53 protein-coding genes and 1 pseudogene (1 of these 54 only partly in view) are annotated in these 55,365 nt (G+C 70.3%); 40 read left to right on the top strand and 14 right to left on the bottom strand.

Annotation, left to right across the window (positions count from 1 at the left end):
• The 3 genes in view from AAHM41_RS04900 to AAHM41_RS04890 are tightly spaced (at most 12 nt apart) and all read left to right on the top strand, a layout consistent with a single transcriptional unit that may run on beyond the window.
• Positions 1-434, top strand: partial view of an ABC transporter ATP-binding protein gene (locus tag AAHM41_RS04900; RefSeq protein ID WP_342235396.1) — the final stretch only. 1,180 nt of this gene lie to the left of the window's left edge; the window shows 434 of its 1,614 coding nt (coding positions 1,181-1,614); its start codon lies off the left edge, out of view; its stop codon occupies positions 432-434.
• Complete coding sequence (locus AAHM41_RS04895) at positions 431-1,363, top strand: 2-hydroxyacid dehydrogenase (RefSeq protein ID WP_342235395.1); 933 nt, start codon at positions 431-433, stop codon at positions 1,361-1,363. Before AAHM41_RS04900 ends, AAHM41_RS04895 begins: the two co-directional genes overlap by 4 nt.
• A gap of 12 nt (positions 1,364-1,375) precedes the next feature.
• Entirely contained in the window at positions 1,376-2,152 is a 777-nt protein-coding gene (locus tag AAHM41_RS04890) for a class II aldolase/adducin family protein (protein ID WP_342235394.1), read from the top strand.
• A 131-nt stretch (positions 2,153-2,283) separates the two neighbouring features.
• On the opposite strand, the gene AAHM41_RS04885 is transcribed toward AAHM41_RS04890, so the two are convergent.
• Positions 2,284-2,976, bottom strand: coding sequence for a GntR family transcriptional regulator (locus tag AAHM41_RS04885; RefSeq protein ID WP_342235393.1), 693 nt, complete (start codon positions 2,974-2,976; stop codon positions 2,284-2,286).
• A 143-nt stretch (positions 2,977-3,119) separates the two neighbouring features.
• Here AAHM41_RS04885 and AAHM41_RS04880 point away from each other — a divergent pair, with 143 nt between their 5' ends.
• From AAHM41_RS04880 to AAHM41_RS04870, 3 genes are read left to right on the top strand one after another with little or no spacing between them, the layout of a single operon-like run.
• Positions 3,120-4,151 carry a histone deacetylase family protein gene (locus AAHM41_RS04880; RefSeq protein WP_342235392.1) on the top strand — a complete coding sequence of 344 codons (1,032 nt, stop codon included), beginning with the start codon at positions 3,120-3,122 and terminating at the stop codon, positions 4,149-4,151.
• A complete protein-coding gene (locus AAHM41_RS04875; protein WP_342235391.1) occupies positions 4,151-5,176 on the top strand; it encodes a phosphotransferase in 1,026 nt (341 codons plus the stop codon). Before AAHM41_RS04880 ends, AAHM41_RS04875 begins: the two co-directional genes overlap by 1 nt.
• Entirely contained in the window at positions 5,169-6,449 is a 1,281-nt protein-coding gene (locus tag AAHM41_RS04870; protein WP_342235390.1) for an aspartate aminotransferase family protein, read from the top strand. Before AAHM41_RS04875 ends, AAHM41_RS04870 begins: the two co-directional genes overlap by 8 nt.
• 237 nt (positions 6,450-6,686) lie before the next feature.
• Here the strand turns inward: AAHM41_RS04870 and AAHM41_RS04865 are convergent, their stop codons facing one another.
• Positions 6,687-7,706, bottom strand: a complete 1,020-nt coding sequence (locus tag AAHM41_RS04865) for a LacI family DNA-binding transcriptional regulator (protein WP_342235389.1) — start codon at positions 7,704-7,706, stop codon at positions 6,687-6,689.
• 146 nt (positions 7,707-7,852) lie between these two features.
• Between AAHM41_RS04865 and AAHM41_RS04860 the strand changes: the two genes are divergently transcribed.
• The 8 genes from AAHM41_RS04860 (at position 7,853) to AAHM41_RS04825 (ending at position 17,790) form a co-directional block, all read left to right on the top strand.
• Positions 7,853-9,769, top strand: a complete 1,917-nt coding sequence (locus AAHM41_RS04860; protein ID WP_342235388.1) for an ABC transporter substrate-binding protein — start codon at positions 7,853-7,855, stop codon at positions 9,767-9,769.
• Positions 9,770-9,779: 10 nt separating this feature from the next.
• On the top strand, positions 9,780-10,766 hold the full coding sequence (locus AAHM41_RS04855) for an ABC transporter permease (protein WP_342235387.1): 987 nt from the start codon (positions 9,780-9,782) through the stop codon (positions 10,764-10,766).
• 12 nt (positions 10,767-10,778) lie between these two features.
• Positions 10,779-11,909: an ABC transporter permease gene (locus AAHM41_RS04850; RefSeq protein ID WP_342235386.1), complete on the top strand. Its 1,131-nt coding sequence runs from the start codon at positions 10,779-10,781 to the stop codon at positions 11,907-11,909.
• A complete protein-coding gene (locus AAHM41_RS04845; RefSeq protein WP_342235385.1) occupies positions 11,887-12,936 on the top strand; it encodes an ABC transporter ATP-binding protein in 1,050 nt (349 codons plus the stop codon). The genes AAHM41_RS04850 and AAHM41_RS04845 overlap by 23 nt, the downstream gene beginning before the upstream one ends.
• Positions 12,929-13,984 (top strand): ABC transporter ATP-binding protein, encoded by a 1,056-nt coding sequence (locus AAHM41_RS04840; protein WP_342235384.1) that lies wholly within the window; start codon positions 12,929-12,931, stop codon positions 13,982-13,984. The genes AAHM41_RS04845 and AAHM41_RS04840 overlap by 8 nt, the downstream gene beginning before the upstream one ends.
• Positions 13,977-14,825: a 5-deoxy-glucuronate isomerase gene (locus AAHM41_RS04835; protein WP_342235383.1), complete on the top strand. Its 849-nt coding sequence runs from the start codon at positions 13,977-13,979 to the stop codon at positions 14,823-14,825. Before AAHM41_RS04840 ends, AAHM41_RS04835 begins: the two co-directional genes overlap by 8 nt.
• Entirely contained in the window at positions 14,822-15,583 is a 762-nt protein-coding gene (locus AAHM41_RS04830; protein WP_342235382.1) for an SDR family oxidoreductase, read from the top strand. The genes AAHM41_RS04835 and AAHM41_RS04830 overlap by 4 nt, the downstream gene beginning before the upstream one ends.
• Before the next feature lie 344 nt (positions 15,584-15,927).
• Positions 15,928-17,790 carry a GH39 family glycosyl hydrolase gene (locus AAHM41_RS04825; RefSeq protein WP_342235381.1) on the top strand — a complete coding sequence of 621 codons (1,863 nt, stop codon included), beginning with the start codon at positions 15,928-15,930 and terminating at the stop codon, positions 17,788-17,790.
• Between the two features lie 13 nt (positions 17,791-17,803).
• Here the strand turns inward: AAHM41_RS04825 and AAHM41_RS04820 are convergent, their stop codons facing one another.
• The 3 genes from AAHM41_RS04820 to AAHM41_RS04810 form a co-directional block, all read right to left on the bottom strand.
• Complete coding sequence (locus AAHM41_RS04820; RefSeq protein WP_342235380.1) at positions 17,804-18,646, bottom strand: hypothetical protein; 843 nt, start codon at positions 18,644-18,646, stop codon at positions 17,804-17,806.
• Positions 18,647-18,881: 235 nt separating this feature from the next.
• The gene (locus tag AAHM41_RS04815; RefSeq protein WP_342235379.1) at positions 18,882-19,217 is read right to left on the bottom strand and encodes a hypothetical protein; all 336 of its coding nucleotides are present in this window, start codon (positions 19,215-19,217) and stop codon (positions 18,882-18,884) included.
• A gap of 58 nt (positions 19,218-19,275) precedes the next feature.
• Positions 19,276-19,635 carry a hypothetical protein gene (locus AAHM41_RS04810; protein WP_342235378.1) on the bottom strand — a complete coding sequence of 120 codons (360 nt, stop codon included), beginning with the start codon at positions 19,633-19,635 and terminating at the stop codon, positions 19,276-19,278.
• A gap of 279 nt (positions 19,636-19,914) precedes the next feature.
• Here AAHM41_RS04810 and AAHM41_RS04805 point away from each other — a divergent pair, with 279 nt between their 5' ends.
• From AAHM41_RS04805 to AAHM41_RS04790, 4 genes are read left to right on the top strand one after another with little or no spacing between them, the layout of a single operon-like run.
• Positions 19,915-20,967 carry an ABC transporter substrate-binding protein gene (locus tag AAHM41_RS04805; RefSeq protein WP_342235377.1) on the top strand — a complete coding sequence of 351 codons (1,053 nt, stop codon included), beginning with the start codon at positions 19,915-19,917 and terminating at the stop codon, positions 20,965-20,967.
• Between the two features lie 2 nt (positions 20,968-20,969).
• The gene (locus AAHM41_RS04800) at positions 20,970-22,493 is read left to right on the top strand and encodes a sugar ABC transporter ATP-binding protein (protein WP_342235376.1); all 1,524 of its coding nucleotides are present in this window, start codon (positions 20,970-20,972) and stop codon (positions 22,491-22,493) included.
• Entirely contained in the window at positions 22,490-23,449 is a 960-nt protein-coding gene (locus AAHM41_RS04795; RefSeq protein ID WP_342235375.1) for an ABC transporter permease, read from the top strand. The genes AAHM41_RS04800 and AAHM41_RS04795 overlap by 4 nt, the downstream gene beginning before the upstream one ends.
• The gene (locus AAHM41_RS04790) at positions 23,446-24,399 is read left to right on the top strand and encodes an ABC transporter permease (RefSeq protein WP_342235374.1); all 954 of its coding nucleotides are present in this window, start codon (positions 23,446-23,448) and stop codon (positions 24,397-24,399) included. The genes AAHM41_RS04795 and AAHM41_RS04790 overlap by 4 nt, the downstream gene beginning before the upstream one ends.
• Here the strand turns inward: AAHM41_RS04790 and AAHM41_RS04785 are convergent.
• Complete coding sequence (locus AAHM41_RS04785) at positions 24,396-25,304, bottom strand: amidohydrolase family protein (RefSeq protein ID WP_342235373.1); 909 nt, start codon at positions 25,302-25,304, stop codon at positions 24,396-24,398. The genes AAHM41_RS04790 and AAHM41_RS04785 overlap by 4 nt on opposite strands.
• 110 nt (positions 25,305-25,414) lie before the next feature.
• Here AAHM41_RS04785 and AAHM41_RS04780 point away from each other — a divergent pair, with 110 nt between their 5' ends.
• The 9 genes from AAHM41_RS04780 (at position 25,415) to AAHM41_RS04740 (ending at position 33,899) form a co-directional block, all read left to right on the top strand.
• Entirely contained in the window at positions 25,415-26,728 is a 1,314-nt protein-coding gene (locus AAHM41_RS04780; protein WP_342235372.1) for an alanine racemase, read from the top strand.
• 55 nt (positions 26,729-26,783) lie between these two features.
• Positions 26,784-27,452: an amino acid ABC transporter permease gene (locus AAHM41_RS04775; RefSeq protein ID WP_342235371.1), complete on the top strand. Its 669-nt coding sequence runs from the start codon at positions 26,784-26,786 to the stop codon at positions 27,450-27,452.
• Positions 27,453-27,464: 12 nt separating this feature from the next.
• The gene (locus tag AAHM41_RS04770) at positions 27,465-28,115 is read left to right on the top strand and encodes an amino acid ABC transporter permease (RefSeq protein WP_342235370.1); all 651 of its coding nucleotides are present in this window, start codon (positions 27,465-27,467) and stop codon (positions 28,113-28,115) included.
• On the top strand, positions 28,102-28,830 hold the full coding sequence (locus AAHM41_RS04765; protein WP_342235369.1) for an amino acid ABC transporter ATP-binding protein: 729 nt from the start codon (positions 28,102-28,104) through the stop codon (positions 28,828-28,830). The genes AAHM41_RS04770 and AAHM41_RS04765 overlap by 14 nt, the downstream gene beginning before the upstream one ends.
• Positions 28,831-28,859: 29 nt before the next feature.
• On the top strand, positions 28,860-29,651 hold the full coding sequence (locus AAHM41_RS04760; protein WP_342235368.1) for a transporter substrate-binding domain-containing protein: 792 nt from the start codon (positions 28,860-28,862) through the stop codon (positions 29,649-29,651).
• A gap of 127 nt (positions 29,652-29,778) precedes the next feature.
• The gene (locus AAHM41_RS04755; RefSeq protein ID WP_342235367.1) at positions 29,779-30,792 is read left to right on the top strand and encodes a succinylglutamate desuccinylase/aspartoacylase family protein; all 1,014 of its coding nucleotides are present in this window, start codon (positions 29,779-29,781) and stop codon (positions 30,790-30,792) included.
• A gap of 35 nt (positions 30,793-30,827) precedes the next feature.
• Positions 30,828-31,862 carry a substrate-binding domain-containing protein gene (locus AAHM41_RS04750; RefSeq protein WP_342235366.1) on the top strand — a complete coding sequence of 345 codons (1,035 nt, stop codon included), beginning with the start codon at positions 30,828-30,830 and terminating at the stop codon, positions 31,860-31,862.
• 110 nt (positions 31,863-31,972) lie between these two features.
• Entirely contained in the window at positions 31,973-32,506 is a 534-nt protein-coding gene (locus AAHM41_RS04745) for an AP2/ERF family transcription factor (protein ID WP_342235365.1), read from the top strand.
• A gap of 295 nt (positions 32,507-32,801) precedes the next feature.
• Positions 32,802-33,899, top strand: a complete 1,098-nt coding sequence (locus AAHM41_RS04740) for an SEL1-like repeat protein (protein ID WP_342235364.1) — start codon at positions 32,802-32,804, stop codon at positions 33,897-33,899.
• A gap of 41 nt (positions 33,900-33,940) precedes the next feature.
• On the opposite strand, the gene AAHM41_RS04735 is transcribed toward AAHM41_RS04740, so the two are convergent.
• The 6 genes from AAHM41_RS04735 to AAHM41_RS04710 are packed head-to-tail and all read right to left on the bottom strand — an operon-like array spanning position 33,941 to position 39,881.
• The gene (locus AAHM41_RS04735; protein ID WP_342235363.1) at positions 33,941-34,063 is read right to left on the bottom strand and encodes a hypothetical protein; all 123 of its coding nucleotides are present in this window, start codon (positions 34,061-34,063) and stop codon (positions 33,941-33,943) included.
• Positions 34,050-35,690: an ABC transporter ATP-binding protein gene (locus AAHM41_RS04730; RefSeq protein ID WP_342235362.1), complete on the bottom strand. Its 1,641-nt coding sequence runs from the start codon at positions 35,688-35,690 to the stop codon at positions 34,050-34,052. The genes AAHM41_RS04735 and AAHM41_RS04730 overlap by 14 nt, the downstream gene beginning before the upstream one ends.
• Positions 35,687-36,499 carry a creatininase family protein gene (locus tag AAHM41_RS04725; RefSeq protein WP_342235361.1) on the bottom strand — a complete coding sequence of 271 codons (813 nt, stop codon included), beginning with the start codon at positions 36,497-36,499 and terminating at the stop codon, positions 35,687-35,689. Before AAHM41_RS04725 ends, AAHM41_RS04730 begins: the two co-directional genes overlap by 4 nt.
• 5 nt (positions 36,500-36,504) lie before the next feature.
• Complete coding sequence (locus AAHM41_RS04720) at positions 36,505-38,082, bottom strand: ABC transporter substrate-binding protein (protein WP_342235360.1); 1,578 nt, start codon at positions 38,080-38,082, stop codon at positions 36,505-36,507.
• A gap of 31 nt (positions 38,083-38,113) precedes the next feature.
• Positions 38,114-38,950, bottom strand: coding sequence for an ABC transporter permease (locus AAHM41_RS04715; RefSeq protein ID WP_342235359.1), 837 nt, complete (start codon positions 38,948-38,950; stop codon positions 38,114-38,116).
• A gap of 10 nt (positions 38,951-38,960) precedes the next feature.
• Positions 38,961-39,881, bottom strand: a complete 921-nt coding sequence (locus tag AAHM41_RS04710; protein WP_342235358.1) for an ABC transporter permease — start codon at positions 39,879-39,881, stop codon at positions 38,961-38,963.
• Between the two features lie 162 nt (positions 39,882-40,043).
• On the opposite strand from AAHM41_RS04710, the gene AAHM41_RS04705 reads away from it, so the two are divergent.
• The 4 genes from AAHM41_RS04705 to AAHM41_RS04690 all read left to right on the top strand — a co-directional run bounded on the left by AAHM41_RS04705 (position 40,044) and on the right by AAHM41_RS04690 (position 45,809).
• On the top strand, positions 40,044-40,952 hold the full coding sequence (locus AAHM41_RS04705) for a LysR substrate-binding domain-containing protein (RefSeq protein WP_342235357.1): 909 nt from the start codon (positions 40,044-40,046) through the stop codon (positions 40,950-40,952).
• 53 nt (positions 40,953-41,005) lie between these two features.
• A complete protein-coding gene (locus AAHM41_RS04700; protein WP_342235356.1) occupies positions 41,006-41,467 on the top strand; it encodes a MarR family winged helix-turn-helix transcriptional regulator in 462 nt (153 codons plus the stop codon).
• A gap of 113 nt (positions 41,468-41,580) precedes the next feature.
• Positions 41,581-42,693, top strand: coding sequence for an efflux RND transporter periplasmic adaptor subunit (locus AAHM41_RS04695; protein WP_342235355.1), 1,113 nt, complete (start codon positions 41,581-41,583; stop codon positions 42,691-42,693).
• Positions 42,690-45,809: an efflux RND transporter permease subunit gene (locus tag AAHM41_RS04690; protein ID WP_342235354.1), complete on the top strand. Its 3,120-nt coding sequence runs from the start codon at positions 42,690-42,692 to the stop codon at positions 45,807-45,809. Before AAHM41_RS04695 ends, AAHM41_RS04690 begins: the two co-directional genes overlap by 4 nt.
• A 64-nt stretch (positions 45,810-45,873) precedes the next feature.
• Here the strand turns inward: AAHM41_RS04690 and AAHM41_RS04685 are convergent, their stop codons facing one another.
• Both AAHM41_RS04685 and AAHM41_RS04680 read right to left on the bottom strand, forming a co-directional pair.
• A complete protein-coding gene (locus AAHM41_RS04685) occupies positions 45,874-47,103 on the bottom strand; it encodes an MFS transporter (RefSeq protein ID WP_342235353.1) in 1,230 nt (409 codons plus the stop codon).
• Positions 47,100-47,744, bottom strand: a complete 645-nt coding sequence (locus AAHM41_RS04680) for an ArsR/SmtB family transcription factor (RefSeq protein ID WP_342235352.1) — start codon at positions 47,742-47,744, stop codon at positions 47,100-47,102. Before AAHM41_RS04680 ends, AAHM41_RS04685 begins: the two co-directional genes overlap by 4 nt.
• 253 nt (positions 47,745-47,997) lie before the next feature.
• On the opposite strand from AAHM41_RS04680, the gene AAHM41_RS04675 reads away from it, so the two are divergent.
• The 9 genes and pseudogenes from AAHM41_RS04675 to AAHM41_RS04635 form a co-directional block, all read left to right on the top strand.
• Positions 47,998-48,342: a hypothetical protein gene (locus AAHM41_RS04675; RefSeq protein ID WP_342235351.1), complete on the top strand. Its 345-nt coding sequence runs from the start codon at positions 47,998-48,000 to the stop codon at positions 48,340-48,342.
• Between the two features lie 248 nt (positions 48,343-48,590).
• Positions 48,591-49,001 carry a hypothetical protein gene (locus tag AAHM41_RS04670; RefSeq protein ID WP_342235350.1) on the top strand — a complete coding sequence of 137 codons (411 nt, stop codon included), beginning with the start codon at positions 48,591-48,593 and terminating at the stop codon, positions 48,999-49,001.
• A gap of 239 nt (positions 49,002-49,240) precedes the next feature.
• Complete coding sequence (locus AAHM41_RS04665) at positions 49,241-50,218, top strand: LacI family DNA-binding transcriptional regulator (RefSeq protein ID WP_342235349.1); 978 nt, start codon at positions 49,241-49,243, stop codon at positions 50,216-50,218.
• Complete coding sequence (locus tag AAHM41_RS04660) at positions 50,215-51,240, top strand: polyamine ABC transporter substrate-binding protein (RefSeq protein WP_342235348.1); 1,026 nt, start codon at positions 50,215-50,217, stop codon at positions 51,238-51,240. The genes AAHM41_RS04665 and AAHM41_RS04660 overlap by 4 nt, the downstream gene beginning before the upstream one ends.
• A 13-nt stretch (positions 51,241-51,253) precedes the next feature.
• Complete coding sequence (locus AAHM41_RS04655) at positions 51,254-52,084, top strand: ABC transporter permease (protein WP_342235347.1); 831 nt, start codon at positions 51,254-51,256, stop codon at positions 52,082-52,084.
• On the top strand, positions 52,084-52,857 hold the full coding sequence (locus tag AAHM41_RS04650; protein WP_342235346.1) for an ABC transporter permease: 774 nt from the start codon (positions 52,084-52,086) through the stop codon (positions 52,855-52,857). Before AAHM41_RS04655 ends, AAHM41_RS04650 begins: the two co-directional genes overlap by 1 nt.
• The gene (locus AAHM41_RS04645) at positions 52,850-53,872 is read left to right on the top strand and encodes an ABC transporter ATP-binding protein (RefSeq protein WP_342235345.1); all 1,023 of its coding nucleotides are present in this window, start codon (positions 52,850-52,852) and stop codon (positions 53,870-53,872) included. Before AAHM41_RS04650 ends, AAHM41_RS04645 begins: the two co-directional genes overlap by 8 nt.
• Positions 53,869-54,804, top strand: coding sequence for a nucleoside hydrolase (locus tag AAHM41_RS04640; protein WP_342235344.1), 936 nt, complete (start codon positions 53,869-53,871; stop codon positions 54,802-54,804). The genes AAHM41_RS04645 and AAHM41_RS04640 overlap by 4 nt, the downstream gene beginning before the upstream one ends.
• Positions 54,801-55,365: pseudogene (locus AAHM41_RS04635) on the top strand (hypothetical protein); the annotation flags it as partial. The gene AAHM41_RS04640 and the pseudogene AAHM41_RS04635, both read left to right, overlap by 4 nt.

Below are 55,365 nucleotides of genomic sequence, written 5' to 3'. Positions count from 1 at the left end.
AGGCGGAGGCGCTGGACCTGCTCGACCTGGTGCGGCTGGACCGCGCCGCCGCCGGCCGCTACCCGCACGAATTCTCCGGCGGCCAGCGCCAGCGCATCGGCATCGCCCGGGCCCTGGCGATGAAGCCGGAGCTGCTGATCGCGGACGAGCCGGTCTCGGCCCTCGACGTCTCGGTCCAGGCCCAGGTGCTGGACCTGCTGCGCGACCTGCGCCGGCGGCTCGGCCTGTCGATGCTGTTCATCACCCACGACCTCCGCGTCGCGGCCCAGATCTGCGACCGGGTCGCGGTGATGCGCCGCGGCGAGATCGTGGAGCAGGGCGACATCGCCGCGGTCTTCGCCGCCCCGGCCCATGACTACACGCGCGAGCTGCTGGACAGCATCCCCGGGCGCCACTGGACGCCGCCGGCTTTGGCGATGGAGCCGGCAGCGTGAGCGCACCCACGGTCCTTCTGCTCTCGACCACCCTCGACCTCGGCTATCTGGTCGAGCCGATGCAAGCCGCCCTGCCGGGCGCCGATGTCCGGCTGTGGCCGGATGTCGATCCGGAGTCGGTGGAGATCGCGATCTGCTGGCGGCCGCCGGCGGGCATCCTGGCCGGCATGCCGCGGCTGCGGCTGATCCATTCGATCGGCGCGGGAATCGACCACATCACCGCCGACCCGGACCTGCCCGACCGGCCGTTGTGCCGGATGATCGACGGCGCCATGGCGGCGGGGATCCGGGAATACGTCCTGTGGTCGGTGCTGTACTTCCACCGCGACTTCGACCTCGCCGCCCGCCAGCGCGAGCAGCGGCTGTGGCAGGCGCGGGCGCCGGTCCCGGCCGGGGACTGGACGGTCGGGGTGCTGGGGCTCGGCGCCATCGGCCTCGGCGTCGCCGCGGCCCTGCGCGACCTCGGCTACCGGGTGCGCGGCTGGTCGCGCAGCCCGAAGCAGGTCGAGGGCGTGGAGTGCTTCGCCGGGCCGGAGGGGCTGGTGCCCTGCATCGAAGCCTGCGACGTGGTGGTGTCGATACTGCCGCTGACGGCCGACACGCGGCGCCTGTTCGACCGCGGTGTGCTGTCGCGCATGAAGCCCGGCGCCGCCTTCGTCAATGTCGGCCGCGGCGAGCAGCTGGTGCTGGACGACCTGCTCGGCCTGCTCGACGCGGGGCATCTGCGCGGCGCCGTGCTCGACGTTTTCGAGATCGAGCCGCTGCCGCCCGACCATGCCGCCTGGCAGCATCCGGCGGTGGTGGTGACGCCGCATATGGCGTCGCGCACCGACCGGCGCGACATCGCCCGCCAGGCGGCGGAGAACTGGCGCCGCGTGAACGAACGACAGCCTCTGATCGGGCTGGTCGAACGCGGACGAGGCTATTGAGAGGAGGCCCGCATGGACGGACACATGACGGCAGTGCCGCCCGGCATGAGCGAGGAGGAGTGGACGACACGCTGCGACCTGGCGGCTTTGTACCGGCTGGTCGCGCATTTCCGGATGACCGACCTGATCTACACCCATATCAGCGCCCGGGTGCCGGGGCCGGAGGATCATTTCCTGATCAACCGCTACGGCGTGCTGTTCGAGCGCATGCGCGCCAGCGATTTGGTGAAGATCGACCTGGAAGGCCGAGTGGTCGGCGGGGCCGATGCGACGATGGACCAGGAGGTGAACGCCGCCGGCTTCACCATCCATTCGGCGATCCACGCCGCCCGGCACGATCTGGTCTGCGTCATCCACACCCACACCGCCGCCGGCATCGCCGTCTCGGCGCAGAAGCAGGGCCTGCTGCCGATCAGCCAGCACGCGCTGAAATTCTATGGCCGGCTGGCCTATCACGGCTATGAGGGCATCGCCCTCGACCTCGACGAGCGCGACCGGCTGGTGCGCGACCTCGGCGACCGCCAGGCGATGATCCTGCGCAACCACGGGCTCCTGGTGGCCGGGCGCAGCATCCCGGAGGCGTTCAACCAGATCTACTATCTGGAGCGCGCCTGCCAGGCCCAGATCCAGGCCCTGGCCGGCGGGGCGGAGCTGGTGCTGCCGCCGGAGGAGGTGCGCCTGCACACCGCCGAGCAGTTCCGCCGCGGCGCCACGCTGGAGCATTGCGAGAAGGGATGGAAGGCCGCGCTGGTCCTGGTCGAGGACCAGAAACCGCCCTACTGGTCGTGAGGCGGCGGCCCGAAATATTGACCCGTCATGGCGAGGAGCGCAGCGACGTGGCCATCCAGGGCCGCTCGCACCGGCCCCTGGATGGCCACGTCGCTGCGCTCCTCGCCATGACGATTCGAATATGTCGAGAGTCAGGACTTCGAGCCATCCGCATGAGCCGAATCCCCGGCCTCCAGCAGCTTGCGCTGCAGGATGACCTCGCCGCCCCTCAGGATGTCCTGCGCGATCGCCTGCCGCGCCGCCGGGCCGTCGCCGGCGCGGACCGCCTCCAGCACCGGATAGTGATGCTCGATCATCGACCGGCCGCCGGCCTCGTACAGCTCGGAGATCAGCGGCCCCATCCGCATCCACAGCGGCTTCAGGATGCCGGCCAGGGTCGGCAGCCCGGCGATCGCCGGCAGCGCCAAATGGAACTGCTCGTTCAGGGCGATGGCGGCGGCGGTGTCGCCCTTGCGGATCGCGGACTCGTTCTGGCGGATCAGCCGCTCCAGCAGCTTCAGGTCCTTCGCCGTCGCCCGCGCCGCGGCCCGCTCCGCCGCCAGCCCCTCCAGCTCGATCCGGATGTCGCGGATCTCGAGATACTGCTCCAGTGTCAGCGACGGCACGCGGATGTCGCGCAGGCTGCGCAGGATCAGCACCTGCTCCTGCACCAGCCGCAGGATGGCGTCGCGCACCGGGGTGACGCTGGTGCCCATCTGCTGCGCCAGGTCGCGGATCCGCAGCCGCTCCCCCGGCCGCAGCGCGCCTTCCATCAGCGCCGCGCTCAGCTTGGCGTAGACGATGTCGCCAAGGTTCTCGTGGTCGATCGCATCCAGGCCCGGCACCGGGCGGGGTCTCTCGGTCGTCGGGGGTGTCGTGCTGTCCATGCGGCGGGGATGGTGCGAAGGGTCTCGATGATGCATCATACATCAGTGACGCCAGGGCGGTCGAGGCCGGCCCGCCGCTCTTCGACGAATGGGACGATCCAATGAAGGTCTTCTGGAACGACATCCAGCGCAGCCATGCGCCGCAGTTCTTCCTGCAGCGCGGGCAGCTGCGCCGCAACTTCGAGGTGCCGGCTCGGGCCGAGGCGCTGCTGGCCGCGGTGCGCGAGATGAGGCTCGAGGTGGTCGAGCCGCCGGCGGTCGACCGCGCCGTGCTGCAGTCGGTCCATGCGCCGGACTATCTCGACTTCCTGGAGCAGGCCTGGGCGGAGTGGTCGGCGCTGCCCGATCACGGGCCCGAGCTGGTGCCGAACATCCATCCGAGCCCGGAGATGCTGGCCCAGGGCGCCAGGCCGTCCGGCACCATCGTCGGCAAGCTCGGCTGGTACACCGCCGACACCTCCTGCCCGATCGGGCCGCAGACCTGGACGGCGTCGGTCGCCGCAGCCGCCTGCGCCGTCGCCGCGGCCGATGAGGCGGCATCCGGCCGCGCCGCCTACGCGCTGGCGCGGCCGCCCGGCCACCACACCTATGCGGCCCGGGCCGGCGGCCACTGCTACCTGAACAACGCGGCGCTGGCGGCGCAGCGGCTGCGCGACCGCGGCGCCACGCGCGTCGCCGTGCTCGACATCGACGCCCATCACGGCAACGGCACCCAGGGCATCTTCTGGGACCGGGCGGACGTCTTCGTCGCCTCGGTCCATGGCGACCCGAACCGCTATTACCCCTGGTATGTCGGCCATGAAGGCGAGACCGGGGGCGGGGCGGGGGAGGGGGCCAACCTCAACCTGCCGCTCGCCCTCGGCACCGGCGACGCGGGCTGGCTCGCCGCGGTCGACCAGGCGGTCGCGGCGGTCGGCCGGGCCGGGGTCGACGCCGTCGTGGTCAGCCTCGGCTTCGACGCCTCGAAGGACGAGCCGCTGGCGGCGCTGCAGGTGACCGAGGACGGCTTCGCCCGGGCCGGCGAGAAGATCCGGGCGCTGGGCAAGCCGGCGGCGATCATCCAGGAGGGCGGCTATGCCGTCGACTTCCTCGGCCGGCTGCTGACGCGCTTCTTCGACGGCTTCTCCAACTGATGACGGACATTCGTCTCTCGCCGGACGAGGCCGGGCGGCTGGTCCGCGCCCGCTGGGGGATCGAGGGGCGGGCCGAGGCCCTGAGCAGCGAGCGCGACCAGAACTTCCGGATCGAGACCGCGGCCGGGCGGCGCGTGCTGCTCAAGATCGCCGATCCGGCCGAGGACCGCCAGGTCACCAACTTCCAGACCGAGCTGCTGCTGCATCTGGAGCGGGCGGATCCGGAGCTGCCGGCGCCGCGCATCCTGCGGACGCCCGAGGGGGCGACGGAGATCGAGATCGGCGCCGGCGGCCCGCTGGTCGCCCGGCTGCTGTCCTTCCTGGACGGGACGCCGCTGGCGGCGGTCGCGGCGCGCTCGCCGCGCCAGCGCCGGCGGATCGGCGAAAGCCTCGGCCGCCTCGGCAGGGCACTCGCCGGATTCCGCCATCCGGCGGACGAGCACGAGCTGATCTGGGACATGGCCGGCGCGGCCCGGCTGCGCGGACTGCTGGGCGAGATCGAGGATGCGGACAGCCGGGCCTTGGCCGAAGCCGGCCTCGACCGGTTCGACGACGCCGTCGCCCCGGTCCTGCCGGGGCTGCGCCGGCAGGTGATTCATGCCGACGCCAATCCGAGCAACATCCTGGTCGACCCCGCCGATCCCGATACGATCGCAGGCATCATCGATTTCGGCGACGCGGTGCGGACCGTGCTGGCCACCGATGTCGCCGTCGCCGCCGCCTATCACCTCTCCGACGGCGAAGACCCGCTGGGCCCGGCCGGCGAGCTGATCGCCGGCTATCACGCCGCGCTGCCGTTGCGGCCGGAGGAGATCGGCCTGCTCTGCGACCTGATGGCGACCCGGCTGGTGATGATCGTGGTCATCGGCGCGTGGCGCGCCCGCCGCAATCCGGAGAACCGGGACTACATCCTGCGCAACAACCGGACGGCCTGGGCGCGGCTGCAGCGCCTGGCCGGTCTCGACCGGCAGATGGCCGCCGACCGTCTGCACCGGATCTGCCGCGAGGAGTCCGCCGATGCCTGACGACCGCACCGCCGCCCTGCGCGCCCGCCGCGACCGGCTGCTGGGCCCAGCCTACCGCCTGTTCTACGACGAGCCGCTGCATGTCGTGCGCGGCGAGGGCGTCTGGCTGACCGACGCCGCGGGCGACCGCTATCTCGACGCCTACAACAACGTCGCCTCGGTCGGGCACTGCCACCCGCATGTCGTCGCCGCGCTGGCGCGGCAGGCGGCGGTGCTGAACACCCACACCCGCTATCTCTCGGAGGGCGTGCTCGACTATGCCGAGCGCCTCTTGGCGACCTTCCCGCCGGAGATCGGCCATGTGATGTTCACCTGCACCGGCAGCGAGGCCAACGACCTGGCCCTGCGGGTGGCGCGCACCGTTACCGGCGGCACCGGCGTCATCGTCACCGACTGGGCCTATCACGGCGTCACCGTGGCGCTGGCGGAGATGTCGCCCTCGCTCGGCAGCGCGGTCCGGATCGGCGACCATGTCCGCCTGGTCGCGCCGCCCGACGCCTATCGCGAGCCGGGCGATGCCGCACAGGCCTTCGCTGCCCGGGTGACCGCCGCGATCGAGGACATGCGCCGGCACGGCATCGTGCCTGCGGCGCTGCTGGTCGACACCATCTTCTCCAGCGACGGGGTCTTCGCCGACCCGCCCGGCGTCCTGGCCCCGGCCGCGGCGGCGATGCGGGCGGTCGGCGGTCTGGTCATTGCCGACGAGGTGCAGCCCGGCTTCGGCCGCACCGGCGGCATGTGGGGCTTCGCCCGGCACGGACTCGTCCCGGACATGGTCACTATGGGCAAGCCGATGGGCGACGGCCACCCGATCGCCGGCATGGCGGCGCGGCCGGAGGTGCTGGCGGAGTTCGGCCGGCGGACCCGCTACTTCAACACCTTCGGCGGCAACCCGGTCTCGGCCGCGGTCGGCATGGCGGTGCTCGACGTGATCGAGGGCGAGGGGCTGGTCACCAATGCCCGCGACACCGGCGCGGTCCTGCGCCAGGCGCTGCAGGACCTGGCGGCCCGCCACCTCGCCATCGGCGATGTCCGAGGCGCCGGGCTGTTCCTCGGGGTCGAGCTGGTGCGGGACCGGGCGACGCGCGAGCCGGACGGCGCGCTGGCGGCGCGCGTGGTGAACGGGCTGCGCCGGCGGCGGGTGCTGGTCAGCAGCTGCGGCCGGCACGGCAATGTGCTGAAGCTGCGCCCGCCGCTGGTCTTCGCCCGCGAGCACGCCGAGATCCTGGTCGACGCGCTCGATCGCACCCTCGCTGATCCGGACGGGGCGTAGCCCTCAGAGACTGTTGAAGAATGCCGGGAGAGATTGCCTCTCCCGCTTGCGGTACGTTTTCAGAATAGGCGCCATCCGCTCCCTTTTAGTCCCCCCTCCGCAAGCGGAGGGAGGACTCATTTCGCTTTCGGCCGATGTCGCTGCGGGCCTTCGAGAAGACCCCGGCCGTCCTGCGGACGTCCGACCTCTCCCGCCAGGCGGGAGAGGCAATATGAGCACGGCCGGCATGGCCTGCTCTTACGTCGTGGCGCGTTCGATCAGCTCGGGCTCGATCACGATCGAATGCTGCAGGCTGCGGCCTTCGATCCGGTCGATCAGCATGCGCATGGCGGCGTCGCCCAGATCCTGCTTGGCGACATGCAGGGTCGACAGCGGCGGGTTCACCAGCCGGGCCGGCAGGATGTCGTCGCAACCCAGCACGGCGACGTCGCCCGGCACGGCCAGCCCGGCCTCGCGGATCACCGACAGGGCGCCGATCGCGATCAGGTCGTTGTAGCAGATCACCGCGTCGATCTCGGCGCCGCTGTCGGACAGGCGCCGGGCGGCGGCGATGCCGCCCTCCAGGTCGGGCGCCGCCGTCTCCTCTGCCGCCAACGCCAGCCCATGCTCCGTCAGCGCGTCGAGGATGCCGGCGCGGCGCATCCGGCCGCTGTAGGAGGCCGCCGGGCCGCCGATATAGGCGATGCGGCGGCGGCCGCGGCCGATCAGCAGGCGGGTGGCGGCGGCCAGGCCGGTGCGGAAGTCGATCTCGATCGTCCCGGCGATGCGGCGCGGCATCGGCCGGTTGATCAGCACCGCTGCCCGGTGCGGCTCGATCGCCTGCTGCAGCCGCTTGTCCTCGAGCCGGGCGCTGCAGACGATGACGCCGTCGACCCGGCGGTCCAGCAGCGTCGCCAGCACCTCCGCCTCGCGCTCCGGGTCCTCGACCACATTGCAGGTCAGCAAGGTGAAGCCGCGGGCCCGCGCCGCCAGTTCGGCGCCCTTGATGATCTCCGGGAAGAACGGGTTGCCGATGTCCGGCACCACGATGCCGACGGTGTAGGAGCGGTCGCCCTTCAGCCCCTTGGCGAAGGTGTTGGGCCGATAGGCCAGGCGCGCCGCCGCCGCCAGCACCCGGGCCCGGGTCTCCTCGCTGGCGCCGCCGCGGCCGTTCATCACCCGCGACGCTGTCATGGTCGAGACGTCGGCCGCAGCCGCCACATCCGCCAGGGTGGCGCCGCGAGGCGGGGGCTTCGGAGTGTTATCGTTAACAGACAATCTCGCTCGTCTCTCACGAGGGCAGGCATTCCGATCATTGAATACGGGGAACTTCCTTGGATCGCAAGGGACATTGACGAACGTTAACGTTAACGATATTGAGTCGGACATAAGGTCGAAGACCAACCCAGAGGGAGGACTCCAGGATGGGCGCCGGAACGCGCGCGCTGTGGGGCGCGGCTTTGATCCCGATGCTGTTCTTCGCCTCCGCGGCCGCGGCCGCGGAGTATCGCGAGGCGCCGGTGCTGGCGGCCGAGGTGTCGGCCGGCAAGCTGCCACCGCTGGCGCAGCGGCTGCCGGAGCATCCGCTGGTGGTCAAGCCGCTGGAGAAGATCGGGAAGTACGGCGGCACCTGGCGGCAGGGGCTGGTCGGCGGCGGGGAGAGCCTGATGGACCGCACCATCGGCTACACCCGCCTGGTGCGCTGGAACCCGGAATGGACCGATGTGGTGCCGGACGCCGCCGAATCCGTCGACGTCAATGACGACGCCACCGTCTTCACCTTCCACCTGCGGAAGGGGATGAAATGGTCGGACGGCGCGCCCTTCACCGCCGACGACCTCCTGTTCTGGCACCAGGACGTGCTGATGAACCCGGAGCTGACGCCGTCGGTGCCGCGCTGGCTCCGGGCCGGCGGCAAGCCGGTGACGGTGGAGAAGGTCGACGCCGAGACCGTCCGCTTCAGCTTCGCCGCGCCGAACGGCCTGTTCCTGCCGGCCATGGCGACGCAGCTCGGCTCCGAGATCCTGGCCGCGTCGCCGAGCCACTACCTCAAGCAGTTCCACAAGAAATACAATCCGGACGGTATCGACGCGCTGGTCAAGGCGGCCGGCGTGCCGAACTGGACGACCCTGTTCCAGAACCGCACCGTCTATCAGAACGGCAGCCGCTGGCGCGATGTCGGCCGGCCGGTGCTCGACCCCTGGGTGCTGACCGTCGGCTACAGCGGCACAAGCCAGGTGGTGGCCGAGCGCAACCCGTATTTCTTCAAGGTCGATCCGGAGGGCAACCAGCTGCCCTATATCGACCGGGTCACCTATGACGTGGTGGGCGACACCCAGGGGCTGGTGCTGAAGGCGATCAACGGCGACCTCGACATGCAGTCCTACGGTCTCGACGGCATCGAGAACCAGGCGGTGCTGGCGCAGCACCGGGAGCAGGGCGGCTATCGCCTGTTCCGGGCCCGGCCGGCCTATTCCAACTCGATGCTGATCTGCCTGAACCAGACGGTGAAGGACGAGAGCCTGCAGAAGGTGTTCCAGAACCGCGACTTCCGCATCGCCCTGTCCTACGCCATCAATCGCGACGAGCTGAACGAGCTGATCTATGCCGGGCTGTCGCGGCCCTACCAGGCGGCGCCGCGGCCGGACATGGCGCTGTACGACGAGACCATGGCCACCCAGTACACCGAATACGACCCGGCCAAGGCCAACCAGTTGCTCGACGCCGCCGGCTTCGACAAGAAGGACGGCGATGGCTTCCGCCTCGGCCCCGACGGCAAGCGCATCTCCTTCGCCATCGATGCCCTGGCCTCGCGCAAATATCACGTCGACGCGCTGGAGCTGATCCGCAAATACTGGCGCGACGTCGGCATCGACATGCAGGTCAAGGCGATCGAATCCTCCTTCGCCTTCGCCCGCCAGCTCGCCAACGACCAGCAGGGCCTGGTCTGGCTGGGCGGCGGCGGCTACGACTTCCTCGGGCTGCTCGACCCGAAATGGTACTTCCCCTACGAGAACCAGTCCGCCTTCGCCTCGGCCTGGGGCATCTGGTACCAGAACCCGAAGGACCCGAACGGGGTCGAGCCGACCGGCCCGGCGCGCGAGCAGCAGGAGCTCTACGAGGAGCTCAAGGCCCAGCCGACCACGGCCCGCCAGATCGAGGTGATGAAGAAGCTGCTGGCCATCACCCGCGACCAGTTCTGGGTGATCGGCACGGTGATGCAGCCGGACAATGTCGGGGTGGTGAAGACCAACATGAAGAACGTGCCGGAGGAGCTGCCGGACACCGTCTTCTACATGACGCCGGGGCCGACCAACCCGGAAACCTACTTCTACGAATAGAGCCGGCGCGATGCTTCGCTTCCTGCTGCGCCGCCTGATCTACATGGCCGTGACGCTGGCCGCGGTCTCGGTCGTCGTCTTCATCGTCATCCAGCTGCCGCCGGGCGATTTCCTGACCAGCTATGTCGCCCGCTACTCCGAGCAGGGCGGGTCGGTCGACACGGCGATGCTGGAGTCGATGCGGGTGCAATACGGGCTCGGCGAGCCCTGGTATGTGCAGTACTGGCGCTGGATCTCGAACATCGTGGCCAGGGGCGATTTCGGCCAGTCCTTCGACTGGAACCGGCCGGTCTCGACGCTGCTGTGGGACCGCATGGGCATGACCCTGCTCCTGTCCTTCATCACCCTGGTCGTGACCTGGGCGGTGTCGCTGCCGATCGGCATCTACAGCGCGGTGCGGCGCTACTCGACGCTCGACTACCTGGTGACCTTCCTCAGCTTCCTCGGCCTCGCCATCCCCAGCTTCCTCCTGGCCCTGGTGCTGATGTTCGTGCTGTCGCGCAGCTTCGGCGTCGATGTCGGCGGCTTCTTCTCGGCCGAATACATCAACGCGCCATGGAGCTGGGGCAAGGTCGCCGACCTGGCGGCGCATCTGTACCTGCCGGTTTTCGTGCTGGCGGTCCACGGCACCGCCTCGCTGGTCCGGATCATGCGGGCCAACCTGCTGGACGAGCTGAACAAGCCCTATGTCACCACCGCCCGCGCCGCCGGGCTGCCGGAGCGGACGGTGCTGCTGCGCTATCCGGTGCGGGTGGCGCTGAACCCCTTCGTCTCCACCATCGGCTGGATCCTGCCGGAGCTGGTGTCGGGCACCGTCATCGTCGGCGTGGTGCTGAGCCTACCGACCGCGGGGCCGCTGCTGCTCGGCGCGCTCTTGACCCAGGACATGTACCTGGCCGGGTCCTTCATCCTGCTGCTCAGCGCGCTGACGATCCTCGGCAGCTTCATCTCCGACCTGCTGCTGGCCTGGCTCGACCCGCGCGTGCGGCACGGCTGAGGGAGGGACGTCATGACCGTTGCCGAACCGACCGCGATCCCGGCTCCGCGCCGCGCCACCACGGCGGAGAAGGGGCAGTGGGCACTGATCTACCGCCGCTTCCGCCGCCACCGTCTGGCGTGGTGGAGCGGGGTGGTGGTGATCGCGATCTACCTGATCGCCGCCTTCGCCGAATTCGTCGCGCCCTACGGGCCGGAGACCTACAGCTCGCGCTACACCTACGCGCCGCCGCAGCTGCTGAAATTCGGCGGCCGCGACGCCCAGGGCAACTTCGTCCTGGCCTATGTCAACGGCATCAGGAGCACGGTCGACCCGCTGACGGTGCAGCGCACCTATGTCAGCGACCCGGCGAAGGTGATCCCGGTCGGGCTGTTCGTGAAGGGCGAGCCCTACCGGCTGCTCGGCCTGATCCCCTGGGACCGGCACCTGATCGGCCCGGTCGACCCGAAGGCGCCGTTCTATCTGTGGGGCGCCGACCGGCTGGGCCGCGACGTGCTGTCCCTGACCATCCACGGCGCCCGCGTGTCGATGTCGATCGGCCTGGTCGGGGTGGCGATCAGCCTGTTCCTGGGCATCCTGTTCGGCGGCATCTCCGGCTATTGCGGCGGCTGGATCGACGAGGTGGTGCAGCGGACCATCGACTTCCTGAAGTCGATCCCGACCATCCCGCTGTGGATGGGCTTCGCCGCCGCGATCCCGACCAACATCGATCCCCTGATGGTCTATTTCTGGATCACCGTGATCCTGTCGCTCTTGGGCTGGACCGAGCTGGCGCGCGTCGTCCGCGGCCGTTTCCTATCGCTCAGGACCGAGGATTTCGTGCTGGCAGCGCGGCTGGACGGCTGCTCGCAGCAGCGGGTGATCTGGCGCCACATGGTGCCGTCCTTCACCAGCCACATCATCGCCTCGGTGACGCTGGCGATCCCGGCCATGATCCTGGCCGAGACCGCGCTCAGCTTCCTCGGCATCGGGCTCAAGCCGCCGGTGATCAGCTGGGGCGTGCTGCTGAAAGACGCCCAGAACCTGCTGGCCGTCACCACCGCGCCCTGGCTGTTCATCCCGGGCATCGCCGTCGTCGTCGCCGTGCTGGCGCTCAACTTCCTGGGGGATGGGATCCGCGATGCCGCCGACCCCTACAACTGAGTCGCCGCTGCTGCAGGTGGAAGATCTGCGGGTGCAGATCGGCACCGATGACGGGCTGATCCGCCCGGTCGACGGCGTCAGCTTCGAGATGGCGGCCGGCAAGACCCTGTGCATCGTCGGCGAATCCGGCTCGGGCAAGAGCCTGACCGGCCGGGCGCTGATGAACCTGATGCCGGAGCGGATGCGCATCGCCGGCGGCCGCATCGCCTACCGCACCGGGGCCGGCCCGGTGGTCGACATCGCCGCCTTGCCGCCGCGCGGCCCGGCGATCCGCGCCATCCGCGGGGCCGAGATCGCGCTGGTGTCGCAGGAGCCGATGGCGGCGCTGTCGCCGGTGCACACCATCGGCCAGCAGCTCGGCGCCGTGATCCGCCAGCATATGGGCCTCGGCCGCAAGGCGGCGCGCGAGCGGGCGCTGGAGTGCCTGGCCGATGTCGGCATCCCGAAGCCGGCCGAGCGGCTGGACAGCTATCCCTTCGAGTTCTCCGGCGGCATGCGCCAGCGCGTCTGCATCGCGCTCGCGCTGTCATGCGGCCCGCGCCTGATCATCGCCGACGAGCCGACCACCGCGCTCGACGTCACCACCCAGGCCAACATCCTCGACCTGTTCAAGAAGCTGCAGGCTGAGCACGGCCTGTCGATCCTGTTCATCACCCACGACCTCGGCGTGGTCGCCGACGTCGCCGACCAGGTGGCGGTGATGTATCTCGGCCGGGTGGTGGAGCACGGGTCGGTCGACCAGCTGTTCTACGACCCGCAGCATCCCTACACCCGGGCGCTGCTGCAATCGGTGCCGACCCTGTCGCGCCAGCGCGTGCACCGGCTGGCGGCGATCCGCGGCATGGTGCCCTCGGCCTTCGACCGGCCCACCGGCTGCCCGTTCCATCCGCGCTGCGACCAGGCGGTGGCCGGGTTGTGCGACCGGCACGACCCGCCGGAGACGGCGCTCGGCCCCGGCCGCGGCGCGCGCTGCGTGCTGCTGGAGGAGCCGGCGGAGACGCAGCCGAGGAGCATGCAGCATGCCTGAGCTCGCGCCCGAGAACCTGGTCGAGCTGCGCGACCTGCGCATGGTCTTCGCGCCACGCAAGCGCCTGTTCCGCTCCGGTTTGGCCAATCCGGTCCGCGCCGTCGACGGCGTGTCCTTCGACATCCGCCGCGGCGAGACGCTGGGGCTGGTCGGCGAATCCGGCTGCGGCAAGTCGACCGTCACCCGCTGCATCCTCGGCGCCCACCGGCCGACTGGCGGCACCATCGCCTACCGCGACCCGCAGGGGCGGGTGGTCGACCTGGCGGCGCTGAGCGAGGCGCAGCGGCGGCCCTACTGCACCGACCTGCGCTTCGTGTTCCAGGATCCCCAGGCCTCGCTGGACCCGCGCATGACCGTGGTCGAGCTGGTCGGCGAGGTGCTGCGCGTCAACGGACTGGCCACCGGCCGCGAGATCCCCGGCATCGTCGCCGGGCTGATGGAGCGGGTCGGGTTGCGGCCGGAATACGCCCATCGCTACCCGCACGCCTTCTCCGGCGGCGAGCGCCAGCGCATCGGCATCGCCCGGGCGCTGGCCACCCGGCCGCGGCTGGTGATCCTGGACGAGGCGGTGTCGGCGCTGGATGTCAGCGTCCGGGCCCAGACCCTGAACCTGTTGAAGGATCTGCAGGAGGAGTTCGGGCTGACCTATCTGTTCGTCAGCCACGACCTCAGCGTCATCCAGTACATCTGCGACCGCGTGGTGGTGATGTATGTCGGCCAGATCGTCGAGAGCGCGCCGATCGACGCGCTCTATGCCCGGCCGCGCCACCCCTACACCGAGGCGCTGCTGTCGGCCCTGCCGGTGCCGGATCCGCGGCGCCAGCGGCAGCGCCGGCGCATCCAGCTGAAGGGCGAGGTGGCCGACCCGGCCAACCGCCCCTCCGGCTGCGCCTTCCATCCGCGCTGCCGCTTCGCCACCGAGCTGTGCCGCACCACGGCGCCGCCGCTCAAGAGCTTCGGCGGCCATGCCGCCGCCTGCCACTACGCCGAGGAGCTCGATCTCCGCGGCGTCCTCTCCGACCCGAACCCGCAGCGTGCCCATGCCTGACATCATCCGCCGCCACGACAACGGCAACCGGCCGATCCTGCATCACGACGCCCGCATGGCCAGCGTGCATTTCAACCTGGTCAGGCTCGGGCCGGGCGAGAGCTTCGAGACCCGGCTGCCGGAGCATGAGGCGATCCTCGCCGTGCTGTCCGGCACGGTCGACATCGCGGTCGACGGCGAGGCCTTCGCCGCGGTCGGCCGGCGCGCCGACATCTGGTCCGGCCCGGCGGATTCGGTCTACGCCCCGGTCGGCAGCGCCATCCGCATCACCGCCGGGGCCAAGCCGGCCGAGGTCGCGATCGGCGGCGGCGTGACCGCCGAGCGCCACCCCGCCTTCCGCATCCCGCCGGAGGAGGTGGTGATGGTCGATGTCGGCTCCTCCGACACCCACAGCCGGCGCCGGATCTTCCACATCCTCGGCCAGAACGGGCAGGGGCGGGCGGGGCGGCTCTTGGTCAGCGAGCTCTACGCCGATGACGGGTGCTGGAACGGCTATCCGCCGCACAAGCACGACACCGACGTGCCGGGCCATGGCGGGCCGCGCGAGACCGCGCATGACGAGCTGTACCATTTCCGCTACGACCCGCCCTCCGGCTTCGGCGCCCAGCTGATCTACGAGGACAGCGGCGAGCCGCAGGCCTTCCTGACCCGCGACGGCGACACCTTCACGGTCGACCGCGGCTATCACCCGACCGTCACCTCGCCGGGCCATCGCGCCTACATCTTCACGGTGATGGTGGGGAAGACGCAGCGTGGCCTGGTGCAGTATTTCGATCCCGCGCACGCCCATCTGATGGACCGGATCCCCGGCATCCAGGCGATGCGGGAGAAGTTCCGATGACCCTGTTCGACCTGACCGGCAAGCGCGCCCTGATCACCGGCTCCTCGCGCGGCCTCGGCTTCTCGGTCGCCGCCGCGCTGGGCCGGCACGGCGCCACGGTGATCCTGAACGGCCGCGATGACGGCCCCCTGGCCCTGGCGGTCGGCAAGCTGCGCGACGAGGGCATCGACGCCCATCCGGCCCGCTTCGACCTGACCAACGCCGAGGCTGCCGCCGCCGCCATCGGCCAGGCGGCGCAGACGGTCGGGGCGATCGACATCCTGGTCAACAATGCCGGCGTGCAACTGCGCAAGCCGTTCCTGGACTTCGCGCTCGAGGATTGGCGGATGATCCTCGACGTGCACCTGATCGGCAGCGTCGTCGCCGCCAAGGCGGTGCTGCCGGGGATGGTCGAGCGCCAGGCCGGCAAGATCATCAACATCTGCTCGCTGATGAGCGAGCTGGGCCGGCCGACCATCGCCCCCTACGCCTCGGCCAAGGGCGCGCTGCGCATGCTGACCCGCAACCTCGCGGTCGAGTTCGCGCGGCACAACATCCAGGTCAACGGCATCGGCCCCGGCTATTTCGCCACCGAGCTGAACCGTGCCCTGATGGACGACCCGGAGTTCGACGCCTTCGTCAAGCGCCGCACCCCCGCGGCCCGCTGGGGCCATCCGGACGAGCTGGGCGGCGCCGCCGTGTTCCTGGCCTCCGGCGCCTCCGACTTCGTCAACGGCCAGATCATCTATGTCGATGGCGGCCTGTTGGCGTCCGTGTAGTTGCCGGGCCATTGCAAGGGGATCGGGCGGTTTTACATCCTCCCCCTCCCCCCGCGGGAGGGGGTAGGGGGAGGGGGTGTCGACGACGAGAGCCGGACGGACTCATCCAGGATCCCTGCCGGGCCGGAGTGACGCTCGACACCGGTTCCGGCGGCACCAAACCCCTCCCCCTGCCCCCTCCCGCAAGGGGAGGGGGAGGATAGAAGGGATGGGCCGGCTCAGCTGGTCGAGCCCTGAAAAGGTCCCGCAATCCCTGGGGCAAGCCCGGGGAGGAGAGGCAATCCGATAGCGCCGATCGATCTGTGACTCAGCCGCTCGCGAGGGCGGAGACCAAGGAGACGCTCGTGACCGCCACCCCGATCCGGGTCGACCTGAACGGCCCCGCCCGCCCGTGGAAGCGCTTCTGGCGCAGCACCGGCTTCTCGCCGGCGGAGCTGCTGCTGGAGCCGGAGATGCAGCAGGCGCTGGCCCATCTCGGCGCCGTGCCGAACCGCGGCATCGAGTATCTCCGGGTCCACTACATGCTCGACCTGGTGAAGGCGGACCGGCTGGGGGCCTATGACTGGACGCTGCTGGACCAGGCGCTGGACGCCATCATCGGCCACCGGCTGCGCCCGTTCTTCGAGCTGATGGGCAACCCCGGCAAACTCTTCACCGACCTGAACCAGGATGCGCAGGTGCGGCACTGGCGCGACCTGGTCGAGGCCCTGGCCCGGCGCTGCGTCGAGCGCTACGGCGCGGAGGAGGTCCGCAACTGGTACTTCGAGACCTGGAACGAGCCGGACATCTGGTGGAAGCTCGGCGGCGAGACCGGCTTCAACAACTACTACGACGCCTGCTCGGAAGGGCTGAAGGCGGTCGACCCGGCGCTGCGCCTGGGCGGGCCGGGCGTGGCGCGGCGGGTGCCGGCGATCTTCCGCAGCTTCCTGGCCCATTGCGACACCGGCACCAACTGGTTCACCGGCGAGACCGGGGTGCGGCTCGACTTCATCTCGGTGCATGAGAAGGGGGCGGTGAAGCATCCGGAGGACCTGACCCCGGACACGGTCGGCATCTGCCGGCACGAGATGGAGGCGGTCAGCTACATCCGCGAACACCATCCGCGCTTCGCCGGCCTGCCCTTCATCAACGACGAATGCGACCCGCAGATCGGGTGGGAGCACTACCACAGCTGGCACGCCATGCCGTATTTCGCCGGTCTGATCGCCAAGGTGATCGACCAGCACCAGCGCCTGCTGGTCGAGGCCGAGGGCGTCGACTACGACATCCTCAGCAACGACAACGGCTTCCTCGGCCGCTGGGGCCAGCGCACCCATCTGGCTTTCTTCGGCGCCCGCCAGTTCGACGCGGCGCAGCGCGACTGGGTCACCGACCTGGCGGCGCTGGCGGACCGTCGCGCCAACCCGGAGCCCTTCGACTATGTCAAGAAGCCGGGGCTGACGGTGATGGAGCTGCTGGCCTTGCTCGGCGACCGCCGGGTCGATGCGCCGGGCGCGCTGGACCCCGACCGCACCGGGCTCGGCGTCATGGCCACGCCGACCGCCGACGGCGCGGCGGTGCTGCTGTACAACAGCGTCGACCGGATCTGGCGGTCGGGCACCAGCCCGGTGACGCTGGAGGTCGCGGGCCTCGCCCCCGGCCGCTATGCGCTCGGCATCTTCGAGATCGCCCAGGACAAGGGCGACCCGTTCTCGGTCTGGGAGGCGCAGGCCCGGACGCTGCCGCATGCGGAGCAGCTGGCGGCGCTGAGCACGCCGAACGCGGCGCAGCTGGCGGCGATGCGCCAGGCGCAGGAGCCCGCGCTGACCGTGCGCGAGGTCGAGATCGGCGCCGATGGCCGCCTGGCGCTCGACCTCGACCTGCTGCTGCCCTCGGTGGCGCTGGTCGTGCTGGCGAGCGACGGCGCGGCGCAGGCCGACGCCTCGGCGTCCGCGCCGGCGTCGAGCCTCCGGGTGCGGCGCGACCGCGGCCTGAGCGGCCCCAACCAGCTGCTGTTCTGGGATCCGCCGGCCGGCGGCGGCGTCCAGCTGTTCGACGTGCTGTGGAGCGCGGCGGAATCGGGGCCGTTCGAGGCGGTCAACCCCGTGCGGCTGCTGTCTAGCGTCCATCTCCACGCCGTAGAGCGGCCGGGCGGATTCTACCGCATCCGCACCACCGACCTGGCCGGCCGGGAGCTCTCGGTCTCGGCGACGGTGCCGGCGGGCTGACCGGCGGCGTCGCTCAGCTGGTGTCGAGCAGGACGCCGGGACCGTTCTCGAGGCAGATGTCGGAGTCGAGGTCGATGCCCAGGGAGCGGCAGAGGCGGACCGTGGCCTTCTCGGTGCTGGCGGTGTCGAGCAGCGTGTCGATGTCGGGCTCCTGCAGCCGCACCGCCAGCCCGGCCTTGAGGTCGGCGATCCGGGCGGGGTCGGCGACCTCGTCGATGGCCTCTTCGACCATGGCGACGACCGCGGCCCGGCGGCTGGCGCGCTCGGCCCGGATCTCGGCCGGACTGCCGGCCGGCAGGCCCGGGCGGCCATTCTCGTAGCGCGGCTGGTAGCGGCGCCATTGCCGGACCAGGCCGAGACCGCAGACGAGCCCGGCCACGACCGACGGGACCGGGCGGTCCTCGACCGGGTCGTCCTGGTCGCCATAGAGCTCGACCAGCGCCTGGTCGAGCTGCATCCTGACATCGGCGAAGCGGGTGCGGTCGGTGCCACGGTCGTCCCCGATCAGGCGGATGATGACGTCCTCGACCTCCTCCCGATGGCGGGCGCGGCGAGCCTCGCGGCCGCCGTCGCGGGCGCAGAGGTCCTTCACGGCGCGGGCGCGCTGGGCCAGGGTCTGGCGCACCAGATGGGCGTAGCGGGCGAAGGCGAGGCCGGGATCCGGGGCCTGAGCCTCCGCGGGCTGGGCCCCAGCCGTGGGCTGGGCCTCGGCTGCCTGGGCGGCGAGGGCGCGGGCGCCGGCCGTCTCGGCCAGCTGCATGCCGATCTCGGCCAGGCGCGTGAGCATCTCGCATTGCTGCAGGGTGCAGCCGCGGCGATAGGCCTGGACATCGAAATCGGCAGGGATCTCCTTCATGGAACGTATCATGAACGAAATGCCGATCGAGCGCAATGAAACATTGTGTTTAGTGATCTGGCGGAACCAGCGAGGCCATTCGGGCGTGGCTGACTCATGGGCCTGTCCGCTCACGCTCGCTGCCTATGTCGCCGATCACGAGCGACCGTCCAAGGATAGACGGTAGGAAGGGGGCCACCGATGGGTGAGCCCCTTTTTCTATCTTGCCTGCCGGGGCCTCGCGATGACGAGAGAGTCAGGGGCCGCCGAGATAGGCGAACTTCCTCCGCAACTGCATCAGGTCGCGTTCGAACTGCTCCAGGGGATAGTCGATCTCGGGCGCGGCGCTGGCGTCGGGCTGGTCGGGCAGGTCCGGGTCGATCCGCCGGATCGGGTCGATCATGGTGTCCGCCTTGGTCACCACGCCCGGGTCCTGCCTCACCCCCTCATCGGCCTTGAGCTGCTGGACGGCGAAACGGATGTTCCACCGCTCGCGCGAGGTCATCTTGTGGCCGGCCTGCCAGCGCTGCAGCCACTGCTCGAGCTGGCCCAGCGCGTAGCGCAGCTCGCCGTCTCGGTCGGCACCGGGCATCGCCTCTCTCCCCTTCGGTCGCCCTAGGGACATGGCGGCGGCCAAGCGCTCCGGCAAGCTAGGCGTGCCCGACGGGACGGCCTCCGTGCCAGCTCAGATACCCGTATTTCGGCCGCAGCAGCTCCATGTCGCGCTCGAACTCCGGCAGGGTGTAGTCGACGGCAGAGACGTCGCCCGCCTCGACCAGGGGCGAATGCTCCGGATCCGCCGCGGCCAGCAGGTTGGCGATCTCCTGATGCGCCGAGGGCTCGGCGTCGTCATGGGCCTCGCCCTCGTCGATGTGCAACTCGCCGACCGCCCGCTTGATCGCGGCCAGCTGGACCCCGTTCGGGGCCTGGCCGGCGAGCCATCGCGTCCGCCAGGCCTCCAGCTGGGTCATCGCGTAGCGCAGCTCGTCGTCGCGTTCATTGGCGGGCATGGTCGGGCTCCCGGCTGTGGCCCGTTGGTGATGCGCGCCTTCGGCCGAGGGGGCAAGAATTTCGATCCCGCATCGCCGATGACAACGTTGTCTTGACAGAGTCTTGCCGGCCCGTCTCTCTATGCGCGGGGATGATGTCGTCCCGTCGGCGGCCCGCAGCGGAAGATTGCGGCCGGCGCGGGCGGCGCCGCACCATCCCGGCTCCGCCCTAACGGGCTCCGCCGGGCGAATCGACGACGCACCGGCCCGCGACGGTCCGGGTCAAACAGGGAGAGGATGATGACGAAGACTCTGGCGCGCCGCGCCATCGGCGCTGCTGCTCTCGCGATCGCGGCCCTGGTCGCCGCCACCGGTGCGGCCGATGCCGCCGCCAATTGCATCAAGGGGGACCGCAAGCCGCCCTTCACCGTCGGCTGGGCCAACATCTATTCCGTGCCGACCTGGATGAAGCAGACCGAAGGCACCATCAGCACGATGGTGGAGGAGCTGAAGGGCAAGGGGCTGGTCGACAAGCTGGTCATCACCGACGCCCAGGGCAACGCCAACACCCAGATCCAGCAGGTCCAGTCGATGATCGACGCCGATGTCGACGCGATCATCCTGATCGCCGGCTCGGCCACGGCGCTGGACCGCGTGGTCGCCGACGCCTGCGCCAAGGGCATCGCGGTGATCAACTTCGACAGCCTGGTGCAGACCGACAAGGTCACGGCCAAGATCAACACCGACTCGCTGGACTGGGGGCGCCAGGCCGCGGAGTGGCTGGTCAAGCAGATCGGCGGCAAGGGCAAGATCATCGTGCTGAACGGCCCGGCCGGCATCTCGGTCAGCGACGACCGGCGCAAGGGCGCGACGCCGGTGCTGCAGGCCAATCCGGGGGTCGAGGTGCTGGCCGAGACCAACACCGACTACAACGTCGCCCCGGCGCAGGAGGCGGTGACGAGCCTCCTGTTCGCCAATTCGGAGATCGACGGCATCCTGTCGCTGGGCGGCGCGCTGTCGGCCGGCGCGATCCTGGCGATGGACCGGCAGGGCCGCGACTACGTGCCGACCACCGGCGAGAACTACCGCCAGTTCCTCGAGCTGTGGAAGCAGCACGACATGAAGGGCTGGGCGACGATGCAGCCGAACTGGCTCGGCGCGCTCGCCGTCTACACCGCGGTGCAGGCGCTCTCGGGCAAGGACGTGCCGGCCTTCGTCAAGGTGCCGCTGCCGGTGATCGACGACGCCAGCATCGACGGCTACCTGGCGCGGGCCGACAAGTTCCCGGCCGACGGCTACATCTTCTCGGAATACGACACGGCGCTGTTCGACAAGCTGCTGGCGGCGAAGTGAGCATGGGGGGCGGGGGCGGCGCCGCGACGGCGTCGCCCATCCTCGCTGCGGAGGGCGTGTCCAAGGCCTTCTTCGGCAATCCGGTGCTGTGCGACGTCTCGATCGCGCTGCATCCAGGCCGGGTCCATGCCCTCTTGGGCGAGAACGGGGCCGGCAAGTCGACCCTGATCAACATCCTGTCCGGGGCGCTGCGGCCGGATGGCGGGTCGCTGACGGTCGATGGCCGCGGCGCCGGCCACCTGACGCCGCGCGAGGCCCAGCGCGCCGGCATCGCCGTGGTGCAGCAGGAGCTGAGCCTGGCGCCGCATTTGTCGATCGCCGAGAATATCGGCCTCGGCGCCTATCCGCGGCGGCTCGGGCTGATCGACTATCGCGCGCTGGCGGCGCGGGCCCGGGCGGCCTGTGACCTGGTCGGGCTGGACGAGCCGCTGGACCTGCCGGTCGACGCGCTGTCGCTCGGCCGCCGGCAGATGGTCGAGATCGCCAAGGCCCTCTACCGCGAGCCGCGGGTGCTGATCCTGGACGAGCCGACCTCCTCGCTGTCGGCGCATGAGGCGCAGACCCTGGCCCGGCTGGTGCGGCGGCTGCGCGACGAGGGCGTGGCCATCCTCTACATCTCGCACCGGCTGAACGAGGTGCTGGACCTCTGCGACTACGCCACGGTGCTGAAGGACGGCAGCCGCACCGCCGACCGGCCGCTGGCCGGGGTCGATCCGGAAGGGCTGGTGCGGCTGATGGTCGGGCGCGACCCGGGCGACCTGTTCCCGGCTTGGCAGCCGGCCGCCCAGGCGGAGACGGCGATCGAGATCCGGGGCTTCCGGGCGGGGGCGGCTCGGGAGGTCGACCTGACCGTCCGTTACGGCGAGTTGGTCGGCATCGGCGGGCTGGTCGGCCAGGGGCAGGAGGACCTGCTGCTCGGCCTCGTCGGCGCGCTGCCGGCGGCGGCAGAGGCTGCGCGCATCGCCGGCGCCGACCGGCCCTTCGGCAAGGTGACCGAGGCGACGGCGGCGGGGCTGGCCTATGTGCCGGCCGACCGCAAGAAGGAGGGGCTGCTGCTGCCGCACAGCATCGCCTTCAACCTGATGCTGCCGACCCTGGCGCGGCCTTCGCGTGGCCTGCGCGACCGGGCAGGGGAGGCGGCGACGGTGGCCGATCTGGCGAAGCGGCTGACCATCAAGGGCGACACGGCGCGGCCGGTGCAGGCGCTGTCCGGCGGCAACCAGCAGAAGGTGGCGCTGGCCAAGTGGCTGCCGCTGGCGCCACGCGTGCTGCTGCTGAACGACCCCACCCGGGGCGTCGATGTCGAGACCAAGCGGGAGATCTACGTCATGCTGCGGGCGCTGGCGGCGCAGGGGAAGGCGATCGTGCTGCTCAGCTCCGACACGCCCGAGCTGGTCCATCTCTGCGACCGGGTGGCGGTGATGTTCGCCGGCCGCACCGTGGCGACGCTGGAACGGCCGGGGATCAGCGAAGAGGCGATCGTCGGCGCCGCCATGGGCGTCGCGGCGCCGGGGCTGGCGGCATGAGCGGGCCGGGGCCGGCCGGGCCGGCGCTCTATCGGGCGATCCAGGGCCGCCGCCACCAGGGGCTGCGCGGGCTGTACCTGATCGTGGCGCTGTTCCTGGCGCTGTATGTCGCGCTGTTCCCGGGGCTGGTCAGCGTCGAGGGCGTCGCCAAGTTCACCCAGAACTGGTTCCCGCTGGCGCTGGTGGCCATGGCCCAGGCGATGATCATGCTGACCGGCGGCATCAACCTGGCCGTCGGCGCCATGGTCAGCCTCGGCGCCGTGGTCGCAGCCACCAGCTTCGACGGCGCGCTCGGCGTGCCCGGCGGGGTGCTGGCCGTGGCCGCGATCGGGCTCGTGGTCGGGGCCGGGGCGGGGGCGATCGTCGCGTTCTTCCGGCTGCCGGCGATCATCGTCACCCTGGCCGGGTCCTTCATCCTCGGCGGCGCGGCGCTGCTGGTGCTGCCGCGGCCGGGCGGCGAGGTGCCGGGCTGGCTGTCGGATCTTCTCGCGGGGAACCAGCCGGTGGCGCTGCTGCTGCTGGTGCTGCTGGCGATCGGCTGGAAGCTGTACCTGGCGACGCCGATCGGCCTCGGCCTCTACGCCGCCGGCGACAACCCAGTCGGCGCCTACCGCTCCGGCGTGCCGGTCGACCTCGCCAAGGTCGTGGCCTATGCCGTCAGCTTCATGCTGGCGGCGCTGGCCGGGCTGTTCGTGGCGGCCCAGACGGGATCGGGCGACCCGGTGATCGGCACGCCCTTCACCCTCAACTCGATCGCCGCTTCCGTGCTGGGCGGGGTCGGCTTCCTCGGCGGGGCCGGCACCATGCGCGGCGCCATCGCCGGCAGCCTGCTGCTCAGCGTCATGATCAACGTCATGTTCTTCCTGGGCTTTCCGCCCGTGGCGCAATACATCGCCCAGGGGCTGATCATCGTCGGCGCCGTGGCGCTGCCGCAGATCCGCTGGAGGCGGGCATGAGCGCGATCGCGACCAGGCTGCCGGCGATCCTGCGGCACAAGGCGGTGCTGGCCTGGCTGGTGGTGGCCGCGGTGTGGATCGCCGCCAGCCTGCTGACCCGCGGCTTCGGCGCCTATGGCCATCTGCGCTACCTGCTGGAGCTGGCGGCCGTGATCGGCCTCGTCGCCGCCGGGCAGACGCTGGTGGTGATCGGCGGCGGCATCGACCTCGCGGTCGGCGCGGTGATCACGGTGACGGCGATCCTGCTGCCGCTGCTGTCGGTGGCCTGGGATCCGACCGGGCTGGTCGGGGTGGCGGCGACGCTGCTGGTCGCGGCCGGCATCGGCTTCCTCAACGGGCTCGGCATCGCCGCGCTGAGAGTGCATCCACTGATCATGACCCTGGCGATGGCGACGCTGCTGCAGGGCCTGCTGGTGATCGTCGCCGGCGGCAGTGCCATCACCGTGCGCAACCCGGTGGTGGAATGGCTCGGCTCGGCCCGCCCGGCCGGGGTGCCGGTCGGCATCCTGCTCTGGCTGGTGGTCTCGGCCGGGGTGCTGGTGCTGCTGCACCGCACGGCGGCGGGCGCCCGGATCTTCGCTCTCGGCACCAGCCCGCTGGCGGCGCGGCTGTCCGGCGTCGATGTCGGGCGGACGACGGTGCTGCTGTACACGCTGAGCGGGCTCGCGGCCGGCATCGCCGGGATGCTGGTGCTGGGCATGAACCGGCAGGGCTATGTCGGCATCGGCGACCCGTACCTCTTGACCTCGATCGCCGCGGTGGTGCTGGGCGGCACCTCGATCCTGGGCGGGCGCGGCACCTATGCCGGCACCATCCCGGGGGCGATCCTGCTGGTCACCATCACCGCGCTGATCACCGTGGTGAACGCCTCGCCCGGCTGGCGCAGCATCCTGTTCGGCGGGCTGATCCTGGGCCTGCTGCTGCTGTCGGGGCGAGAGGCGCGGCGCTAGCCGATCCGGTACAGCCGGCGGGCGTTGTCGTGGAACAGCGCCCGCTGCTCGGCCGGGGTCAGGTCCGCGGTGATCGCCTTGAAGCCGTCCCAGACCTGGTCGAAAGAGGCGTGCAGACCGGCCACCGGGAAGTCGCTGGCGAAGATCGACCGGCCGGGGCCGAAGGCGTCCAGGCACGTCAGCACCACGTCGCGCAGGCTGTCCGGTGTCCAGTCGTGGTCATAGGCCACGAGGTCGGAGATCTTGAGATGGACATTGGGCTCGCGGCCCAGCGCCGCCAGCCCGGCGCGCCAGCGGGCCATGCTCTCCGGGTCGCGGTCGGCCGGGCTGCCGCAATGGTTCAGGACGAAGACCTGGCCGGGGACGTCGCGCACCAGCCGCAGCGCGTCGGCCATCTGGCCCGGATAGATCATCAGGTCGAAGCTCAGGCCGTGCCCGGCCAGCCGGGCCAGGCCGCGGCGCCAGGCCGGGTCGTCCATCCGGTCCGGCCGGGCGACGAAGCTGCGCGCCGGGTCGGGATGCCAGCTCAGGATGTCGCGGATGCCGACGACACGGGGGAAGGCCGCCTGCCGCTCGAGCAGCGCCGCCGCATCCGGTGACTCGAGCGGGACATGGGCGACGATGCGCTCGGCGACGCCGCCGCGATCGCCCAGCGTCTCCAGCCATTCCGTCTCCGCCACCGGATCGGCCGGGTCCCAGCTGGCCTCGATGTGCACGGTCGCGACCACCGGCTGGTTCCGCGCATCCGTGCGATAGTCGGCCGGCAGGTAGTTCCGGCGCAGCGGCGCGTTGTCGCCGAACACCATCTCTCCCCGTGCCGGACGCAGCCAGGGATGGCGGTCCATCGAGAGGTCCCAGAGATGGTGGTGCGCGTCGATGATCGGGCCGTCATAAGGCTGGGTCACGAGGCCTCTCCCGCAGGATGTCTGTCCTGTTCGATGATAACGTTGTCTTGACAGATAGCCCGCCGCTGCCGTCTAAGAAAGTGCAATGACGGGGAAGGGGAGCGGCGATCGTGGCCGACGGGATCATCTTGCGGGAAGCGGACATGCTGCATGACGGCATCCGGGGCGTGCCGCCGGGCGCCGGGCCGATCCCGCTGGACGCCGTGGCGGCGCAGGGCTGGCACCCGGCCGAGGGCACCATGTCGCTGCCGGTGCTGACCCTGGACGAGGATGCCTTCGCCGGCAACCGCGCGCTGATGCTGCGTTACGTGGCGGAGCAGGGGGCGGCGATCGCGCCGCATTCCAAGACGCCGATGGCGCCGGCGCTGGCGGCCTCGCTGGTCGCGGCCGGGGCCTGGGGCACCACGGTGGCCGATATCCGCCAGGCCGCGGTGATGCTGCGCGCCGGGCTGAACCGGCTGATCCTGGCCAACCAGGTCGGCGGCCCGGGCGGTGCGCGCCGCCTGGCCCGCCTGCACGAGGCCTATCCCCGGGCCGAGATCTACGCCTTCGTCGATTCCCCCGAGGCCGCATCGGCGCTGGACGCCGCCTGGCGCGAGGCGCGGCTGGCGCCGCTGCCGGTGGTGGTCGAGGTCGGGACCGGCCGCGCCGGCGCCCGCGACCTGGCGGCGGCGGAGCGGGTGATCACCGCGGTCCAGGCCAGCGAGGGAAGGCTGCGCCTGGCCGGAATCGGCGCCTATGAGGGCGCGGCGGCGACCGTGGATGCCGAGCGGACGCGGACGGCGATCGCCGATCTCGCGGCGCTGGCGGCGGAGGCGTTCGGCAAGGTCCGCGCCGCTGTCGGTCCACAGGCGCCGCTGATCCTGACCGCCGGCGGGTCGGTCTATTTCGACCTGATCGTGCAGCATCTCGGCCCGGTGGCCGCGGCCGACGGCAAGGCCCGGCTGGTGCTGCGCAGCGGCGCGATCTTCTTCCACGACCACGGCATCTACAAGCGCGGCCTGGCGGCGCTCGACGCCCGCCAGGGCTTCCGCCTGGGTGGCGCGGTGGCCAGCGCGTCGGACGGGTTCCGCCCGGCGCTCCGGATCTGGGCCGAGGTGCTGTCGCGCCCGGCGCCGGGCCTGGCCATCTGCGGCATGGGCATGCGCGACGTCTCCTTCGACCAGGACCTGCCGACGCCGCTGCGCCTGCATCGCGACGGCCGCCCGCTGGCGAGCTTCGCCCGGCCGGAGGAGGCGCGGGTGATGAAGCTGAACGACCAGCATGGATTCCTGGCGCTCGGCGCCGACAGCCCGGTCGCGGTCGGCGACGTCATCGAGTTCGGCATCTCCCACCCCTGCACCTGCCTCGACCGCTGGCGGGTGATCTGGGGTATCGACGGCCAGGGCCGAGTCCAGGCCGCCTATCCCACCTGCTTCGGCTGATCCGGGCCATGAATTCCGCCACTGCCTTCGTGCGCACTCAAAAGACAACGTTGTCATGGACCGCCTGAACTTCCGGCCGCTCTGGCGCTATGAGGGGCAGCTGCTGGACGGCGCCCTGATGACGCTGCTGCTGACCGCGATCGCCGCGGCGGCGGGGCTGGCGATCGGCGTCGCCGGCGCGCTGGCGCTGCGCCACGGCCCCAAGCCGCTGCGGATCGCGGTCCGCGCCTATGTCGAGCTGATCCGCAACACCCCGGCGCTGATCCAGCTGTTCCTGATCTTCTTCGTGCTGCCGGGCATGGGGCTGAAGCTGCCGCCCTTCGAGGCCGCGGCGGTGGCGCTGAGCCTCTATTTCGGCGCCTATGCCACCGAGATCGTGCGCTCCGGCCTCGACTCGATCCACCGCAGCCAGGTGGAGGCCGCATCCTGCCTCGGGCTCACGCGCTGGCAGGTGTTCCGCCATGTCGTGCTGCCGCCGGCGCTGCGCAACGTCTACCCGTCGATCACCAGCCAGTTCGTGCTGCTGCTGCTCGGCTCCTCGCTCGCCTCCCAGGTCTCGGCGGAGGAGCTGTTCCACACCGCCGGCTTCGTCGAGAGCCGCAGCTTCCGCAGCTTCGAGGTCTATGCCGTGGTCTGCGCCATGTATCTGGCGATGGTGGTGGCCTTCAAGCTGCTGTTCGCGGCGATAGGCCGGCTGGCCTTCCGCTGGCCGGTCCGGCGCTAGGGGAGGGGCGGGATGCGAATCTTCTCCGCCGGCGACCTGCTGTCGCTTCTCGCCGCGCTGCAATGGACGGTGGCGCTGGCCCTGATCGCGCTCGGCTGCGGCGGGCCGCTGGCGCTCGGCCTCGCGGTGATGCGGGCCGGGCGGGCGGGGTTGCCGCGCTGGATCGCGGCCCTGCTGCTGCAGCTGGTCCAGGGCGTGCCGCTGCTCGGCCTCTTGATGTTCTTCTATTTCGGCATGCCGGTGTTCCTCGGCGTCGACGTGCCGGCGCTGGTCGCCGTCGGCGTCGCCTACACCATCTGGACCGCGGTGTTCCTGGGCGAGATCTGGCGCGGCGGCATCGAGGCGGTGAAGCCGGCGCGGTGGGAGGCGGCGGAATGCCTCGGCCTGACCAAATGGCAGCAGTTCCGCTGGGTGATCGGGCCGCAGGCCTTCCGCATCGCCCTGCCGGCCACGGTCGGCTTCCTGGTGCAGCTGGTGAAGAACACCTCGCTGGCCTCGGTCGTCGGCTTCGTCGAGCTGGCGCGGGCCGGGCAGATGGCCAGCGCTGCCACCTTCCAGCCGCTGCTGACCTACACCGTCGTCGCCGCGATCTATTTCGCGATCTGCTTCCCCCTGACCACCTGGTCGCGCTCGCTGGAGGCCCGTCTCAATGGCGCTCGTTGAAGTCCGGAACCTGCGCAAGCGCTTCGGCCCGGTCGAGGTGCTGAAGGGCATCTCGCTGGACGTGGCGGAGGGCGAGATCGTCACCATCATCGGCCGCTCCGGCTCCGGCAAGTCGACGCTGCTGCGCTGCATCAACGCGCTGGAGACGATCGAGGACGGCGAGGTGCGGATCGAGGGCAAGCAAGTCCGCGCCGGGATGAGGGATCTGCGGGCACTGCGCCAGCGCGTCGGCATCGTGTTCCAGAGCTACAACCTGTTCCCGCATCTGACGGTCGAGCGCAACGTCACCCTGGCGCCGATCCTGACCGGCCGGATCCGCAAAGGCGAGGCGCGGGCACTGGCGGCCGAGGTGCTGGGCCGGGTCGGCCTGGCCGACAAGATCGACGCCTGGCCCGAGCGGCTGTCCGGCGGCCAGCAGCAGCGCGTCGCCATCGCCCGCTGCCTCGCCATGTCGCCGCAGCTGATGCTGTTCGACGAGGTCACCTCGGCCCTCGACCCCGAGCTGGTGGGCGAGGTGCTGCGGGTGATGGAGCAGATGGCGCGCCAGGGCATGACCATGATCCTGGTGACGCATGAGATGGGCTTCGCCCGCAACGTCGCGACCAAGATCGTCTTCATGCATCAGGGCCGGGTCTGGGAGGAGGGGCCGCCGGACCGGATTTTCGGCGCTCCGCAGACGCCGGAGCTCAAGAGCTTCATCGGCTCCGTGCAATGACCCGAAGCAACGAACAGAAGGAGGTTTTCATGATCACCGGATTCCGCCGCCTGCTGGCCGCCGCCGCAGCGGTGGCCGCGTTGGCCCTGCCGGCCGCGGCCCACGCGGACAAGCTGCAGGACGTGCTCGACGCCGGCAAGCTCAGGGTCGGGGTGCTGATGGACGTGGCGCCCTGGGGCTTCAAGAACGAGGCGGGCGAGGCCGCCGGCCTCGACATCGACCTGGCCAAGCTGATGGCGGCCGATATGGGCGTCGAGCTCGAGCTGGTGCAGGTCACCGGCGCCAGCCGCATCCCCAGCCTGCTGGCCGACAAGGTCGACGTGCTGATCGCCGCCGCCGGCGCCACGCCGGAGCGGGCGCAGCAGGTCGCCTTCTCGCAGCCCTATGCCGCGGTCGATCTCGGCGTCTACGGGCCGAAGAGCATCGCGCCGTTCGAGAATGCCGCGGCCCTGGCCGGCCACAGCATCGCCGTCGCCAAGGGCACGACGCTGGACCTGTGGCTGACCGAGAATGCGCCGGACGCCGCGTATAACCGTTTCGAGGACGCGCCCTCGGCCGTCGGCGCGTATCTGTCGGGCCAGGCCGAGATGTTCGCCGAGAACAGCGCCATCGCCCGCACCGTGTCGCAGCAGAATCCGGGCAAGGAGGTGGAGCTGAAATTCCTGATCCGCCAGTCGCCCGCCCATGTCGTGATCCAGCACGGCCAGCCGGATTTGCTGAACTGGATCAACACCTTCCTCTACTACAACCGCCTCAACGGCAAGCTGGCGAAGCTGCAGACCACCTGGTTCGGCGCGGCGCAGCAGCTGCCGCTGATGTAGTGCCGGTTGCCCGAAATATGATCCGTCACGGCGCTGCGCGCCTCGCCGTGACGGGGAAGGGCTGGAGAGCCGATCTCAAATAAGTCGCCGCCCTGCCGGGTGGCATCCCTGCGCCCCGAGGACCGAGATGCATACGGGTCTGTTCCACACCATCGATTTCGACGCCGACGGCCGCGTCCTGGACCATCTGGGAATACCCTTCTCGGTCGACCGGTCGCCCTATTTCCATGTCAAGGTGCCGGTCGCGCGGATCCGGAACGGCGACGGCCCCAGCGTGCTGCTGATGGCCGGCAACCATGGCGACGAATACGAGGGCGAATTCGCTCTGGCCCGGCTGGTCCGCCGGCTGGACCCGGCCCGGATGCGCGGCGCGGTGACCATCCTGCCGATGACCAACGCGCCGGCGGTGCGGGCGTCGAAGCGCTGCTCGCCGCTCGACGGCGGCAACCTCAACCGCGCCTTCCCGGGCGACCCGGACGGCACCCCGACCCAGCGCATCGCCGATTTCCTCGAGCGCGAGCTGTTCCCGCGCCACGACGTGGTGTTCGACCTGCATTCCGGCGGCACCTCGATGGCGCATCTGCCCTGCGCCCTGATCGAGCGCCATGCCGACCCGGCGCGGCAGGAGCGGGCGGTGGCGCTGATGCGCGCGCTCGGCCTGCCCTACGGCTTCATTGCCGACAACGGCCCGGCGGCACCGACCTCGATGGGCGCCGCGGCGCGGGCCGGCACGATCGGCCTGTCCGGCGAGTTCGGCGGCGGCGGCACGGTGACGCCGGCGACGATGCGCGGGGCGTCGGCCGCGATCGACGCCCTGCTGCTGGCCCTGGGCATCATCGACGCGCCGCTGCTGGGTCCGGCGCCCGCCGCGGGGCCGATGCGCCTGCTGTCCCTGGCCCGGCACAGCCAGGCGATCTATGCCACGGCCCCCGGCTGGTTCGAGCCGGCGGTGGAGGTCGGCGCCGAGGTCGAAGTCGGAGACCTGGCCGGCTGGGTGCACGACCTGGACCGGCTGGAGGTGGCGGAGGCGCCGCTGCGCTTCGCCGAGGCCGGCGTCGTGATCTCGCACCGGTTGCACAGCCGGTGCGAACCGGGCGACTGTCTGATCCAGGTGGCCGAGGTGCTGGACGCCGGCCGGTGACCGGCGTGAGGCGAAGGCGGGGTGGAGGGGAGCGGATGACGGATTCGGAGAAGCGGCCGCCCCGCATCGATGAGGTCGCGCGCATTGCCGGGGTGTCGCCGATCACCGTCTCCCGCGCGCTGCGCCAGCCGGAGAAGGTGGCGGAGGACAAGCGCCGCCGCATCCAGGCCGCGATCGAGCAGACCGGCTACGCGCCCAACCAGGACGCCATCCGCCTGCGCTCTGGCGGCCGGCCGGCGGTGTCGGCCGCGACCGCGCCGTCGACCCTGGTCGCCGCCTTCGTCTCCAACATCGCCAACCCGCAATTCTCCCGCGCCGTGCGGGCCTGCGCCGAGGTGCTGGAGCCGGCGGGCTACCGGCTGATGACGGGCGAGACCGCGTATTCCTATGCGCGCGAGACGGCGATGATCCGGTCGCTGCGCGACCTCAAGCCCGCGGCGGTTCTGTTCACCGGGGTGATCGAGCTGGAGGAGAACCGCGAGGCGCTGCGCTCGCTCGGCGTGCCGGTGATGGAGACCTGGGCCTATCCGCAGGACCCGATCGACATGCTGGTCGGCTTCTCCAATTTCGACGGCGGTCGGCTGGTCGGCGAGCATTTCGGCGAGCGCGGCTATCGCCGTATTGCCTATGTCGGCCGCGGCGGCGGCCGCGGCGTGCTGCGGCTGCAGGGCTTCAAGGAGGGTCTGGCCAAGCGCGGGCTGCGCCCGGCGGCGGAGCTGCCGGTCGAGGGCCCGGCCGGTCTGGCCGAGGGGCGCCGCGCCATGGCCGCGCTGCTGGAGCAGGGCGAGCCGCTCGACGCAGCCTTCTTCGGCAACGACCTGCTGGCGATCGGCGCGCTGTTCGAGGCGCGGCGCCGCGGCCTCGCCGTGCCGGGCGACCTGGCGGTGGCCGGCTTCGGCGATATCGAACTGGCGGAGGCGCTGGAGCCGGGGCTGACCACGGTCCGCATCGACAGCGACGACATCGGCCGACGCGCCGGCCGGATGCTGCTGACCCGCCTCGGCGGCGGGTCGCCGGAGCGCAGCATCGAGCTAGTGGATCTCAGCCTGGTGGTCCGGGCCAGCGGGTAGGGCGCCGGACAGGGAGACCGGCAGCATGTCTCATCCGGAAGCGGTACCCCCTCCATCTGCACATCAGCGGCACAGTATGCGAGACTCCGCGGGTCAGTTTGGAGAGTCCGATGCGCGTCAGTCGAATTGACGACAAGGCGAAGCGGATGCTCGGTTGGCTCGTCCAGTACTCGGTTGCTGGGCTGCATACGCGCAAATTCTTCTCCGACCGGGCGTTCGGCACCTCGGCGCGGGCCAAGGCCGCGGCCGAGGCGTTCGCCATGAAGGATCTCGAAGAACACCGACAGATCAGATCGCTGCGCAGCATGCTGGTCCGGCGCAAGAACACCCCGCATGGCATCCCGGGGGTCTCGCGCTATGCTCGCCCGCAGGGCACGACCGCCTTCTGGGTCGCCTATTGGACCCAGGACGGGGTACGGCACCAGAAGAAGTACTCGATCCTTCGTCATGGTGAGCGCGAGGCGCGCGAGCTGGCCTTCGCCACCCGTGCCGAGATGACGGCCGGCAACCTGGAGCGGCTGACCGAGCTGCTCAAGGTCCACGCGCCCGGCCGGTCGGCTGCGGCCGATCAATCATCGCCGCGGATCGGCTCCTCCGCGCCAGCGAAAGGGAGCATCGGACGAGGAGTGCGCAGGCATTCCTGAGCTGTCGCGCGGGTGAGCGAGGCATCAGCGACATGGTGCCGGCGCCGGTGGGTACCACGAAGGACGTATGGCCATTCGGAATTCGGGGAAGCAGAGCCCCGTATCGGGCGCACGATAAGGCAGGGTATGTACCATTGGGCCAGTCGCGATCGCCCGGGCAATGAGTCATCGTCCAACGGCCCGCCGGTGAATGTCCCCTGCCAAGTCGCCATCGGACGGGCCGGGAGACGGCGCCATCGGGGCTTGGCCGGCGCATGGGCGCGCCATCTCGATTCAGCAACGGCGAGGAGGTCCGGTGAAATCACTGGCCGATGATGCGACCAGCCTCGAGCGTGAGCCGAACCCTGTGCACCGGGGTGCCGCCCGCCACGCGGTGGCGGTCCTGCTCGGCTTCACCGTGGTCGGCTGCTCCACGCTGGACGATCTGGGGCTGGGCTGGGGCGACGCCGCTTCGGCCGAAGCGCCGCAAGCATCCGATTCTGCAACCGCTGCCACAGTCATTACTCCACAGGCCGCGCCCGCGGCTCCGGCGCCCGTCGTCAGGGCGGCCGCACCATCGCCGCATATCCCGGACGGTGACCCGGCAGCCCAGTTGCAGCTGCCGGACAACGCCTCTGCCGAACTGCGCGATCTGGCGCGCAAGGCCGTCGCCGGCGACGCGAACGCCGAGTATCAGATCGCCACCGCCTTCGCACAGGGCGCGGGCGTGCCGCAGAGCTATGAGCACGCCGCCTACTGGTACCGCCGCGCCGCCGACCAGGGTAAAGCCGATGCCGCTTATGCGTTCGGCTTTCTGTGGGAGCAAGGCCTCGGCGTGCCACGCGACGCGAGAGAGGCGATGAATTGGTTCCGCAGGGCCAGTGTCACCGGCAAGCCGCGCGGTGCGTATGAGGTGGGCCGCCTCTATGAAGCCGGCGAGCTCGGGCCGCCCAACCCGGTGATGGCCGCCGGCTGGTACCGGATCGCAGCCAAGGCCGGCGACGAGCAGGGAAAGCAGGCGCTGGCAAGGCTGCAAGCGGCCCTGGACGCCGGGCGTCTGGCACCGGCCCAAACCACTGCGGCCGCCGAGAGCCCGCAGCAGGTCCCGGGCAACCGGGCGGCGCCGGGGCCGGCCGGCCCCGGCCAGACGGCAGCCGTGCCGCCGGCCGCGACCGCCGCGCCACCGGCAATCGCGCCTGACCTGCCGGCCAGCAGCGCCCAGATCAGGGAAATCCAGCTGCTGCTGGGGAAGCTGAACCTGGATGCCGGTCGGGCGAATGGCCGGCTCGGGCGCAAGACCCGGGCCGCGATCGCCACCTTCCAGGGGAGCCACGGTCTGCCGATCACGGGGCGGCCCTCGGCAGCGTTGCTGGAGGCGCTGCGCACTGCCGCCGAGCCGCCCCGCTTCGATTGACCAGGGCGGTCGGCTTGCTCAAGGCGCCAGCGTAATGGAGATCAGCCTTGGACACCCTCCTGGTCGGCGGCGGCGACCAGGCGGCTGGCGCCGGAGAGGTCGCCCAGCTTCTGACCAGCCTGGGCGATCTGCGGCGGCACGGCGCCGATCTCATACTTTCTCATGCAGCATCGTTCCTTCCGGCCCGGCTGTGTCCCGGCCCCAGTCGCGCCCGGGCACGGCCGACAGCAGCTCGCGGGTGTAAGCCTCGCGCGGGGCGCCGAAGAGGGCGGCGGGCTCGCCCTCCTCGACGATGCGGCCCTGGCGCATCACGGCGATGCGGTCGCAGATCCGGCTGGCCACGCGCAGGTCATGGGTGATGAACAGCATGGCGAAGCCGAGCCGCTGCTGCATTTCGGCCAGCAGGTCCAGGATCTGGGCCTGGACCGAGACGTCGAGCGCCGAGACGGATTCGTCGGCGATCAGCAGGTCCGGCTCGATCGCCAGCGCCCGGGCGATGCAGATGCGCTGGCGCTGGCCGCCGGAGAATTCATGCGGGAACCGGCCGGCCGCCTCGGCGTCGAGGCCGACGGCCTGCAGCAGCTTCAACGCGCGCTGCCGGGCCTCGGCCCGGTCGACGCCGTGGATCACCGGCCCCTCGGCGATCGCGGCGCCGACGCTCTGCCGCGGGTCGAGCGCGCTGTAGGGATCCTGGAACACGATCTGAACCCGCCGCCGTGCCGCCCGCAGCGCCCTGCCCCTGAGGGCGGAGAAGGAGCCGCCCGGCAGCACGATGTCGCCGCGCTCGGGCTCGATCAGCCGGATGACGCATTGCGCCAAAGTGGACTTGCCGGAGCCGGATTCGCCGACCAGCCCCAGCGTCTCGCCACGGCGGATCTCGACATCGACTCCGTCCACCGCCTTGACGCTGCGGCCGCCGCCGAACAGCCCGGACTTGCGGAAGGTCTTGGCGATGCCTTTGGCCGAGACGGCGACCGGGCCCAGCCCCGGCCGGGCGCGGCGCGGCTCCAGCATCGGCACCGCGGCCAGCAGGTCGCGGGTGTAGGCCGCCTCCGGCCGGCGCAGCACGCGGTCGCGGGGCCCTTCCTCGACCAGCCTTCCGTTCTGCATCACCGCGACCCGGTCGGCGATCTCGGCGACCACGCCGAAATCATGGGTGATGAACAGGATGCCGGTGCCGTGCCGCTGCCGCAGATCCAGCATCAGCCGCAGTATCTGCGCCTGGGTGGTGACGTCGAGCGCGGTGGTCGGTTCGTCGGCGATCAGGATGGCGGGGTCCAGCGCCAGCGCGGTCGCGATCATCACGCGCTGGCACTGCCCGCCGGACAGCTGGTGCGGATAGCTGTGATACAGCTGCTCGGGGTCGGGCAGGCGGACCTCACGGAACAGCGCCAGCACGCGCTCGCGGATCTCGGCGGCGGAGAGCTTCGTGTGCAGCCGGAAGGTCTCGGCCACCTGGTCGCCGACCCGGTAGATCGGGTTCAGCGCGGCGCTCGGCTCCTGGAAGATCATGGCGATGCGCCGGCCGGCCAGGTCGCGCCGCTCGCGCTCGGCCAGGGCCAGCAGGTCGCGGCCCTCGAAGATCACGCGGCCGCTCGGCGCCGGCAGGTTGGCCGGCAGCAGGCCCATCACCGCCAGCGCCGTCATCGACTTGCCGGAGCCGGATTCGCCGACGACGCAGAGGATCTCGCCACGGCCGAGCGCCAGCGACAGGTTCGAGACGGCGTCCAGCCGCTCCGCCGCAGGCGGCAGCTTCACGCGCAGATTCTCGATGGCGAGGAGGGAACTCATGCCGGCGTCGCCTCGACCCGGCGCGGGTCGCAGCGGCGGAAATGGGCGACGAAGCGGGCGGTGAAGCCGGTGATGTGCTCGACGATGCGGGCGCCGATCGTGGCATCGGCCAGGGTCGGGTCGCCGCCCAGCATGCCGTCCGGGTTGACCTCGGTGACGTCGAGCGGCACCTGCACCGCCAGCCCCTCGAAGCTGACCGCGGCGACGCCGTCGGTCGGCAGGCCGAAGGCCTGGGACGGCGTCGCCGGGCGCACCAGATCGGGCCGCATCAGCTCCGGGAACAGGTGCAGATAGACCGAGGTCAGCGGGTCGCCGCCATGGCCGCGGGCCTGGGCGGCCCTGTCGCCGTGCAGCTCGCGCCACAGCTCGGGCGGGATCAGGCGCCAGATGTTCAGCGCCGCCACCGCCACGCCGCGCTGGCGCCGCAGGCGGCGCAGCGCCTGGTCGATCAGCGGCGCGTTCGAGCTGTGGCCGTTGAACACGACCAGATGCTCGACGCCATGGTCGAGGAAGGCAGTCACCGTATCCTCCAGCACCGCCGAGAAGGTCTCGGCGCGCAGCTGGATGCCGCCCGGCACGGTGCGGAAGAAATCGGCATAGCCGAAGGGGACGGTGGGGGCGGCGATCGCATCCGCCGCCTCCGCCGCCAACAGCGACAGCCGCTCGGTCAGCATGTAGTCGCCCATCGGGGCGTGCGGGCCCTGCTCCTCCTGGCTGCCGAAGGGCAGCAGGACGACCGGGCGCTCGGCCAGACGCTCGCGGAACTCCACGAAGGTCATGTCCTTCAGGGCGTACTTGCGCAGCGGCATCGGTCTCAGCCCAGCTTCAGATAGCCGCCATACATGCGCATGTCGCTGTCGCCGATCGGCGTCCACGCGATGTCGCCGCGATGCGCCCAGTTGTAGACGCTCTTCCACAGATAGAAGCCCGGCGTGACCCGCTGCCATTCCTCCGACAAGGCGAGATAGGCGGCCTTGCGCTTCTCGAACTCGATCTCCTTCTCGAAAGCGCGGCCGAGCTCGACGAATTTCTCGGTCGGCGTCCAGGTCTTCCAGCTCGCAGTGGAGCGGGTCGCGGTCGGGCCCCAGTCCAGCCACAGCGGCTGGTATGGGTCGCCCGGGATGAAGTCCGAGCTCATCGACATGTTCATCAAATGGTAGGGGCGGCGGTAGACCAGCTCGAAATTGTCCAGCACCTGCGCCTCGACATTGACGCCGATCTCGCGCCACTGCTCGACCATGATCTCGGCCGCGGCCTCGTAGTTCGGATAGAACTGCCGGGTGATGTGCCACAGCAGCTTCTGGCCGTCATAGCTGGTCTCCTTGACCAGGGCCTTGGCCCGCTCCGGGTCGTAGGGCAGCTTCGGCTTCAGATCGGGGTCGTAGAACTTGCCGTATTCCGTGAAGTTGAACGGCACCGCCGGGTGGAAGGTGGCATCGCCGAACAGGGCCGTGACGATCTCGTCCATGTTGACGCCCTGGACCATGGCGTAGCGCAGCTTCGGGTCGACCAGCGGATTGTCCGGCGGGTCGGGCAGGGTGTTGAAGGCGAAGGCCGGGTAGTTCTCGACCTGGCGCCGGACCAGCTTGATTTCGGGATAGCCCTGCAGCGTCGGCTCCTGGTCGGTCGGGATGTTGACGATGAAGTCGAACTCCTTCGACACCAGCCCGGCCAGGCGTGCCGCGAATTCCGGCACGATCTTCCACACCAGCTGCCGCGCCGGCGGCGGGTCGCCCCAATAACCGTCGAAGGCGTCGAGCACCATCGCCTCGCCGGAGCGGAAGGTGGTGACCTTGTAGGGTCCGGTGCCGATCGGCGCCTGGCCGAAGCGGTCGACGCCGACCTCGAGATAGTATTTCTTCGGCACCACCAGGCCGATATTGCCGGTCAGCTTGCCCGGGACGTTCGGGTCGGGCGTGGCGGTCTCGATCTCGATGGTGTGGGGGCCGGTCGCCTCGACCCGCTTGAAGCCGGCGGTGAAGGTTCTGCCGCGCGGCTCGAACGGCTTCGGCCCCCACAGCCGGTCGGCGCCGAGGGTGAAGGCGACGTCCTCGGCCGTCATCTCCGTGCCGTCGTGGAACTTCACGCCCTGGCGCAGCTCGATGGTCCAGACCGTGCCGTTCCGCTCCCACTTCGTCGCCAGCTTCGGCGCCAGCGCCAGGCCGTTCGGGTCGGAGAGGTAGTCGCGCTCGATCAGCGCCTCGTAGAAGTTCGGGAAGATCCGGTTGGAGGTGGTGCTGAGGCCGTTGATCGGCGACATCGTCTGCCACAGGTTGTCGACCGCGATGGTCAGCGCCGGCCGGTCCGCCGCCCGCCCGTATCGCAGCGGCGTTGCCAGCGAGACGGCGCCGGCGCCGAGCGCCAGCTTGCCGAAACCGCGTCTTGTGAACATCGAAGCCTCCTTTGTTTGTCTGGTCCGGGTCTCAGGCGGTGCGGTGGCGCAGCATCGGGTCCAGCCGGTCGCGCAGCCAGTCGCCGACGATGCTCATCGACAGGGTGACGGCGAAGATCACCAGCCCGGGCCAGACCGCGATCCACCAGGCGCTGGACAGGTATTCGCGGCCGTCGCCGAGGATCTGGCCCAGGCTGGTCAAGGGCGGCTGGATGCCGAGGCCGAGGAAGCTCAGCGAGGTCTCGAGCAGGATGATCTGCGGGAAGTTCAGCGTGATCTGGACGATCAGCGCGCTCGCCACATTCGGCAGGATGTGCCGCAGGTAGAGGCGCATCGGCGCGGCGCCCAGCGCCACCACCGCCTTGGCATAGGGCTGGCTGGCGGCGGACAGGACCACGCCGCGCGCCAGCCGGGCGTAGGATTCCCAGCCATGCAGCCCCATCAGGATGACGAACAGCGTCAGGCTGTTGCCGAAGAAGGCCAGGAGGGTCAGCGCGATCAGGATGAAGGGCAGGGACGCCTGGAAGTCGACCAGCATCATCAGCGACTCCTCGACCCAGCCGCGGAAATGCGCAGCGATGAAGCCGATGGTGCAGCCGACCACCGCCCCGATCACCGTGCCGGCGACGGCGACCGACAGCGACATCTGCAGCCCGCCGACCAGCCGGGCCACCATGTCGCGGCCGAGGCGGTCGGTGCCGAGCAGGTAGCGCGGGTCGCCGCCCAGGAAGGACGGCGGCTTGAGCCGGGCGAGCAGGTTCTGCTGGGTCACGCCGTAGGGCGTCAGCCAGCCGCCGAACAGGGCGGCCAGCAGCGCCGCTGCCAGGATCGCGAAAGCCGCTGCGAGGAGCCAGGGGAAGCGCCGCATCGCCCGGCCCTCAGCGCGCCGTGCGGATGCGCGGGTCGAGCAGCCCGTACAGCAGGTCGACCGCGAGATTGGCCGCGACCATGGTGACGGCGACCAGCAGCACCAGCGCCTGCACCACGGCGAGGTCGCGCGAGGTCACGGCGGTGACCAGCAGCCGGCCGATGCCCGGCCAGGCGAACACCGTCTCCACCACCACCGCGCCGCCGACCAGCGCGCCGAGATTGAGGCCGATGACGGTGACGATCGGGATGGCGGCGTTGGGCAAGGCGTGGCGCAGCACCCGGTACAAAGGCGGCGCGCCCTTCGCCGCCGCGGCGCGCATATAGGGTCTGTCCAGCACCTCCAGCATCGCCGAGCGGGTGAAGCGCGCCAGCGTGCCGGCGGTGTAGACGCCGAGGGTCGCGGCCGGCATCAAGAGGTGCAGGATCGAGCCGGTGCCGGAGCTCGGCAGCCATTGCAGGGTCAGGGAGAACAACAGGATCAGCAGGATGCCGAGGAAGAAGTTCGGCAGGGCGAAGCCGAACACGGCGAAGCCCATCACCAGCCGGTCGAGGGCGGAGCCGCGGCGCAGCGCCGCGACGATGCCGGCCGGCACCCCGACCAGGATGGCGACGGCATAGGCGGAGAGGCCGAGCAGCACGGTCCAGGGCACGCGCTCGGCGATGATCTCGGTCACCGACCTTCCGTCGCGGTAGGAGGTGCCGAACTCGCCCGACGCCATCTGCACGACGTAGCGCAGATACTGCTCGGGCAGCGGCCGGTCGAGGCCCCAGGCCTCGCGGAACTGGGCGATCTCCTCGATCGTGGCGTCGGGGCCCAGCAGCGACTGCACCGGGTCGCCCGAGACCCGCAGGACGATGAAGGCGAAGGTCACGACGAACCAGAGCGTCAGGAGGGTCCGCGCGGCTTTCACCGACCAGAAGCGCACCATGCAGCAGCCTTCTCCGTTGTCGGGGGCGGGCAGGGCCGGTCTCGGGAGGGGGCCCGCGATCGGCAGGACAGCGGCCGATCCGGGACGTCGAAGGCGCTAGCGAACCACAGCGATCCCATGGGATCTATCACAAAAATACAAAGGCATTTATATCTCGCAGATATGAATAGGGGCATCGAGCTGCGGCATCTGACCTACTTCGCCTGCCTGGCGGAGGAGCTGCATTTCGGCCGCGCCGCCGACCGCCTCGGCATGGCCCAGGCGCCGCTCAGCCAGCAGATCCGGCAGCTGGAGGAGCGGATGGGTGTGCGCCTGTTCGACCGCACCACGCGGCGGGTCAAGCTGACCGCGGCCGGCGAGATCCTGCTGCGCCATGCGCGCGACGTGCTGAGCGGCCTGGACCGCGCCATCTCCCACACCAGGGCGATCTCGGGCGAGCATGTCGGCCACCTCGTCGTCGGCGGCGTGCATCTGGCGCTGTCGCAGTTCCTGCCCGCCATCATCCGCGCGTTCCGCCAGGATTATCCCGCGGTCTCCGTCGACGTCGTGCCCCTGACCACGGCCGAGCAGCTGAAGACCCTGGACACCGGCGGCATCAACGTCGCCTTCATCCGGCCGACCACCGCGGCCGGCTTCATGCAGATGGAGCGGCTGTCGAGCGAGGGCTTCGTCGCAGTGCTGCCCCGGACGCATCCGCTCGCGGCCAAGCCCGACCTGTCGCTGCGCGACTTCTCCGGCCAGCCCTTCATCGGCTATGCGCCGATCCTCGGCGCCAGCTACAGCAACCTTGTGCTGGAGGCATTCCGCCAGGCCGGGGTGCGGCCGATGGTGGTGCAGGACGCCTCGCACACCCTGTCGATCGTCACCCTCGCCGCCGCCGGCGTCGGCCTCGGCATCGTGCCGTCCTGGGTGGCGCACATGCCGCTGCCGGAACTGGCCTACCGACCGCTCGACGACCTGCCGCAGGCGGTGGAGCTGGCCATCGCCTGGCCGGCCGGCGAGACCTCGCCGGCGGTGCTCGACTTCGTCCGCATCTCCCGCCTCGTCGCGGCGCAGCGCCGGGCGAACTAATCCCAAAATCGTTCTTCTTGACAATACGTTCATATGCACCTATTTTGGACGGCATGTCACCTTCCAGCATTCTCGACGACGAAACCGCCGACCTCATCGCCCGCACCTGCCTGTGCCAGCGCATCCAGCGGGCGGGGCGGATCATCGGTCGGCGTTTCGACGAAGCGTTCCGGTCGCTCGGGATCAACAACTGGCAATTCTCGGTCCTCGCCGCGCTCAGGCAGCTTCGCTCCCCGACCATCGGCGAATTGGCGGAGACGCTCGGGATGGACCGCACGACCCTGACCAAGAACCTGAAGCCGCTGTCCCGGCGCGAGCTTCTGCGCGTGTCCACCGACGAGCACGATGCGAGGGCACGGCGCGTCACCCTGACGGAGGCCGGGGGAGAGATCCTCGCCGGCGCCAAGGAAGGTTGGCATCAGGCTCAGCGGGCGGTTGCTGCGGGCATCCCGCCGGAAGAGCTGGCGCAGCTGACATCCTCGCTGGAGCGCTTCCAGGCTGCGGGCAGGGGCTGAGCGATGGGCACGAATCTCGAAGCTTCGTCATATACGTGCATATCCACTGATTTGCGGACATGCGCCCGATCCGGCCTCCCGGGGCGCCCGCCCCAGTTTTCGGAAACCCGCTCATGAAAAAGACACGCCTCCTGCTCTTCGTGGCTCTCCCGCTGCTGGCCGCGGGCGCGGTGAGCCTCCTCGTGGTCACGGGTTCGGCCGAAGAGCGGAGGGCGCAGGACGATCCGCGCAGCGCTTCGCCGGTCGTCGCGATCGCCGAAGCCAAGCGGGTCGGGCATGTCGAGCGCGCGTTCACCGGTTCGATATCGGCGCGGGTGCAGAGCAATCTCGGCTTCCGCGTGCCCGGCAAGATCGTCGAACGCATGGTCGATATCGGCGAGCGGGTCGCTGCCGGCCAGCCCCTCATGCGCATCGACGAAAGCGACCTGCGCCTCGCCCTGACGGCCAGGCAGAACGCGGTCGCCGCCGCCCGCGCAGTCGCGGTGCAGGCCCGCGCGGACGACAAGAGATACGCCGATCTCGTTGCCAAGGGATGGGCGACGAAGCAGCGCCATGAGCAGGCCAAGGCGGCGCTGGATTCCGCCGAGGCGCAGCTCGCCGCCGCCGAAGCCGAGGCCCGGGTTGCGGCGAACGAGGCCGGCTATTCCACCATCGAGGCCGACGCGGACGGCGTCGTCGTCGAGACGCTCGGCGAACCCGGCCAGGTGGTCTCGGCCGGACAGGTGGTGGTGCGGCTCGCCCATGCCGGGCCGCGCGAGGCCATCGTCGCACTTCCCGAGGCGGTCAGGCCGGCCATGGGCTCGCAGGCCGAGGCGACCGTCTACGGCCTCGACAAGCGGCGCTGGCCCGCTCGCCTGCGGCAATTGTCGGATTCAGCCGACCCGCAGACCCGGACCTACGAGGCGCGCTACGTGCTGGATGGCGATGCGGCATCGGCGCCGCTGGGCGCGACGGTGACGTTGTGGATCGCGGATGCCGATGCCGCCCAGGACGTCGAGGTCCCGATCGGCGCCGTCCTGGACGACGGCGGCAGGACCGGCGTCTGGGTGATCGACCAGGCCAAATCCACGGTCGGCTTCAGGCCGGTGACGATCCGCCGGCTCGGCGGCGAAACCGCGATCGTGTCGGGCATCGAACCCGGTACGCGGATCGCGGCGCTGGGCGCCCACCTCCTTCATGACGGCGAGGCCGTCCGCATTCTGGTGGCAAAGGCGGAATCGCCATGAGCTTCAATCTTTCGGCGCTCGCCGTCCGCGAGCGCTCGGCGACGCTGTTCTTCATCATCGCGATCGCGATCGCCGGCGCCTTCGCCTTCCTCGAGCTCGGCCGCGCCGAGGATCCCGCCTTCACCGTGAAGACGTTGACCGTCACCACCGCCTGGCCGGGCGCGACGGCGCAGGAGATGCAGGACCTGGTCGCCGAGCCGCTCGAGAAGCGGCTCCAGGAGCTGGCCTGGTACGACCGGGTCGAGACCATGGTGCGGCCCGGGTTGGCCTTCATGACGCTCACCCTGAAGGACAGCACTCCGCCCTCGGCGGTGCAGGAGCAGTTCTACCAGGCCCGCAAGAAGCTGGGCGACGAGGCCCGCAAGCTGCCCGCCGGGGCCATGGGCCCGTTCGTGAACGACGAGTACTCGGACGTCAGCTTCGCGTTGTACGCGCTGAAGGCCAAGGGCATGCCGATGCGCACGCTGGTCCGGCAGGCCGAAGCGATCCGCCAGCAGCTCCTCCAGGTGCCCGGCGTCAAGAAGATCGACATTCTCGGCGAGCGGCCGGAACGGATCTTCGTCGAGTTCTCCTATGCGAAGCTGGTCACGCTCGGCGTCTCGGCGCAGGACATCTTCGTCGCCCTGCAGCGGCAGAACGCGGTGACGCCGGCGGGTTCGATCGACACCGAGGGACCGCAGGTCTTCATTCGCCTCGACGGCGCCTATGACGATCTTCAGAAGATCGCCGACACGCCGATCACCGCCGGCGGCCGCACGCTCAAGCTCTCCGACATCGCCGATGTCCGGCGCGGATACGAGGACCCGGCGACCTTCATCATCCGCCATCAGGGCGAGCCGGCCTTGATGCTGTCCGTGGTGATGCAGGACGGCTGGAACGGCCTCGATCTCGGCCGCGCGCTGGAGGCGGAGACGGCGAAGGTCGCCGGTGCCCTGCCGCTCGGGCTCAGCCTGACCAAGGTGACCGACCAGGCCGTGAACATCACGGATTCGGTCGACGAGTTCATGCTGAAGTTCTTCATGGCGCTCGGGGTCGTGCTGCTGGTCAGCCTGCTCAGCCTCGGCTGGCGGGTCGGCATCGTCGTCGCGGCCGCGGTTCCTCTCACCCTCGCGGTCGTCTTCCTGGTCATGCTGGAGACCGGCCGCTTCTTCGACCGCATCACGCTCGGCGCCCTGATCCTCGCGCTCGGACTGCTGGTCGACGACGCTATCATCGCCATCGAGGTGATGGTGGTGAAGATGGAAGAGGGCATGGACCGGATCGCGGCCGCGGCCTATGCCTGGAGCCATACGGCGGCGCCGATGCTGTCGGGGACGCTGGTGACGGTGGTCGGGCTGATGCCGGTCGGCTTCGCGCGCTCGACGGCCGGCGAATATGCCGGGAACATCTTCTGGATCGTGGGCTTCGCCCTGATCGCCTCCTGGGTCGTGGCGGTCGCCGTCACGCCCTATCTGGGCGTGAAGCTGCTGCCCGCGATCAAGCCGGTCGAAGGCGGGCACCAGGCCATCTACGACACGCCGAACTACCGGCGCCTGCGCCGGGTCATCGCCTTCGCCGTGCGCCACAAAATCCTCACCTGCGGCGCGGTGGGCGTGGTCTTCGCGCTCTCCGTCATCGGCATGGGCGCGGTGAAGCAGCAATTCTTCCCGACCTCCGATCGTCCCGAGGTGCTGGTCGAGGTGCGCATGCCGGAGGGCACGAGCATCGCGACGACGGAGCGGGCGGTCGAGACGGTCGAGCGCTGGCTGGCGGACCAGCCGGAGGCGAAGATCGTCACCAGCTATGTCGGCCAGGGCGCGCCGCGCTTCTTCCTGGCCATGTCCCCGGAGCTGCCCGACCCCGCCTTCGCCAAGATCGTCATCCTGACACCCGATGCGGAGGCTCGCGAAGCCCTGAAGCTCCGGCTGCGCGCGGCCGTGGCCGAGGGGCTCGCGCCCGAAGCCTATCTGCGCATCACCCAGCTGGTGTTCGGCCCCTATACGCCGTTCCCGGTCGAGTTCCGGATCATGGGGCCGGACGCCGACGAACTGCGCCGGATTTCCGAGAGGGCCCTCGCCATCATGCGGGGCGTTCCCGACGTGCAGCAGGCCAATCGCGACTGGGGCAATCGCGTGCCGACCCTGCGCTATGTCCTCGACCAGGATCGGCTGCGCCTGATCGGCCTGTCGCCGGCGGAAGCGGCGCAGCAGCTGCAGTTCCTGCTCACCGGCGTCACCGTCACGCAGGTCCGCGAGAACATCCGCACCGTCGACGTGGTGGCCCGCAGCGCCGGTGGAGAACGGCTCGATCCCGCCCGCCTCACCGACTTTTCCCTTACCAGCCGCGATGGGCGCCTGATCCCGCTCGACCAGATCGGCCATGCCGAGGTGCGCATGGAAGATCCGATCATGAAGCGGCGCGACCGGACCCCGACGATCGCCGTCCGCTCCGACATCGGCGAGGCCACCCAGCCGCCCGAAGTCTCGAAGCATGTCATGCAGGCCCTGCAGCCGCTGATCGCCTCGCTGCCCGAGGGCTATCGCATCGAGATGGGCGGCTCGATCGAGGAGGCGGGGAAGGCGAACGCCGCGCTCGCCGCCGTGTTCCCGGTCATGGTCGCCCTGATGCTGGTCTTCATCATGCTGCAGGTCCGCTCCTTCTCGGCGACCGCCATGGTGATGCTGACCGCCCCGCTCGGCCTCGTCGGCGCCGTGCCGATCCTGCTCGCCTTCAACCAGCCCTTCGGCTTCAACGCGATCCTGGGGCTGATCGGGCTCGCCGGCATCCTGATGCGCAACACGCTGATCCTGATCGGGCAGATCAAGGAGAACAGGGATGCCGGGCTCGACGACTACCACGCCGTGATCGAGGCGACGGTGCAGCGTGCCCGCCCGGTCATCCTGACGGCGCTCGCCGCCGTGCTGGCCTTCGTCCCGCTGACCCATTCGGTGTTCTGGGGGTCCATGGCCTACACGCTGATCGGCGGGACGGCCATCGGCACTGTGCTCATCCTGCTGTTCCTGCCGGCGCTCTACGCCGCCTGGTTCCGGGTGAAGCCGGCGGATGCCCTCTCGCCGGAAGCCGGCCTTGGTCACGAACACCGTGAGGCGATCCCCGCTCCGGCCGGTGCCGAGTGACGAGCGCATACGCCGCTAAGCGCGGAGTCCAGGTTCAGGACTCATTGGACCTTCACGCCTTTGCTCACGATGCGTTGCCGTCTGCGATCCGTCGTTTTTCGAAGCCGCGGAAGCTCTTGCGCGCCAGCGGAAGCAGCGTTGCCGCCAGATAGGCAGCCCCGGTCAGCAGCAGCGCAGCGGGAAGGCCGATGCCGCTGACCAACGCGCCGCCGAAGAGTCCGCCGAACGGGATCAGGGTCCAGCAGAGCGCGGTGCTCATCGAGGTGACACGGCCGATCAGGGGCTTGGGGATCCGCTCGAACATGACGGCCGACAGGATCGGATTGAGGAAACCCGAGGCAAACCCGCCAATCGCCAGGGTGGCGAAGACCAGGGCGAGCGGCACGTCCATCGCGAGAACGAGAAAGCGCGGAAATCCGGTCAGGAGAAAGGCGGCCGTATAGACGATAAGACGCGGCATCCGCTCACCGATGGAGGCGGCGATGGCCGCACCCACCATGGAGGTGCCGGAGAACACCGCCAGCATCGCCCCCAGCAATTCGGGGCCGTGACCTGCATCCAATGTCCAGACCGGCAGGAGGACGGCGTGAAAGGCCTGATCCAGGAGATTGGTGGCCGCCACCATGGTGACGATGCCCATCAGCACCGCATCCCGGCGCAGAAAGGTCCAGCCCTCCCACAGGTCCCGGCCATAGGAGGCCGTCCCCGCGGCCGGGGTGTGGCGCAGCACGGGAATGCCCACCCCGACGATCAGGGCGGCGACGGCGAAGGTGACGGCGTTGAAGACAAGGGCCTGGGCCGGACCGGTCACGGCGATCAGCGCGCCGGCGCCGGCCGCACCGACCGTCGATGCCAAACGTTCGATGGTGCCGACGACGCCGGTCACCCGTTCCAGCGGCACCGCCGCCAGCTCCGCGATGTCCGGAACCATCGATTGCTTGGCCGCGTCGGACGGGCCGCGCAGCACGCCGACGACGAAGACGATCGGAAGCAGGACCGGGACGGTGAGCATGCCCAGGAGATGCAGCAGGGGCACCAGCCCGACCGCGATCACCGAGGCCGCATCGCAGACGGTGGCGATCCGTTTCGGGCCGACACGGTCGATCAGCGGGCCGCCCAGCGCCTTGGCGACGACATAGGGCAGCGTCTCCATCAGCGCCACCAGTCCGGTCGCCACCGGGCTGCCCGTCGTGCTCAGCACCAGCCAGGGGATGGCGATCGTCGACAGTCTCGTGCCGGAAATCGAGAAGGTCTCGGCGACGGCCAGGGCGAGAAAGGGCGCGCGTGCGCTCACGGCCCGGCATCCTCCTCACGGTGCGGGATGCGGCCCGGATAGGGAAAGGCACGCAGCATGATGGTGAAGGGCGCCATGTCCGGGGGCATCGGTTCCCCCAAAGGCGGGGCGTCCCGCATCGCTTCCAGCATGATGTCGGTCAGCCGCCTGGTCAGGGCCTCGGCCTGCTCCGCCGTCAGCGGGACGGTGATGTCGCTGGCTGTGGCGGCCTTGCGCCATCGGGCCGGCAGCTCGGCATATTCCTCGACAGCCTGCTGCATCTGGCCGACCTGCAGGGACAGCGCCGCCTGGCTGAAGGCGACGCCGGCATCCAATTCCGCGCCCTCGGCATCCGTCTCGAGCACGGATGTCAATTCGTGGCTGGCCCGCCACCAGCGGTCGCGGCGCGATGGCCCCGGCTTGTCCTCGATGAAGCCATACTGGGCCAACTGGCGGAGGTGATAGCTCGTCGCGCCGCTGTTGAGGCCCAGCCGCGCCGCCAGCTGCGTGGCGGTGGCGGGGCCGTCGACCCTGAGCATGCCCAGCATCCGCAACCGGACCGGATGCGCCAGTGCCTTGAGGGCGGTTGCATCGGGAACGACCCGACGGAGGTTGCGAGGCGCGGACGCGGCGGCAGTCTGACCAAGGCGAGGTGATTTCATCCATCGAGCTTAATTTTACAAATATATATTTGCAAAGATTTATTTGTAAACGCACGAAGGATGCCCCGCTGGTGTCTTCTCTTGGTTGTGAAAATCTGACGCTTGCCGCGCGACGACGACAGCCGGTGTGGGCGGGAAGCGGACTTTATATGAACCCTTGTGTCGGGGACGCCCATCGAGTAGCACCTTGCGCAGGTCGGTCTGGCCGGGTGATATCGAATTCGTAATTGGTCGCGCTCACCTTTAGCTCGATATGGACTACGAAGAATTTCTCTCTGTTCTTGTCATGAAGGCGGTATCGGCCTTGGTTAACCGAGATCGCGCTGAACTGGCGAAAGGGCACTACAGCGTCAGGGGAAGCATAGAGCATTATTTCAACGAAATGGATCTCTACCCTGGGGAGTTTTCTCCGCCAATCACCGAGAGGGATTGCCCTTATCATCTCTACAAACTGAATGACGGAGCGGGCTGGAGGATCGATGCTCCGCTGAAGCTGGCCTCAGGGGAGATTTCCGACTTAGAGGTCAGGCTGGCTATTTACAGGATGCCGACGACTGGCGGATTCTTGATTGAATACCAGGACATCCTTGTTCCATAGCCCATGCCGTTGAAGTTGGCAGGAACCGAGATCTGTCGTTTATCGCGTAGGTCGCCTTCGGGTCGAATCGGGTCAGGTCTGCTGTTTGGAGGCGACCGGGACGGCCGCTTCGGGGCGCGCGTTGGTCCGTCTTGTCGACGGCATTGGGCAGGAAAGCGGACCTGCGGCTGCTTGGAGCGACAGTCAACGACGTATTAGACTTGAAGGAGCTGAAGGCCCAAACGGCATTATCGAAGGAGACGGAGTGAATGACTGATCCTGCCGGATTCCTTGCCGAATTCTCCGACGACGTGTCGGGCCTTCGGCTCGTCATCGAGGATGATGGAAGGGTGTGCTACGGATATCTGATCTCTCCAGATGGGATCATTGGGGACGTTTGGCTGTATAACCGCGGCGCTGCACCAAGCGAGCCAGAATGGGATAATCCGGAGAGAGCGCCATTTGTGAATCCCGCAAGGCTCTCAAAAACGAATTTGCCTTATGTGATTCCAAATTCGTCAGAAGCATTCAAGGTCCACTGGGAAGAAAATGAAAGCGTCTCGATGGCGAGAATTTACATTGATGAAGTGCTCGGAGGCATCCTGGCTCCAGGGGATAAGCCCGGCCAGTCTGCTGCGGCATGTGCTGATGGACCGCTGGCTCGGGTGATAGGGACCTGACCCTCAATGGGGTGGCGGCGTCAGAACACGAGGCTGCAATTTTTACCGCAGATCGTGAACGTCGCCTTTGGGCCGTCTCCCGCCATTCCCCGCCGGTGCCAAGCGTCAGATTTGCACCGCTGGCACCGGCAGCCGAAGCAGCGCGCGGTTTCGGCTTGCGCCGCGGCTGCGCTGCATGGTTAATCGTGCAACCTGCTTAATCGTGATACCAGGGGCCGATGCCCGGCAAGCCGCCCTCCATGCTCGATCTCGCGCGCGCTCTCGGCGTGTCGCGGGCGACCGTGTCGAACGCGCTGCGCGGCAAGGGGCGGCTGTCGCCGGAGCTGGCGGGGCGGATCCGGGCGCTGGCGGCGGAGCTGCGCTATATCCCGGCCCATGCCGGCCGCGCTTTGCGCACCGGCCGCAGCGCCACCATCGGCCTGATCGTGCCGGATTTCGGCCAGCCGCTGTTCCCGATCTTCGCCCAGGCGATCGAGCGCGCCGCCAAGAGCCGCGGCGTCGCCGTGCTGGTCGGCGACAGCCTGGGCACGGCGGCGGGGCAGGCGGCGGAGATCGCCAACCTGCTCGGCCGCGGCATCGACGCGCTGGTGATCATCCCGACCCGCGGCACCACGGTCGATGTCGCCGCGATCCCGGTGCCGGTGGCGGTGATCGACAGCGCCGCCACCCGCGGCAACACGGCGGCGAGCAACCATCGCGACGGCGGCCGCCAGGTCGCCGGCCACCTGATCGGGCTCGGCCACCGCGACATCCTGCTGCTGGCCGGACCGAAGGATTCCAAGGTGGCGCGCGAGCGCACCGACGGCATGCGCGAGGTCTTCGCCCGGGCCGGCATCACCCCGCGAATCCGGCATTCCGTCACCAGCTTCGAGGCGGGGGCGGAGATCGGCGCCGCGGCCGACCTCGCCGGCGTCACCGCCTGCGCCGCGGCCTATGACGCGCTGGCCGTCGGTTTCGTCACCGCCCTGGCCGCGCGCGGGGTGCGAGTGCCGCAGGATGTCTCGGTCACCGGCTTCGACGACCTGATGTGGGCGCGCATCGTCTCGCCGCCGCTGACCACCGTGCGGCAGGACCTCGCCGCCATCGCCGACCATGCGCTGGCCGTCGCCACCGGCGAGCGGCAGGGGGCGCGGCTGTTCCCGGTCGAGCTCGTGCTCCGGGCCTCGACCGCCCGCCCGCGACACGTCAACGACAACCGAAGAGGGGGTGCTTCATGATCTCGACACGGATGGCCGCCGGCGCCGCGCTGGCTGTTCTCGGCTTCTCGCCCGCCTTCGCCGAGACGCCGACGCTGACCATCTCGGTCTACGGCATCGCGCAGGACGCCTATAAGAAGGACCTGTACGATCCGTTCGAGGCGAGCTGCGGCTGCAAGCTGGTGGTCGAGACCGGCAACAGCAGCGAGCGGCTGGCCAAGCTCGAGGCCAACAAGGCGTCGCCGGTGATCGACGTCGCCGCGATCGCCGACTTCAACGCGCTGGAGGCGGCGAAGAAGGACCTGATCCAGCCGATCGACGTGTCGAAGCTGACCAATTACGGCGCGCTCTACGACCTCGCCCAGGACCCGCTCGGCGGCCATCTGGCGGTCGGCTACACCTTCTACTCGACCAGCATCGTCTACCGCTCGGACGAGGTCTCGATCGCCAGCTGGAAGGACCTGTTCAAGCCCGAGCTGGCCGGCCGCATCGCCCTGCCGAACATCACCACCACCCAGGGCCCGCTGGCGATCCACATGATCGACAAGGCCGAGGGCGGCACCACGCCCGACCTCAGGGCCGGCATCGACGCCATCGCCGCGCATCGCGAGGACGTGGTCACCTTCTACGAGCGCGGCTCGCAGATCCCGCAGCTGTTCGAGCAGGAGGAGATCCTGGCGGCGGTGGTCGGGCGCTTCGGCTGGGCCAACATCAAGAAGCTCGACCTGCCGATAAAGTGGGCCACCCCGAGCGAGGGCCAGACCGGCGGCATGAACGTGCTGACCCTGGTCAAGGGCACCAAGAACGAAGAGTTGGCGCTGAAGTTCATCGACTATTGGCTGTCCAGGGAAGTGCAGACGAAGCTGGCCATGGACCTGGTCGACAGCCCGGCGAACCGGACGGTCGAGGTGCCGGCCGAGACGGCCGAGGCGCTGACCTACGGCGCCGAGACCGCGGCCAGCCTGAGCTTCATCAAGCCCGCGGCGATGCTGGAGAACCGCGAGGCCTGGGTCGCCGGCTGGAACGCCAAGGTCGCGCAGTAGGGCCGGAGGCCGCATGTTCGAGAAGCGAGGCATCGGCCTGGCCTTGATGGCGCCCGCCGCGCTGTTCGTCGCGGTCGGCTTCCTGCTGCCGGTCGCGATCCTGCTGGCCGGCAGCTTCCACTCCGCCGGCGGCTGGGGGCTGGAGAACTTCACCGAGTTCTTCGCCAGGCCGCTGAACCGCGACGTGTTCTTCCGCACCTTCCGCCTGGCGCTGACGGTCACGGCGGTGGCGGCGGTGGTCGGCTATGCCGTGGCGCTGGTGATCGTCGACGCCTCGCCCGGGGTGAAGGGCAAGCTGGTCGGTCTCTTGGTGCTGCCGCTGATGATCTCGCCGGTGGCGCGGACCTATGCCTGGCTGGTGATCCTCGGCCGCACCGGCATCGTCAACGTGGCGCTGACCGGGCTCGGCCTGTCGGACGAGCCGATCCGCTTCCTGTTCAGCGAGACCGCGATCTTCATCGGCCTGATCCAGCTGTTCTTCCCGCTGATGGTGCTGCCGCTGGTCAGCGCGCTGGAGAACCTGCCGGCCGATGTGGTGCCGGCGGCCCGGGTGCTCGGCGCCTCCTGGTGGACGGTGTTCCGGCGCATCCTGCTGCCGCTGACCCGCGAGGGGCTGGTGGTCGGCGGCACGCTGGTCTTCGTCGGCTCGCTGACCGCCTATGTCACCCCGGCGATCCTCGGCGGCTCCAAGGTGCTGATGCTGGAGACGCTGATGTACCAGCGCGTCTCGGTCGCCAACGACTACGCCGCCGCCGGGGTCATCGCCGTGATCCTGATCGGCATGAGCATCCTGACCCATGGCGGCCTGAAGCGGCTGGCCACGGCGCGGCGGAGGGCCGGCTGATGCGGATCGCCGGCCACACCCTGCTCGCCGCCGTGATGGTATTCCTGATCGGCCCGTTCCTGCTGATCTGCATCGCCGGCCTGTCCGCCGGCGAGACCCTGGCCTTCCCGCCCCAGGCCCTGTCGCTGCGCTGGGTGGCGAAGGTGTTCGAGGTCGAGAGCTTCCGCTCCAGCTTCGCCCTGTCGCTGGCGCTGGGCCTCGGCGCCACCGGCGCGGCGCTGCTGCTCGGCATCCCCGCCGCCTATGCGCTGGAGCGCTACGAGCTGCCGGGGCGCGAAGCGGTGCGCGGCGTGGTGACGGCGCCGATCATCGTGCCCGGCATCATCGTCGGCCTGGCGCTGCTGCGGCACCTGGTGATCCCGGCCGGCATCCCGGTGATCGCCGCGCTGTTCGTCGCCCACACCGCGCTGCTGGTGCCCTATGCCGTGCGCATCACCTCGGCCAGCCTGAAAAACCTGCGGGTCGACATGGAGGAGGCGGCGGTGCTGCTCGGCGCCAGCCGGGCCGGGGCCTTCTTCCGGGTGGTGCTGCCGAACATCCGCAACGGCATCATGGCCGCCTTCGTCATCGGCTTCGTCACCTCCTTCAACCAGGTGCCGGTGTCGCTGTTCCTGTCCGGCCCCGGGGTCTCGACCCTGCCGATCGACATGATGTTCTACATGGAATTCAACTACGACCCGTCGGTGGCCGCACTGTCGGGCCTGCTGGCCCTGATGTCGCTGGCCATCGTGCTGGTCGCCGAACGCCTGCTGGGGCTGTCCCGCTATGTCTGACGCCTTGCTTCACATCGACGGGCTGACGCTCGCCTATCACGGCCAGGTCGCGGTCGACCGGCTGACCGTGTCGATCCGGCGCGGCGAGCTGGTGGCGCTGCTCGGCCCCTCCGGCTGCGGCAAGACCACGACGATGCGCGCCATCGCCGGGCTGATGGCCCCGGCGGGCGGGCGGATCACCCTGGCCGGGCGTGACATCACCCGGGTGCCGGCCAACAGGCGCGGCGTCGGGCTGGTGTTCCAGTCCTACGCCCTGTTCCCGCATCTGACCGTGGCCGAGAACGTCGCGTTCGGCCTGCGGCTGAAGAAGCTGCCGGAGAAGGAGATCGCCGCCCGGGTCACGGCGGCGCTGGCCAATGTCGGCCTCTCCGGCTTCGCCCAGCGCCTGCCCAAGGCGCTGTCCGGCGGCCAGCAGCAGCGCGTCGCCTTGGCCCGGTCGATCGTGGTCGAACCGCAGCTGCTGCTCCTGGACGAGCCGCTGTCCAACCTCGACGCCCGGCTGCGGCTGGAGATGCGCAGCGAGCTGAGCCGGCTGCAGCGCGAGCTCGGCATCACCATGATCTACGTCACCCACGACCAGGCCGAGGCGCTGGCCCTGGCCGACCGGATCATCGTCATGCGCGCCGGCCAGATCGAGCAGATGGGCCGGCCGGACGAGATCTACGAGGCGCCGCGCTCGCCCTTCGTCGCCCGCTTCATGGGCTTCGAGAACACCTTCGCGGTGGAGCAGGGCAGGTTGGCCACGGCCGGTGGCAGCCTGGCGCCGGGCTTCGCCCTGCCGGCGGCGGCGAAGGCGCTGGGCTGGCGGCCGCAGGCGGTGGCGCTGGGCGCCGGGCCGCATCGCGGCCGGGTGCGCGGCGTCTCCTATCTCGGCCAGACCGTCGAATACCTGCTGGAGACGCCGGCCGGCCCGGTCAAGGCCGAGGTGCCGGCGGCCGCGCCCCGGCACGAGGCGGGGGCGGAGATCGCCTTCGACCTGCCGCTGGCGACGGCGGCGGTGATGGAGCGGGCATGATGCGCCGGGTCTGGATCGACACCGATATGGGTTTCGACGATGCCGTCGCCATCGCCATGGTGGCCGACGCGCCGGATGTCGCGATCGCCGGCCTGTCGCTGGTCGCCGGCAACGCGCCGCTGGACCGGGTGGCGCAGAACGCCCGCGACGCCGCGGCCTTCTTCGGCTGGGGCATGCCGATCCATCCCGGCCGCGACCGGCCGCTGCTCGGCGATCTCGTCACCGCCGCCTATGCCCTCGGCGACGGCGCCATGCCCACGGTCGGCCACGCCCTGCCCGAGGCGGACACGCCGCTGTCCGAGGAGCCGGCGCTGCCGGCATTGGTCCGGTACCTGGAGGAGGGTGGCTCCGAGATCCTGGCGCTGGGGCCGCTGACCAACATCGCGGCCCTGGTGATCGCCCGGTCCGATCTGGCGGCGCGGATCCGGCTGGTCTGGATGGGCGGCAGCGCCGGCCCCGGCAACCACAGCGCGGTCGCCGAGTTCAACGCCGCGGTCGACCCGGAGGCGATCCAGGCGGTGATCGACGCCGGGGTGCGGATCGCCATGGTCGGGCTCGACGCCTGCCGGCCGGTCACGGTCTCGGTCGCCGATGCCGACACGTTGCGCGCCATCGGCGGCGACCGCGCCGCGGTGCTGGCCGACCTGTTGCAGGGCTATGCCTCCATCGGCCAGGCCGGGGTGCCGCATCCGCTCTATGACCCGGTGGCGGCGGCCGCCTGGATCGATCCGGCGACGGTCGGTTTCCGTCCGGCCCGGCTGGATGCCGAGCTGTCCGGCCGGCTGACCCGCGGCATGACCGTCGTCGAATGGCGAGTGCCGCGCAAGGCCGCCCCCAATGCCGACATCGCCACCGTGCCGGACGCCGAGCGCATCCGGGCGATGGCGCTCGGCGCGCTGGAACGCGCCGCACAACCGAAGGTCCAGCCATGACCCGCGAGCCCCACGACCTCGACGATCCCGGCCTGCGCGACCGCGCCGTGCGCGCCGCCCGCGGGCTCGAGTCCTTCGACGTGCTGATCACCGGCGCCCGGCTGGTCGACGTCGCGACCTCGGAGATCCGCGCCGCCGATATCGGCCTGGTCGGCCCGCTGGTCGCCAGCGTGCACGCCCCGGGCAGCCGCGGCGATGCCGGCCGGGTGGTCGATGCCGCCGGCCGCTTCGTCGCGCCCGGGCTGATCGACACGCATATGCATGTCGAAAGCTCGATGGTGACGCCGCGGCGCTATGCCGAGGTGGGGGGGGGGGCGGGGGGCGCGCCCGTCAGCGGGGGCGCGCCCGCCGGGGGGCCCGCGCCCGGCCGGCGCCGCGGGGGGGGGGGGGGGGGGGCCGGGGGGGGGGCGCGGGGGGGGGGGCCGGGGGCGTGCTGCGGCTGCAGGGCTTCATGGAGGGTCTGGCCAAGCGCGGGCGGCGCCCGGCGGCGGAGCTGCCGGGCGAGGGCCCGGCCGGTCTGGCCGAGGGGCGCCGCGCCATGGCCGCGCTGCTGGTGCAGGG

It is taken from the genome of Inquilinus sp. OTU3971, assembly GCF_038440215.1.
The sequence above is the reverse complement of the archived record's forward strand: the minus strand, read 5'-3'. Positions and strand labels throughout refer to the sequence as shown.

What these genes read in the sequence shown, in the direction of transcription:
- AAHM41_RS04890 (WP_342235394.1), top strand. Translation starts at nt 1,376, where the DNA reads ATGGACGGACACATGACGGCAGTGCCGCCCGGCATGAGCGAGGAGGAG.
- AAHM41_RS04880 (WP_342235392.1), top strand. Translation starts at nt 3,120, where the DNA reads ATGAAGGTCTTCTGGAACGACATCCAGCGCAGCCATGCGCCGCAGTTC.
- AAHM41_RS04875 (WP_342235391.1), top strand. Translation starts at nt 4,151, where the DNA reads ATGACGGACATTCGTCTCTCGCCGGACGAGGCCGGGCGGCTGGTCCGC.
- AAHM41_RS04870 (WP_342235390.1), top strand. Translation starts at nt 5,169, where the DNA reads ATGCCTGACGACCGCACCGCCGCCCTGCGCGCCCGCCGCGACCGGCTG.
- AAHM41_RS04860 (WP_342235388.1), top strand. Translation starts at nt 7,853, where the DNA reads ATGGGCGCCGGAACGCGCGCGCTGTGGGGCGCGGCTTTGATCCCGATG.
- AAHM41_RS04855 (WP_342235387.1), top strand. Translation starts at nt 9,780, where the DNA reads ATGCTTCGCTTCCTGCTGCGCCGCCTGATCTACATGGCCGTGACGCTG.
- AAHM41_RS04850 (WP_342235386.1), top strand. Translation starts at nt 10,779, where the DNA reads ATGACCGTTGCCGAACCGACCGCGATCCCGGCTCCGCGCCGCGCCACC.
- AAHM41_RS04845 (WP_342235385.1), top strand. Translation starts at nt 11,887, where the DNA reads ATGCCGCCGACCCCTACAACTGAGTCGCCGCTGCTGCAGGTGGAAGAT.
- AAHM41_RS04840 (WP_342235384.1), top strand. Translation starts at nt 12,929, where the DNA reads ATGCCTGAGCTCGCGCCCGAGAACCTGGTCGAGCTGCGCGACCTGCGC.
- AAHM41_RS04835 (WP_342235383.1), top strand. Translation starts at nt 13,977, where the DNA reads ATGCCTGACATCATCCGCCGCCACGACAACGGCAACCGGCCGATCCTG.
- AAHM41_RS04830 (WP_342235382.1), top strand. Translation starts at nt 14,822, where the DNA reads ATGACCCTGTTCGACCTGACCGGCAAGCGCGCCCTGATCACCGGCTCC.
- AAHM41_RS04820 (WP_342235380.1), bottom strand. Translation starts at nt 18,646, where the DNA reads ATGAAGGAGATCCCTGCCGATTTCGATGTCCAGGCCTATCGCCGCGGC.
- AAHM41_RS04815 (WP_342235379.1), bottom strand. Translation starts at nt 19,217, where the DNA reads ATGCCCGGTGCCGACCGAGACGGCGAGCTGCGCTACGCGCTGGGCCAG.
- AAHM41_RS04810 (WP_342235378.1), bottom strand. Translation starts at nt 19,635, where the DNA reads ATGCCCGCCAATGAACGCGACGACGAGCTGCGCTACGCGATGACCCAG.
- AAHM41_RS04805 (WP_342235377.1), top strand. Translation starts at nt 19,915, where the DNA reads ATGACGAAGACTCTGGCGCGCCGCGCCATCGGCGCTGCTGCTCTCGCG.
- AAHM41_RS04800 (WP_342235376.1), top strand. Translation starts at nt 20,970, where the DNA reads ATGGGGGGCGGGGGCGGCGCCGCGACGGCGTCGCCCATCCTCGCTGCG.
- AAHM41_RS04795 (WP_342235375.1), top strand. Translation starts at nt 22,490, where the DNA reads ATGAGCGGGCCGGGGCCGGCCGGGCCGGCGCTCTATCGGGCGATCCAG.
- AAHM41_RS04790 (WP_342235374.1), top strand. Translation starts at nt 23,446, where the DNA reads ATGAGCGCGATCGCGACCAGGCTGCCGGCGATCCTGCGGCACAAGGCG.
- AAHM41_RS04775 (WP_342235371.1), top strand. Translation starts at nt 26,784, where the DNA reads ATGGACCGCCTGAACTTCCGGCCGCTCTGGCGCTATGAGGGGCAGCTG.
- AAHM41_RS04770 (WP_342235370.1), top strand. Translation starts at nt 27,465, where the DNA reads ATGCGAATCTTCTCCGCCGGCGACCTGCTGTCGCTTCTCGCCGCGCTG.
- AAHM41_RS04765 (WP_342235369.1), top strand. Translation starts at nt 28,102, where the DNA reads ATGGCGCTCGTTGAAGTCCGGAACCTGCGCAAGCGCTTCGGCCCGGTC.
- AAHM41_RS04760 (WP_342235368.1), top strand. Translation starts at nt 28,860, where the DNA reads ATGATCACCGGATTCCGCCGCCTGCTGGCCGCCGCCGCAGCGGTGGCC.
- AAHM41_RS04755 (WP_342235367.1), top strand. Translation starts at nt 29,779, where the DNA reads ATGCATACGGGTCTGTTCCACACCATCGATTTCGACGCCGACGGCCGC.
- AAHM41_RS04750 (WP_342235366.1), top strand. Translation starts at nt 30,828, where the DNA reads ATGACGGATTCGGAGAAGCGGCCGCCCCGCATCGATGAGGTCGCGCGC.
- AAHM41_RS04745 (WP_342235365.1), top strand. Translation starts at nt 31,973, where the DNA reads ATGCGCGTCAGTCGAATTGACGACAAGGCGAAGCGGATGCTCGGTTGG.
- AAHM41_RS04735 (WP_342235363.1), bottom strand. Translation starts at nt 34,063, where the DNA reads ATGAGAAAGTATGAGATCGGCGCCGTGCCGCCGCAGATCGCCCAGGCT.
- AAHM41_RS04730 (WP_342235362.1), bottom strand. Translation starts at nt 35,690, where the DNA reads ATGAGTTCCCTCCTCGCCATCGAGAATCTGCGCGTGAAGCTGCCGCCT.
- AAHM41_RS04725 (WP_342235361.1), bottom strand. Translation starts at nt 36,499, where the DNA reads ATGCCGCTGCGCAAGTACGCCCTGAAGGACATGACCTTCGTGGAGTTC.
- AAHM41_RS04720 (WP_342235360.1), bottom strand. Translation starts at nt 38,082, where the DNA reads ATGTTCACAAGACGCGGTTTCGGCAAGCTGGCGCTCGGCGCCGGCGCC.
- AAHM41_RS04715 (WP_342235359.1), bottom strand. Translation starts at nt 38,950, where the DNA reads ATGCGGCGCTTCCCCTGGCTCCTCGCAGCGGCTTTCGCGATCCTGGCA.
- AAHM41_RS04710 (WP_342235358.1), bottom strand. Translation starts at nt 39,881, where the DNA reads ATGGTGCGCTTCTGGTCGGTGAAAGCCGCGCGGACCCTCCTGACGCTC.
- AAHM41_RS04705 (WP_342235357.1), top strand. Translation starts at nt 40,044, where the DNA reads ATGAATAGGGGCATCGAGCTGCGGCATCTGACCTACTTCGCCTGCCTG.
- AAHM41_RS04700 (WP_342235356.1), top strand. Translation starts at nt 41,006, where the DNA reads ATGTCACCTTCCAGCATTCTCGACGACGAAACCGCCGACCTCATCGCC.
- AAHM41_RS04695 (WP_342235355.1), top strand. Translation starts at nt 41,581, where the DNA reads ATGAAAAAGACACGCCTCCTGCTCTTCGTGGCTCTCCCGCTGCTGGCC.
- AAHM41_RS04690 (WP_342235354.1), top strand. Translation starts at nt 42,690, where the DNA reads ATGAGCTTCAATCTTTCGGCGCTCGCCGTCCGCGAGCGCTCGGCGACG.
- AAHM41_RS04680 (WP_342235352.1), bottom strand. Translation starts at nt 47,744, where the DNA reads ATGAAATCACCTCGCCTTGGTCAGACTGCCGCCGCGTCCGCGCCTCGC.
- AAHM41_RS04675 (WP_342235351.1), top strand. Translation starts at nt 47,998, where the DNA reads ATGGACTACGAAGAATTTCTCTCTGTTCTTGTCATGAAGGCGGTATCG.
- AAHM41_RS04670 (WP_342235350.1), top strand. Translation starts at nt 48,591, where the DNA reads ATGACTGATCCTGCCGGATTCCTTGCCGAATTCTCCGACGACGTGTCG.
- AAHM41_RS04665 (WP_342235349.1), top strand. Translation starts at nt 49,241, where the DNA reads ATGCTCGATCTCGCGCGCGCTCTCGGCGTGTCGCGGGCGACCGTGTCG.
- AAHM41_RS04660 (WP_342235348.1), top strand. Translation starts at nt 50,215, where the DNA reads ATGATCTCGACACGGATGGCCGCCGGCGCCGCGCTGGCTGTTCTCGGC.
- AAHM41_RS04655 (WP_342235347.1), top strand. Translation starts at nt 51,254, where the DNA reads ATGTTCGAGAAGCGAGGCATCGGCCTGGCCTTGATGGCGCCCGCCGCG.
- AAHM41_RS04650 (WP_342235346.1), top strand. Translation starts at nt 52,084, where the DNA reads ATGCGGATCGCCGGCCACACCCTGCTCGCCGCCGTGATGGTATTCCTG.
- AAHM41_RS04645 (WP_342235345.1), top strand. Translation starts at nt 52,850, where the DNA reads ATGTCTGACGCCTTGCTTCACATCGACGGGCTGACGCTCGCCTATCAC.
- AAHM41_RS04640 (WP_342235344.1), top strand. Translation starts at nt 53,869, where the DNA reads ATGATGCGCCGGGTCTGGATCGACACCGATATGGGTTTCGACGATGCC.